This is a genomic window from Bacteroides sp. D22, from assembly GCF_000163675.1.
Classification (GTDB): Bacteria; Bacteroidota; Bacteroidia; order Bacteroidales; family Bacteroidaceae; genus Bacteroides; species Bacteroides xylanisolvens.
In genome coordinates, this window is the sequence record NZ_GG774829.1 from 1 (window position 1) to 54,028 (window position 54,028).

The window sequence follows — 54,028 nt, forward strand, 5'->3', positions numbered from 1 at the left end:
ACCAAGTGTCTGGTCGATAATAGGTGAAAGCATGGAGTCAAATTGCTCCATGATTGAAAAAATTCCTCCAAAAGGTGTGAGTTTTTCAGATTTTATTTGTACCTTTGCCATGTCTTGTTACGATTTACGCTTGTTTTGAATTGCAACACTAAGATAAGTGAAAAATCTGACATGGCAAAATCCTGAGCAACTTTTTGTTGCTCAGGAACTTATAAATAAAGTTAAATTATAGTGTTGCGGAATTAAGGATAATAAAATGATATGGAATCAACTACTGTAAAACTCTATTCGCTGAATTACGGCAATGTGAGAACTTATCTGGCAGCCTCGTTATTCATCGTTGGCAACATCCTTTTTCCCCAATTTTTTCATCTCATACCGCAAGGAGGAATAACCTGGCTGCCTATCTATTTCTTCACACTGATCGGAGCTTATAAGTACGGATGGAAAGTCGGTCTGCTGACTGCTGTTCTTTCCCCTATTATCAACTCCTCACTTTTTGGTATGCCGATGCCGGTGGTGCTGCCTGCTATTTTATTAAAGTCCGTATTGCTCGCCATTGCTGCCGGTTGGGCCGCACAACGTTTCGGACGTATCTCCATCCCGGTATTGGTTGGCGTAGTACTTACCTATCAAGTTGTAGGGACATTGGGAGAGTGGATGTATATAGGAAATTTCTACAATGCCATTCAGGATTTCCGCATTGGAATTCCCGGAATGTGCCTGCAAGTATTCGGAGGTTATTTATTCATTAGATATTTGATTCGCAAATAACTTCCTTATCAATAACCGCTTTTCCCTGAAAAGAGTTATAAGCCTTGAAAAAGAAAGTTCTCCTCTGTTATAGATACCCATAACAGAGGAGAACTTTTTTAAATACAACGTATCTATTCGCTTTTTATTTATCAATCTTCTTCGTCATCTTCCAGTTCAGCAGAGGGATTGCCTCCTTCTTTAGCATACCTGCTCGGACTCATCTTATAGTATTTTTTGAATACTTCCCGAAAATATTTAGTTTCAGAGAATCCAACCATGTCTGAAATCTCATTAATAGCATATTCACCCTCTTTCAATAACTCGGTAGCACGTTTCAAACGCATCCCCCGAATAAACTCTGTCGGAGACTGTCCCGTCAATGCTTTCAATTTACAATAGAAACTGGTACGGCTCATGCCACTTGATTCACAGAGCACATTAACGGAAAATTCAGGGTTGTTTATATTCTCATCCACGATTTTCTTTACATTTGATATAAACTTCCAATCGAGGCTGTTAGTACCGTTTGCAGATGGAACCATTGATTTCGCTTCTATATCCAGATTGGCATATCTCATGCGCAACAGTTCCCGGTTTGCCAACAGATTAGCGATATTCGCCCGTAATATTTTCACGCTGAAAGGTTTGATGAGATATTCGTCCGCACCAATCGACAGTCCATCCAGAATATTATTTTCTTCTCCCAAAGCAGTGAGCAACAACACAGGAATATGTGAAATTTCAATATCACTTTTGATAGCCACACACAATTCATCTCCCCGCATCTCTGGCATCATGATATCAGAAAGAACCAGTTCCGGCCAATATTCTTTGATAATAATCAATGCTTCCTTTCCGTTAGCGCAAGCTTGTACATTATATATAGAAGACAATGAACTGACCAGATAGGAGCGTAGCTCATCATTGTCTTCTACAACAAGAATCCGTCGTAAATTTGGATCATCTATCGTAGCGGTTGTCTTTGCCGGTACATTCGGAGCGGGCAGTACAGGAGCCAACGCCTCAAATTTAGAAGATGCTTCGTCACTGATACTTTGAGAAGTCTTATTCTTTTTCGGAAAAACAATTTTGATTGTCGTACCTTGATGTTCGACACTATCTACACTAATTTTACCTCCATGAAGGCTCACCAGTTTTCCTACCAACATTAATCCGATACCACTACCCGTCACTTTAGAGTTAATAGCATTGCTGGCACGGAAATGAAGCTTGAACAACTTACTTTGTTCACTGGCAGGAATACCTATACCTGTATCCTTGATTATCACTTTCCATGAATCATTCGTATCGGACACGGAAATGCTGACCTTTCCATTTTCCGGAGTATATTTTAGCGAGTTCGATATTATATTCTTCAAAATAGAATCCATCTTCTCCTTATCAAACGATACATTCATATAGCTGAAAGTACTCTCGTATGTATATTCAATACGCCTAATGGCAGCATAAGAAGAGAATGAATTATATATTTCATTCATATAGGTATTCAACTCATACTCGGAAACACTCATTTTAGAGGAATATACATCCGTTCGCTCAAAATTAATCAGATTGCTGACCAGTCGTAAAAGAACTTCCACATTCCTCAATGCAATGTTCGTACGAGTTATTCCATTGTCGGTAAGCGTCTCTTCTTCCAATAATTCCTCCAAAGGTGCTTTTATTAAAGTTAATGGAGTACGTATATCATGGGCCGTATTGATGAAGAACTGCGTTTTTTCATCAGATATATTCTTTTGTTTTCTTAGATTTATCACACGTAGAACAAAATAAAATCCCCCTATTACCAACAGAATATAACACAAGATAGCCCACCAACTCGACCAAAAAGGTTGCGTGATGATAATTTTCATAGCACGTTCCTGAAAAACAATGTCATGTTCTTCTCTGGATATAGCACGTACATGAAGAATATATCTACCTGGAGGCAAATTGGTAAAACGAATCAAATTATTTGCTCCCGGTTGAGTCCATTTCTCATAAAAGCCTTCTAATTTCCACGAATATAGTGCATTTCCGGGAGAATCATAATTGATTGTAGAAACTTCAAATGAAAACGTATTCTCATCATAAGCCAGCTCTAATACATCTGTCTCATCGATACTTTTCTGTAAAGGAGAATCCTTGACACCCGGATAAACAGGTTGATAAGACAGATGAAAGTCGCTAAATACCAATCTGGAGAACTTATAATCCGGGAATTTCACATTCATCGGAAGTTCAATTGCTCCATCCGTACTACCGAATACAAAGTTTTTATTTTTACGCACCGTTCCTGCCGCTGCGTTAAAGTATGCAGGCAACAAGCCTTCTCCTCTAGTCCAATTACGAAATATCTTTTCTTTAGTATGAAAACAGGTTATTCCGTTCTCTGTACTCATCATTATACGTCCATCTACTTCCGGCAATATTGTAAATATTCTATTTGAAACTAAAGCAGAATTATCAGAAAAATAATGTTCGAAAGTCTTATCTTGAGGATTATAGATAAATACTCCCATACCATTTGTCCCGATATATAACAACCCATTATCTGCCTGATAAAGCGTATTAATATAAGTGATTCCTATCTCCATTTCAATATACTGATATTCACCAGTATTTCGATTCAATAAATACAAGCCAGCAGCAGTTCCGATCCACATATTATCTTTGTCTTTTTCAACAATTGATGTTATGGAATTCAGTCCCGGATATAGACGTGCACTGTTAGTCTCCAAATCAAAACATTTTAGATTATAATAGCCTCCCGACCAGATATGTCCTCTTGAATCTTTAACTATATCACGAATATATTTATCCGGACGCATATTGACGTGAGAAAGAAGGTAAGGAGAGAAGTATTCAACTGATAGCGTTTCTTTATTTATTTTATAAATGCCGGAAGTATATCCTCCTGCCCATATAATGCCAGGAGCCACTTCACATAAAGTAATAAATATATGATTCTTGTCCTTTAGTTGATGATTAAAAGAGCTTAGAAATGAATGCCACTGACCTGTTTTTGAATTATAAAGACTAATACCATTACTAGTTCCAAACCACAGATCACCTTCATGATCTTCGATAACCGCTTGTACCTGATCATTGATTAATGACTGTGCATTACCCATAGCATGTTTCATCCAATGATAATTTTCATAGCGATTATCAATCACTGTAATTCCTGTTGGATAATTAGCAAGCCATATCCGCTTTTCTTCATCTACAAAAACATCATTGATATTATTTCCATTCATTTCATTATAACTCTGATAATTAGCAATAATGTAATCTTCCAGTTCACAGGTATTTACGTTAACTTTATACACCCCCATTCCTTCCGTTGCAATCAGTAACTCTGTTTCATTCAATGGGCTGATACGAGCTATGTTTACATCACTAAGATCAGCGTCCGGACGTATAATTTCCTGTGTATTCATATCGTACACAAAAACTCCTCTTTCAAATGAACCAATGAACAATCTTTTTAATTGCCGATGAAAATACAGTTCACTCACCTGTGCATGAAAATAGTCCAGTGTTTCAACAGGCATGGTCTCTAAAATACCATTCTCCAGTTTGACATATCGTACGCCCGTCTCCGTTGCTATAAAGAAATGGTGCTCATCTACTTGTTCTATTGCCGTAATACTACTATGCAATACATTGGGAAATCGAACTATATGAGCATCTTTAATATTATACAGCAATACAGTATCTTTACGACATATCCAGATATTATCATTGCGATCCAGATAACCACAACTTATTGCTTCAGAGGTATCCGGTAATTTATATACCATTTTGAAATCGTCTCTGTCGGCTTCGTATTGAAAGACTCGTCCTTGTTTGCCAACCACCCATATACCGATATGTGGTTCTGTATATAACCATCCCAAACGTATGGGAGCATCCAAAATAGTGCCTTCTTTATTTAATTTATAGTGTTTTATATCTTTACCGTTGTATCGGTCCATCCCTTCATTTGTAAGAAACCACATATAGCCCTGAGCATCTTTCTGAATATTGAATATCCGGCGATTGCTCAAGCCATCTTCTATTCCTATATATTTGTATGTTTGTGCTGTAACCCAAACAGGAAAAAAGAGAAGAATATATACAATGTATTTCATATAAATAGTTGTTTTTTAAACTACTTCTAACGATCATATAAACATAACAGTTAACGAAACTAGACAAAAACAATGACAAATGCAAAGAAATAGGAGAGATTCTACAAGAAAACATCTATTTAGAAACATTTTTATTTCCAAAGTTGATTATTTACTTTGCGAAGTTGATTTATCTGAAAGTGTTCTTTTGCTATATGTTATAATTAGCGCATGTTTTGTTTTTGTTAATTTAACTAATCAGATTTGATTCCAGTTTCTTCTTATAGACCCATATACTTATTGTAAAATAAATAAGTGCCTGTATCCAGAGAGTTATATATTCCGGTCTGATATCAGCCATACTGGCTCCCATAGAATTCAGTTTCACAAAAGCGAGTGTGCCTGGTGCAGCTGGGAAAATGTAATGGACTACTTTCCAATACCAGGGCATTAGTTCCATTGGATAGGAAACGCCGGAAAGAAAGATTAATCCTACGGAGAAGAAAGCGATCATGAGTAGGGGAGCCTCAGAATCCGTAAAATACCTGGACGCAGCTAATCCCAGGAAAGAAGTTGCCATCAAATATGGAATCAATAATAGTACGATGTACAATCCGTTTCCAATATTGGGGATACTGAAAAAGTGAGGGAGTAAGCCTAATAGAAAAAAGGCAAAGATGGCATAAAGAGCACAGTACACGGACGTTTTTCCTGCCACTATACGAATGGCAACTCCCCAGCCATACCCAAAAGGAGTATATGCGCGGATTCCTTTACTACTGTATTCTTCTCCGGTCACCATGCCAATAACCATCAGTAAGGTCTGGAAAATTATAATCATCATGACTGCCGGAATAAGATAGGAACCATATCCTTCGGTATAATTGTAGAGTGCAGTGCCTTCCACATTAATCGGTTTCGCCATAGCTACGGCAAGCAATCCTTGTGGTGGAAGAAACACCGCTTCATCTGGCCGGTATTTATCATTAATAGCCAGCATGACACGTGAAGAAGCACCTTGCAAAGCTTCGAAATACAAGAAGGCATCAGTAGTTGCATAAAGGGAAAATACGGCTTCATCTCCCCGGAACACCCGTTCCTCAAAATCATGAGGCAGGTAGAGTATTCCCTGTACTTTGCCTTCTTTCATCCATTCTTTTGCTTCGTGATAGTCCATAGCCTGACTAAAAATCTCTGCTTGGGGAGTAGCATCCAGCCAACGGATAAAATCACGGCTCAATTCACTGTGCGAATTGTCGACTACGGCAACAGGTACATCGGTTACAATATTCGGTGCATACATATAATTGTAGAGCAACCCGTAAACGAAGATTCCTCCCATCAACACCAGTAAAACCGCATAACTGGTACTGATAGCTAGAAATTCACGACGAATGATGAATGACAACTGTTGTAACTTACTTAATGTTTTCATACTTATGACTTTCTATAGCTCGTTTTAAATGAGGAAGCAGCGACAGGGCCAGCAACGGGAAGATACAGAGTATCACAGCCGACGGCCAAAGATGGATAAACCCACCGCCTCCATAGAGCATGGTTTGCATCATTTCCGTAAAATGACGGACAGGGAACAAATTGGAAGCATCCCTCACCAACGGATACATATTGGGAACCGGAAAGGTTACTCCGGACAAAGTAGCCCCCAGAGAACCTACCATAGAAACTACACTTATAACCAACGATATTGCCGGAAACAGCGAGAATAAAAACAGCCCTAAAGCCTGTGTTGCAATGATGAAAAGCACAGTCATGATATTCATTAACCACCAACTCCCCTGAAAAGGAATATGCAAAATACCAAACATGACGTAATTAGCCAACCATCCTATCAGTATATATATAATGGTATAAGGTAATAATTTACCTAAAACAGCTGTCACTATATTGCCTTTTGCAGTCGCCAGCCAATCATCTGCTGTGCGGAACTTGATTTCAATGCCAACCGCATACACGGTAATCAACAGAATCAAAACCTGAAACAGCACAAAGAAAAAGGGCTGACTTAAATATACCGAATAATCCAGACTAGGGTTATATATCGGATGGTTATTAGCCTGTACGGGTAATAAAAAGGTGGTAATCTGATCCTGTTCTACTCCGAGTGCCATCGCTTGCATCACCACAGGAGAAAGAGCCACCGGAGCTAAGGAAGTTTCGAATGCCGCCATCAACTCACCACCTACCGACATTAATGCATAATGATAATAGTAGGAGAGTGTTGCATTCTTTCCGGTAATCGCATTCTGTTCAAATTGGGGAGGTATGGAAAGATATCCATAAATCTCTTTCTTTTGCACAGATTCACGGGCAGCTGCTTCATTTACAAAATGCTTTGTCACTTTAAAAGTTGGTACGGCAGAAATATTCCTGACTATCGTCCGGGAAGTAGCAGTATTATCCTGATCGACAATACCAATAGGAATGTTTTCCATCTGTCCGTTACCAAAGATCGTAGCCATAAAGAAAAGGGTGAACAATGGCAAGACAATGCAGACACCAAAATAAAGGCGCCGTGAAGTCATTCGCCGCCACTCTCTGAGCAGTACGGAACGAAAAGGGGAATATGTTTGTGATTCATCCATTCTCTGGTTTATTTGATGTCGATTAATCTAAAGTCAATAACACGGACATGCCGGGACGCAAGTCATCCACCTTTTGGGTTGGACGGGCATGAATCTCAAAGGTACGTAAGTCATAACTTCCGGTTTGCTTGGTTGATTTCCAGGTAGCAAAACTGCCTAGCGGACTAATATAATAGATTTTGAATTCAATATTTTTTTTACCGATAGCGGGCACATCCGCAACAAATGTTTCGTCCATTTTAAATTGCGGCATCAGATCTTCCCGCACGTTAAGAACAACATGTATATCATCCATCACCACCAAATTCATAATGGGAGTTCCCGGTGCAACCAACTCTCCACGTTTAGGGAAGATTGTTGCTATCTGACCGTTTTCCGGAGCGGTCAACCGAGCATCGACCAGCAAAGCCGAGACTTCATCCACTGTGCTTCGAGCAGCATCCACCATGCTGGCAGCAGACGCTTTATCTTCTTTTTGTGCACCATCTACAGCCATCTGATACTGTTCATAGGCAGCACGTTCGGCTGCTACAGCCGCTTTATACATAGCTTCTACTTCATCCTTTCTTTGAGAAGTAATGACACTGTCCTTATATAAAGTAAGAATACGGTTGTAAGTTGTCTGGGCGAGAGTAAGATCGCTCTTCGTTTTATTCCATAATTGCAGTGCAGTAGCCACGATCTGACGACGGGTTCCGGCATCTATTTTCTTGTTCTGTTGTACTGCCACCTGTTCCAAGGCATTCACTTGTTGATACTTGGCATGTACTTCAGGGCTATTAATGACGACAAGAGTATCTCCCCGGTGTACCCAGTCTCCCTCCTGAACGAAGAAAGTGTCGATACGGCCGGGAAGTTTCCCACTGATACGGATTTCTGTTGCTTCAGCTTGTCCTTGCAAGACCAGCGGCTGTTTATGCATTAATATAACTCCCAAGCCGGTGAAAATACCGACAGCCAGAAGAATGATGACAAAAGCCCATGATAGGGTTTTACTAGTTGGTTTCATTGTTTGTTACGGTTTAGGTTGATAGTTTGCAAATTGTTCCGGTGTGCCACAAAGCGAGAGTAGATTCATTAGTGCCACATCATATTCATAATATGCTGCCAGGCGAGCCACTTTTACACTGGCAAGCATGGTTTCAGCATCAATAACTTCGGTAGAAGTTGCCATCCCTTCTGTAAATGATTTCTTTCGGATGCGTACCAATTCTTCACTTAAGGCAATCGTTGCATTTAAAGCTTTTACATTATCCTGTGCCTTTTCCAGCTGCGTATAAAGCTTATCTACCCCAACAGCCAGATCATCACGGGCTTTCATCTGCCCTAAAGCCAGAGTTTGTTCCGTTAATTTCGATTGCCGCACTCTTTTTTCACGATCCAGTCCGTCAAAGAGGTTCCATGTAAAACCAATGCCTACCATGGTACGCGGTAATAAATTACTCTGAATACCATGCGAATACAAGGTCTGTTTTCCAAAAAGGGCTATATTCGGCAAATAGCCGCTTTGAGCAATCCGCACTTCTTGTTTGGCAATATGCTGCTGCAGCTGTAATTGGTTGAGTGTATAGTTCCCACTGTTTACTGAAAGATCAAATAGCATTTTAGGTGGCAATGAATCATTCATAAAAAGGGGAGAGGTAGGAATGATATTGGCATCTGCATCCTTTTTATTCAGCAAAACCTTTAAGGCACTTTGCACTACTGTTTCTTCTTTTCGCGCAGCTTCCAATGCACGTTTGGCTTCATCCATATTTACCTGGGCAAAAAGCCTTCCTGCTTTGTCAATCATTCCTGCTGCCTCTAACTTCAAGGCATTTTCATAATGTTTCTTCAATCCGTTGTAGGTTTCTTCACGAACCGTCACAATTTGTTGTGCCAGTCGAAGCCCGTAATAGCTTTCAACCAATAAACTTTGCTGATTGGCCGATACCTGTGCCCGACTTTCCCGTGCCAGATCAACCATCGTTCTTCCGATGTTGGTGGCATGAAAACGCTTACCACCGGAAAAGAGTACCCACTCGGCTGATAAATCAACAGTTGTCAAATTTCTTGGAGTCAAAGGAAATATAAGGGTATTTGCCCCAATTTGATCCAGTATAGACGAAATGATCTGGTCATCCGGAATAATGGAATGTACAAAGTCTTTAGCCGGATCGGTAAACTGCGATAAAGGCTGTTTAACTTCGATCTTCTCCGACATGTGTACAAACGCACCTGTAGACTGAAGACTGGGATACCAAAAAGCATTCAACTTATCACGTTCAGCCTTCGCAATCTCAATACTCTTATCCGCTATTTTCAGACTCTGATTTCCTTGATTCAACAGATGCAGTGATTCTTCGAAACTTAATGGTATCTGTGCATCTATCTGACCGATGGAAAAATACAAAGTCAATAGTATACAAAGTCGCTTATTTTTTTTCATACTGGTTAGGTTATATCTGAATTTGAGATATTCTAACAGATGAAAAGAGAGGTTTGTTCATCAGAAAGAATATAGCAATACAACAAAAGAAGGTTTCAACGCTTTTTTATAAGATGTTCTATTTTTCATCTTCTCTTTGAATCACGTTTGTATCATTTCTATCAGATAGAAAAAATGATGCATAAAATAATGCAAGTATATGCAATAAGCGTGTTATTAATGGATATAAACTACTTGATTATACAAAATATAAATGCATATTGGAGTTGTTTCTTTAAAGGAAAAGCTCTGTTCCTTTAAATGGAACCAACCGTTGGTCGGTGAGAAGCGTGTTCTCCCTTTAAAAGAAAGCTACCAAACAGCCCATAAAGTACCAGTTTGTCTCTAAATCTTATTTATTTTGCTAGAAACTAAATCTGTCAATTTGAAATAATATAAGCAACTTTGTTCTCACATATTCAATATTCATTCTCTATTTAGAACCTAGTGATAGATTATTCACTAAAATAGTTTATATCTGAATCTTATTAACCGGAAATCCTGGAATTTTTTCTATAGCGACTATCGCCAATCTGTATATTTTTAATTATACGGGCTACTAATATGCGTTTTTTCATATCCGGTTGTTTTTCATCAAAACAAAAGAATTGAAGAGGCTTTAATTTCTCTTTTTTCTTGCATTAAAATTTCTGCGATTTTATTTGAGATATAAAAATTATGTTTACCTTTGCATCACCATTTCATAAGGCTTTTGAGTCGAGAAATGCAGTAAATATGCGGTAATAGCTCAGTTGGTAGAGCACTAGCTTCCCAAGCTGGGGGTCGCGAGTTCGAGCCTCGTTTACCGCTCTTTTGAAAATCAGGTGGTTATCTTAAAAAAAACTGCCTGATTTTTTATTTTTCAAGCCCCCTTTTCTATGGTTTTATCTATTATCGGACGAAACCTAAACTGAACATATTGTAGAATAACCCTAATTGAATAACCAATATGGCTAAGAAAATAGAGAAATATCTCCCCGTAGATTACAGTGACAGTTTTTCCATAGAAGTTACAGAAAATCGTTTGTCTCCTAAAGATATTATTTTAAAAGTCTTTGCTCATAACCCCGCTTGGCTCCGAATGTTGTATGCAATAAGGGCCTGTTTAGTCAAACCTTTCGGTATAGAAACTAAAGCTATTGAAAGTGAAGAACTTATTATAGAGGAAGACAAGCAAGAAGCAATTATGAGAAAAGACGATAAACATTTATTGTTTTATGTCGATATTTTCATTACGCCATTGGAAACAGGAAAACAAATGATTGAGGTTACCACATTAGTAAAATACCATAATTGGGTAGGAAAGGCTTATTTCTTTTGTGTAAAACCTTTTCATCGGATCATAGTGCCTTTAGTTCTCAAAAAAGCGCTATGCTGAACAAGCACAGTCGCGGATGCAACTATATAACGAATATGAAAAATGAGATATGTAATATAGAAGTACATGACTTTAGAAAATTAATGCATGAAGAATAGGGCAGTTCATGCATTTTTCGTATTTTTGCACCCTGTTTTAACACTCAAGAAAACTTTAAATAGAAAAATATAATGGCAAAAGAACTGAAAGACCTTACCAAACGTAGTGAAAACTACTCACAGTGGTATAACGATTTGGTGGTAAAAGCTGATTTGGCAGAACAGTCTGCTGTGCGCGGATGTATGGTGATTAAGCCTTACGGATACGCTATCTGGGAGAAAATGCAACGTCAATTGGACGACATGTTCAAGGAAACAGGACACGTAAATGCATACTTCCCGCTATTAATCCCGAAATCATTCTTAAGCCGCGAAGCAGAACACGTAGAAGGGTTTGCGAAAGAGTGTGCCGTAGTAACACATTATCGTTTGAAGAATGCGGAAGACGGTTCAGGAGTTGTAGTAGATCCTGCAGCTAAATTGGAAGAGGAATTGATTATCCGTCCGACATCAGAAACAATCATCTGGAATACTTATAAGAACTGGATTCAGTCATACCGTGACCTGCCTATTCTCTGCAACCAATGGGCGAATGTTTTCCGTTGGGAAATGCGTACCCGTCTTTTCCTGCGTACTGCCGAATTCCTGTGGCAAGAGGGACATACCGCTCATGCTACCCGTGAAGAAGCAGAGGAAGAAGCAATCAGAATGTTGAATGTATATGGTGAATTTGCAGAAAAATATATGGCTGTTCCCGTTGTAAAGGGAGTGAAATCAGCCAATGAACGTTTTGCAGGTGCACTTGACACTTACACAATAGAAGCCATGATGCAGGACGGAAAAGCATTGCAAAGTGGTACTTCCCACTTCCTGGGACAAAACTTTGCAAAGGCATTCGATGTTCAGTTCGTTAACAAGGAAAACAAGTTGGAGTATGTTTGGGCTACTTCATGGGGTGTTTCTACTCGTTTGATGGGTGCATTGATTATGACTCACTCGGATGACAACGGATTGGTATTACCTCCACATTTGGCTCCGATTCAGGTAGTAATCGTTCCTATCTATAAGAATGACGAACAACTGAAACAAATTGACGCTAAAGTAGAAGGCATTGTAGCTAAGTTGAAAGCATTGGGTATCTCTGTGAAATATGATAATGCAGATAACAAACGCCCGGGCTTCAAATTCGCTGATTATGAATTGAAGGGTGTACCTGTTCGTTTGGTTATGGGTGGTCGCGATCTTGAAAACAACACTATGGAAGTGATGCGCCGTGATACACTGGAAAAAGAAACGGTTACTTGTGAAGGCATTGAAACATACGTTCAGAATTTGCTTGAAGAAATGCAAGCTAATATCTACAAGAAAGCATTGGACTACCGTAACTCCAAGATTACAACAGTAGACACCTATGACGAATTTAAAGAAAAAATCGAAGAAGGCGGATTTATTCTGGCTCATTGGGACGGAACTACCGAAACAGAAGAAAAGATTAAGGAAGAAACCAAAGCAACTATTCGTTGTATTCCGTTCGATTCATTTGTTCCGGGCGACAAAGAACCGGGTAAATGTATGGTTACAGGTAAACCATCTGCTTGCCGTGTCATATTTGCACGTTCTTATTAAATAGAAATTGTATATCATTATAAAAAGGATGAAAGCGATTGAATCGTTTTCATCCTTTTCTTTTTTTCCTTCCATATTATATTATTTATGGCCTATCCTAACAGTTCATTAGACATTCAATAGTTATTTCAAGCTCTTTTTTCAATCCATTTCAGTTTTATTTCAGAAATATCCCTTTTCTTTGTAGTATGTAAAAAAGAAAGGAGACAAAATTATGAAGATATTGATTGTAGAAGACGAACCCTCTTTGAGAGAACTGATTCAATGTTCACTTGAAAAAGAACGTTACGTTGTAGAAACAGCCAGTGACTTCAATTCTGCTCTACGCAAAATTGAAGATTACGACTATGATTGTATCTTATTGGACATCATGCTACCGGACGGAAGCGGACTTGATCTTCTTGAACGACTGAAAGCTCTCCATAAGCGGGAGAACGTGATTATTATTTCCGCGAAAGACTCTCTGGAAGACAAAGTTTTGGGATTAGAACTGGGAGCGGACGATTATTTGCCAAAGCCATTTCATTTGGTTGAACTAAATGCACGAATTAAAAGCGTGATTCGTCGCCATCAGCATGATGGAGAGATTGATATCCGCCAAGGCAACGTACGGATAGAACCGGATAAATATCGTGTATTTGTCAACGAGCAGGAAGTGGAACTAAATAGAAAAGAATATGATATCCTGTTATATTTTATCAATCGCCCTGGGAGATTAATCAATAAAAACACTTTGGCCGAATCAGTGTGGGGAGACCATATCGATCAGGTCGATAATTTTGACTTCATATATGCACAAATCAAGAATCTTCGCAAAAAGCTCAAAGATTCCGGTGCAACTATTGAAATTAAAGCAGTCTATGGATTTGGGTATAAAATGATAGTAGAATAAAAAAGAAAGAAATTATTGTCCATGAAATTAATATATTACATCATTCTTCGTATTACTCTTGCTCTGACCCTTATACTGACGGTCTGGGCTATCTTCTTTTATGTTACGATGATCGATGAAGTCAACGATGAAGTGGATGATGCTTTGGAAGATTATTCGGAAACCATCATTATCCGGGCATTGGCAGGAGAGGAGCTACCTTCTAAAACCAATGGCTCCAACAATCAATATTATATGATGGAAGTAAGCAAAGAGTATGCGGAAAGCCGGGAGGATATTCAGTATAAAGACTCTATGGTATACATTGAAGAAAAAGGAGAGACCGAGCCGGCACGTATTCTTACTACTATCTTTAAAGATGATGAAGGACGATACCACGAGCTGACAGTATCAACTCCCAGCATTGAAAAAGACGATTTGAGAGATGCCATCCAGGTGTGGATTATATTTTTATATGTAGCTTTATTATTCTGCATTATTATCATTTCCGTATGGGTATTTTACCGGAATATGCGACCGCTCTATGTACTTCTACACTGGCTGGACGGTTATCAAACAGGAAAAAGAAATAAACCTTTGAGTAACGATACTCAAATCACGGAATTCCGGAAATTAAATGAGGCTGCCATTCGTTATGTGGAACGTACGGAGCAGATGTTCGAACAACAAAAACAGTTTATCGGAAATGCTTCACACGAGATACAAACTCCACTTGCTATCTGCCGTAATCGATTGGAAATGTTGATGGAAGATGATTCGCTATCAGAAAAACAACTGGAAGAACTGATGAAAACGCATCAGACTTTAGAATACATCACTAAATTAAACAAATCCCTATTATTGCTTTCCAAGATTGATAATGGTCAGTTTACGGATGCCAAAGAATTGGAACTCAATGTACTTCTCAAACAATATCTGCAAGATTACGAAGAAGTTTATGATTATCGCAACATAGAAGTCACGATAGATGAACAAGGCGTTTTCAAGGTGACAATGAACGAATCCCTGGCTGTTGCTTTGCTCACTAACCTCCTGAAAAATGCATTTGTACATAATATTGATGGAGGACATATCCGAATCACCGTTACTAAGAACGGTATTACTTTCCGAAATTCGGGAGTGGAACATCCGCTGAACAAGGAACATATCTTCGAACGTTTCTATCAGGGTAGCAAAAAAGAAGGATCTACAGGGCTGGGATTAGCTATAGCCGATTCCATCTGTCGTTTGCAACATCTGAATATAAAATATTACTTCGAGCAGAATGAACATTGCTTCGAGATTTCCCAATCATAAGATTCATCTGAAAAACACAGAGGACACGGATTTTAAGTGAACGACCTGTCGGTTATCATAAAACCAATTTGTCAGGTATATCCATTCACCTGTTTCTCCGTGTCCTCTGCGTCTTTTATAGTGAGCAGGTTATCGGGATCGTATTTCTCTCCTCATAAACATGATATAAGAAATAGCGAAGCAAATAACCGTTGCCGCAATCAATCCGGTCAACTGTGGCCATACAACTAAAAGACTTTGTCCCAATGGGAGCGGACTAGGGATAGCTCCCTGTACCTGTTCCATAGTCAATGGCCCCAAACTTCTGACAGAAGGCATCAATAGTGTGGTGGTAGCTTCATTAAACAGTTCACTCGGTGCCAAACGCATCAACCCTAGAATAAACTTCTGATAACTGATAATCTGATAAGGTGATGCCATCTGTGACGGACTCAACCCTTTTGCCACCAAATTAACAATCATGGTATAGAATACACTAAAAAACAGCCAAACAGCCACAGATGCTAAGGCAGAAGTCGCTGCCTGACGGAAACGGAGTGAGAACAGAATAGCCAGATTCAACCAGAATGCTACATAAAAGATACTGGTAATGATGAAGAAAACAATTCTCCAAAACTCTTCTGCCGTAGGAGGAATACCAATAGCAATCAGCCCACATCCCATCACCAGAAAGCCCAATACAAACAACATGATACCTATCACAATCAAAGCAGCCACAAACTTCGCATTGATAATGCAATCGCGATGAATAGGCTGGGACAGCATACGGCTCAATGTTCCTTTATTTTGTTCGGAATTGACTGCATCAAATCCCAAAGCGATTCCCAATAGGGGACCTAAGAAGTTAATAAACAGCACAAAAGAGGGGAGAGTCCCATCTGAAACCGTAAACAACTTCAAGAAAAGAAACGAACCGTCCGGATCATTAGGTTTGATGGCTTCACTAATATTGGTGAGTGCTGTATATAGCGACCCCATACAGGTAAGTGCTATAATACCTATTAGTATAATAAAACGCCAACTTTTGACATGATCGGAAATTTCCTTGTTGACGATAACCCAAAAAGGATGATTGACTTTATTCATGTCTTTCTCCTCCTTCCTCAAAATAATGGTTATAAATATCAGACAATTCCTGCTTCTTATCTTTCAATTCTGCCATATCAATCAAAGCAAGTAATTGGCCATTACTGAACAAACCTACCCGGTCGCACACTTTCTGTACCTGATCCAGATGATGGGAAGAGAAAAGCACTGTCAGTCCTTCTTCTTTACTCAACCAGCGAATCAGTTCGATAAATTCCTGAACACCTGCAGGGTCAATCCCTGAAGTCGGCTCATCGAGAATAATAATCTCCGGATTTTTAATAAGTACATCAGCCAATCCCAACCGCTGTCTCATACCACGAGAGTATTTCCCTGTCTTTTTGGCTAACTGATCTTCAAGGCCTACCCGCTTCATCAGTTCCATAGCCTTGGTTTTTGCCTCTTTATCAGAAATACCATTTAATCGCGCTGTATAGATCAAATTCTCCGGTCCTGTCATATCATCATAGAATCCTACATCTTCTGGCAAATACCCAATTTTCCTTTTTACTTCAATGGGGTGTGTAGTAGAATTGATTCCACAAATTTCAACTGTTCCCGAAGTAGGCTCTGTCAATCCCAACATCATTAAGATAGTAGTTGATTTTCCAGCACCATTCGGTCCCAGTAATCCGAAGATTTCTCCTTTCCGGATATTCAGGCGAATATGATCTACAGCAGTGAAATTACCGTATTGTTTGGTCAAATCGGTAAGTACGATCACTTGTTCGCCCATAATTTACCTCCTTCCATATTTACGGAACAGATAGTAAACCACGCCGATGGTGGCAATAATGATAAGAACGCCTACCCATCCCCATATCATCGGAGTTTTTACTGCAACTCTGAACTGCGCATCGGCATTTACTTCAGGAGTTTTTGCCATGATGGTAGTCACATAGTCGCCTGGCAATGCTTTTTTAGAAGCTTTCAAAGTAGCCATAACCGTTGATGTCTCTCCGGCTTTTAGTGCATCGATTTTTGAAGGTTCGAAAGTTACTTCCCAGTCAGCAGGTTTATTAGCAGACAGCTGAATATCTTTCAGTAATGAAGAACCTGTATTTCTGACTTCCAGTTCTATTTTCTTTATATCACCTGCTGTGACATCTGTACTCAATAACCCACGGGGAGTAGTCAGTTCCATTTGATAAGAGCCGGTAACAACCACTTCCAGTTCCAATTCGGCAGAAGTGGTACCTGTAGCGGCGCGTACCGGAATTTTGTAACTGCCGGCTTCTACATTGGCAGGAGGAGTAATATCTATACTTACATTTTGAGTGCTGTTGGCTTCCACTTGTGCAGAAGTGGCTTGCTTATAGTTAGGTTTAAAAACTACATTCCAACCTCTGGGTGCATTAGCCATCAAAGCATATAGCTGCTGGTCGGCAGTCTGATTCTTTAAAGTGGCACTGAAAGTGAAGGTTGATTTGGAATTTCCCTGCATGTTGGGTTGGTCGGTAGTAAATTCAGTCTGGTATGTTCCTTTTTGAGCAACCACTACATCCAATGGAAGTTTGGCGTTTCCGGCATATACCACAAAGTGATAATTACCTTTATTCACTTTTAATGGGACTTCGACTTTTAAATTGAAAGTCTTTTTCTCTTTGGGAAGTACCGATAGTTGGCTAAGGCTCCAGCCACCGGATTTCATCTCGTGTTTCCAACTGGAGGACAATCCGCTGACAGAAAGATTCGCATTCGTCAACTGGTCTGTGTTGTTGATAAGATCAATACTGTAGTCAATTGACGCTCCGGGAGATACGGAGATTTTTGTGTAAGGTGTGTACAGAATCACGCTCTTAGGTATTGAATCATTGGCGTGCGTGTAACTCATAGGGATCATCCCCAATAGAATAGCTAATAATAAAAAATAATTTGTTCTCATAGTCATACAAAAGTTCTTATGGTTGTTTAATATGAATATTGTCAAATTTGTGTGTGCAAAAATAAACGATGTATCTATTAGTAGTTTTAAAAGAATCCTAAAGAATCTAATTTCAAGAAGAAATTATAGTGACACTATCTCTATAGGATGGTGACGGTATCCTTTATGTATAGTGACGCTATGTTAACCGGATAACGTCACTATATTTTTTCGATTTTTTTTTCGGAAATTCTCAAAATTCCCAAATCTTTTCAGATTCTCCTCTCATCTTTGCATTATCAAATTAATAATAATAGTAAAAACCAATATTAAAAAACAACGATTATGAAAAAGTTAGTATTCTTATTAGTGTGTCTTTTCACTTTGCAAACAGTAGCTCGTGCAGATGACGACAAACCAATCCAGGTAACTCAAATGCCACAACCGGCACAGCAGTTTATCAAACAGCATTTTGCCGACAGCAAAGTAGCATTAGCCAAAATGGAGAGTGATTTCTTTTATAAAAGTTATGAAGTGATTTTCACGAATGGCGATAAAGTGGAGTTTGACAACAAAGGCAACTGGGAAGAAGTGAACTGCAAATATAGTTCTGTACCTACAGCAATTATTCCGGCAGCTATTCAGAAATACGTAACGACCAATTACCCTGATGCTAAAATTCTAAAAATTGAGAGAGATAAGAAAGATTATGAAGTAAAACTGTCCAACCGTACGGAACTGAAGTTTGACCTGAAATTTAATTTGATTGATATTGATTTCTAAACCTATTTAAATTGAACAAAGATGAAACTAAAGATTTATACACTTTTACTGGCACTAAGCGTCACATGGAGTCTGCAAAGTTGTGACAACGATGACGATGGTTCAATAGCTGTTCCTGCCGAACTTCAAAGTGCATTTTCATCCAAATTCCCTAATGCTGCAAATGTGAAGTGGGAAACTAAGTCTGGATATTATGTAGCAGATTTCTATGACGGATATGAAGCATCTGCATGGTTCACCCAAGATGGTAAATGGCAAATGACAGAAACGGACATTCCTTACAATGCATTACCACAAGCAGTAAAAATGTCTTTTGAGAACAGCGAATATGCCTCATGGAAGCGGGATGATATAGACAAACTGGAACGGACAGGCGTTGAAACTGTTTTCGTAATTGAAGTCGAAAAGCAGAATCAGGAGGTCGATTTGTATTATTCTGCTGATGGAACTCTGATTAAAAGCATTGTAGACACTGATGATGATAACAGCGAACATCTTCCTGTACAATTGACTGAAGCTATGAAAAACTTCATCAATGAAAAGTATCCGAATGCAAGAATCATGGAAGTAGACGTTGAAGATGATAGAAATGATTGGGATTTTGGATTTACAGAGGTAGATATCATTCATAATGGAATCTCAAAAGATGTATTGTTCAACCAGACTGGAAATTGGTATTCTACTTCATGGGAAATACGTCAGAATGAATTGCCTGAAGCAGTAAACAATACTCTCAATAATCAATATGGAGAATATCGTTTTGACGAAGCGGAGTATATTGAAAAAGCAGATGGTAGCATATATTATCGAATTGAACTTGAGAAGGGGGATGTAGATAAAGTAGTAAACATAGGCGAGAACGGTACTGTCCTTTCATAGGTCAAAGTGCATAATTCTGAAACATAATTCTCACAAACAACAAACGATGACATAATTCCTGGTGGATATGTCATCGTTTATTATTTTTTACTGCTCCTGTACACGTTTTCTTTTCACTGCCGATTTATCAGTTTTATCAGTGATGCTGTCCGTTTGTTGCGGTTTCACCTTTTCAGCTTCTTCCCGTTTCCGCTTATTGCGTAACCGCCATTTATTCCAGAAATATAGATCACTCCATTTATTGAAATCCTTTTTATACATGATACCTACACCTTGTGTAGTCAAGTTTGTTTTTGTGTAATAACGGTCATTTGTCTCATTATAAGCCTTCAAACGAATATCTCCCGAACGGGTAATCAGCCATTCTGCTTCAAAGTCTCCTACAAAGTTAGTATTAGCCATCGGATTATCCCGATAACCGAAGTTTCCGTTTATCAATAAACGGTTATTCAATAATTGTCCCGACAAAATACCTTCTACTTCCATATCTGTCCAACCCTTATCACCCGTACTCAAATTCGTACCGATATTCCAGTTATTCGTTTCAAAGACTTGTGAAAGTGCATTATTCAACTGGCCGGAGAGAGTAGATGAGAGCACTGATGACATCACATTCGAATTCTGATTATTATTACGGGCATCTTCCGTATAGAACTTGCCAATACCCAACAAATAAAGAATCTGCATATTCATTTGCTCCTCCGTACTGATATAATTACGCACCAATGTTTGTATTTCATCTCTTTCATTCGGAAGCTCTATACCCAGTTTGATAGTCGGTCGCACCAGCATACCACTTAGATTCATGATACAATTTACACGTACATTGGGTTGTTGAATAATAGCCGAAGCATCCGGTATCAAGTCATTCAAAGAAGCAGAATTCACTGTATATGAAGCTTGTATATCCATGTTAGCATCCAAAGGTGCACCATTGAACGTTATTGTACTTCCATCCTTGATAATAAAGTCTTTACGGATCACCTCCTGCAAACTAAATTTATATACTCCTTGATTGATCCGGTAATTACCGAACATTTTCACATCGCCCTTATTATAAAATTCCGTCCGGATATTTCCCGTACCTTTTCCGCTGATATAATCTCCGGCAATAGGGTCCATGATGATTCGCATGGTGGCATCGGGAGTTGCATCCACCAGAATATTCAAACGGATATCTGTTTTCTGCTCTTCCTCCTCCTGACGTTTTTGCTGTATTTGTTCGTAATATGAGATTACTTGAACAGAATCCTGAATAGTACGACGAGGTGTTTTATCTACAAATTTGATAAACTGATTGCTAGTAGCCGATGCTACACTACCATTAATATAAGTAAAGGTAGTATTTCGATTTGTAGTCATAGCCACATTTACGTCGAGCCCCTGTATGGCGTTTCCAGAGAGCAATACATTCCCGGTACCATATACCGTACCATAGAAAGGCATATCTGTCGATTCTTTTGTGTTCATCACAAGCATATTATTTGCCTGTATCTCAAAACGATAGTTTAGGTTCTTAAAATGCTGGAAATGCAAATATCCATTCATTCTCCCCGAATGCCCTTCCATATCAGAGATATGTATATTATTGAATGTCAATCCAGTAGGAGCCAGATGAATAGTGTCTTTTACAGCAAAATGTGTGTTTAAAATATCAAAATTCATGGATGCGTCTGTCATAACCGCACCATCCAGGTTCAACCCTTTAAATTTACCATAGAAATGTACTTTTCCTGTTCCCCGTCCTTTAATATCATTGGCAATAGACTTCATATAATGTTCGAGGAATTTCAGATTCAATTCATTTGCTTCAATATTTAAATCAAGTCCGCTCTCGGGTTTTAATGGATAAATAATACCCGTGACACGCGATGGAGAAGGAGATATATCCTGAATGGATGCATCCAACCGGATACCTCTGTTTTCATTATCCCACTCACCATATATATCCAGTTCACCTAAACGACCGTGATTGAGTGAGAAATTCTTTATAAATAAACGGGTATTCATGATAGGCTTTTTAAACACTCCGCTTGCATAAGCCGTTCCTGTTGCATCGCCCTCAAAATTTACATCGTCGGATATACTTGCAATATCAAATACATATCCCATATTTATATCCTTTAGATCAACCTTTACAGTATCTTTAGGATTCTCGGAAAGCCGGCCGTTAATACGTACATACCTATCCTGATGACTAAAATAGAAATTATTCACATCCACTCGTCCGGAATCGACCACCACCTGCGAAGGATGTATCTTCCAGAGAGTATCATTTAAAATAACATCAGTAGGCTTCACATCCACCATCGCTTTCAACAATGACTTTTCTCCGCTTGTACGTAGAAATTTGGCAACAGCTGCTAATTTCCCGCTATATGTTGCTGCAGCATTATTTCCCCAATCCAAAGTCGTACTGACATTGTCATCTTTAGCTTGTGCATCCAGAGATAGATTGACTGCCCCTTTCTTTTTCAAATTAGTCAGACGAACCCGTGCACGAATATGATCTGCCGGATTCTCGCACAGAATCATACCTGACTCAATATAGTTGTTCTTATATTGCAGACGGGGAAAATATCCCTCTATACGCAAGCGTTGTAAAGCATCATTAAAATATCCCTTCAACGTAGAATGAGTATATACCGTTAACGGTATATCAAATATCGTAGATAAAATGTCCGTATTATATATATGTATATCAAACAAAAAGTTATTATGGGTTTCAATCGGCTTCTTGGGAGGTAATATCAAAGACGGCACATATTTCCGCATAATATTCAGAATACTGGCAGGCAATGTGTGATATTGGAATTTTCCCTCTATGCTTGCTTTCAGGAATTCGGAAGTCAATCTAAGCTGATTTTCTCCATTTTGTTTGGTTGCCCGGATATTCATATTCTGCATGAAATATGCTTTATCCGGAGCTGTAAATTCCAAGCTATCCACATTGATTTCTCCAATCATCTCATCCACTGATCCACCTGTAAAATTGGCTTTCAGTTTTAAAGAGAACTCTGCATCAGGATATTTGGTCGTAAGATTCAAATCATGTGGGCGTACTTTATTGACTACTGCAAGAAAATTAAAAGTAGGAACTTTGGATGCAACATTTACGTCTCCATTCAGATAAATAGAGCCATTAGGATCATCCAACGCAATCTTTCCATTAAATCCGCCTTGTTTGTATTCTCCGTCCAGTGTGATATTTTCATATCTATATCTGCTATAATCTATCGAAGCAATCAGTCCTTTCAATTCTACGGCAGGCAAGTGGTCAGCAATATGCCGGCCATGTACATCCAGATTGAAAGTAATTTCTCCCAATTCCTCATTATCCAATAATTTACCTAGTTGAAAATCCTCTGTTTTGACAGCTCCGGAATACGCAAACAATCCTTTTGTCTTATCAGAACTCAATTTTAAGTCGGTCTTTACATTTCCAAGACTCGTTTGTAATTGTCCATAAGTAACTAAGTCCGTGAAGTATCCCGAAATTTCTCCCTGGAAACTCACGTTGCCCAAACGTTCGAGAAGAGGAGGAACTCCATTATAATTAGGACTCAAATTACGCACTAAAAAACCGACTCCGCGGGTATTGGCCGAAAGTTCGGAAAGAGTTCCATATACATACGCATCTTGTGGACGCGATAAGTCCTGAAGCGATACATCTCCTCGCAGACGGAACTGACGGTCATCGGCTGTAATCTCCAGATGCGAACAAGTCAACTGATCCACAGTTCCCTTCACCTCCATATCCAACGTCACCGGTTCCTTGAAATGCGAGAGGATAGGGACAAAAGGAGAAATATCTTTTAAAGTAACTTGCGATGGCAAAGTACGGAAAGAGAAATGCACCTGTTCTGTAAAACGGTCAAAAGCTTTCAAACTATCATACTCCAAATGAATGGTATCAAGCTTGAGAGAGGTTTCGGGCAATTCTATTGTAAAATTATCAATGTTTGTCTGCTTGTTATTGGCAACCAGTTTCAAACTCATTTTTTTCAAAGAGAAGCCGGATGCTTTTTCATCAAGGCTCAATCGCTTGATCCCTAAATTCAAAGAGTCCTTACTTAATGCCTTCAGCGATATATTAGCGATGATATTTTGAAGCTGAATATGCTTAGCGTTAAATTTCTCCGGTGTTTCTTCTTCCGACAACACATGATAAGACATCCTTCCACGACGAATCAGGATGGAATTAATACGCAAATCAAGGGAGTTTTCTTTCTTCACGGTATCTTTGGAAGCAAAAGCATCCAAAACAAACTTAAAATTAGGAGGGGAATCCGGAGTCTCTTTCCGGAGATTGATATTAAATCCGAAAAGCTGGACACTGCTAATGGATATCTTTCCTTTAAAAAAGGGCATAATATCGAACTTGGCGGACAAACGTGTGACTTTGAGCATTTCCTGACCACTCTGATCGTCAAGCAATACATCATCAATAATAATACGGTTCAATAGACCCATATTAATTCTACCAATCACTACCTTTGTATTTAAAACTTCAGAAAGTTCTTCAGCTACAAATACACTCATTGCTTGCTGAATGTTTGGTATATTCAGCAAAACAATAGTCCCGATATATACTCCCAGTACAATACCTACTACCCAGCGTACAGTCTTTTTCAGCGTTCTGATATGCGATAACTTTTATTTTGCGAACAAAAATATAAAATAGTTCGTTACGAATCGTAGTTTTATGATTACTTTTGCACCGTTTAATAGTTTAAATACTTATGAGTGCAATAATTTTAGGAATTGAATCCTCCTGTGACGATACGTCGGCAGCCGTAATCAAGGATGGTTATTTGCTGTCAAATGTGGTATCAAGTCAAGCCGTACATGAAGCATACGGTGGAGTAGTACCCGAGTTGGCTTCACGGGCACACCAACAAAACATCGTACCGGTAGTACATGAAGCATTAAAACGTGCTGGCGTCACCAAAGAAGAGTTGAGCGCGGTAGCTTTCACTCGCGGACCGGGATTGATGGGGTCTTTGCTTGTTGGAGTCTCCTTTGCAAAAGGATTCGCTCGTTCTTTAAACATCCCAATGATTGATGTTAATCATTTGACCGGACATGTTTTAGCTCATTTTATTAAAGCGGAAGGAGAAGAAGAGAGACAACCTGTTTACCCATTTCTCTGTTTGCTGGTATCTGGAGGAAATTCACAAATCATACTGGTCAAAGCCTATAATGATATGGAGATTCTTGGACAGACTATTGACGATGCCGCAGGTGAAGCTATTGATAAATGCTCTAAAGTGATGGGACTTGGTTATCCCGGCGGACCGATCATTGATAAACTGGCTCGTCAGGGAAATCCGAAAGCTTTTACATTCAGCAAACCGCATATTCCTGGTTTAGATTACAGCTTCAGCGGATTGAAAACTTCCTTTTTATATTCATTACGCGACTGGTTAAAGGAAGATCCTGATTTCATAGAACACCATAAAGTAGATCTTGCAGCATCATTAGAGGCTACTGTAGTGGATATTCTGATGGATAAATTACGAAAAGCCGCCAAAGAATATAAGATTAATGAAATAGCTGTGGCCGGAGGAGTTTCTGCAAATAATGGATTGCGTAATGCTTTCCGGGAACATGCCGAGAAATATGGCTGGAACATTTTTATCCCTAAATTCAGTTATACAACTGATAATGCAGCTATGATCGCCATTACCGGATATTTCAAATATCTGGATAAGGACTTTTGTTCTATTGATCTTCCGGCTTATTCTCGTGTGACGTTATAATAAGGTATACCTTATTATATATAAGATAAAAACTAAGAAGTATGTTTGCCGAAATAATAACTATTGGCGACGAACTGTTGATAGGACAGGTTGTCGATACTAATTCTGCCTGGATGGGACAGGAATTAAATAAAATAGGTATTGAGGTTCTTCGTATTGTTTCAATCCGTGACCGGGAAGAAGAAATCATGGAAGCGATTGATAATGCGATGGAAAGGGTGAATATTGTTTTAGTAACCGGAGGACTCGGACCTACCAAAGACGATATTACCAAACAGACTTTATGTAAATACTTCCATACGGAACTGGTTTTCAACGAAGAAGTATTCGAAAACGTAAAGCGGGTACTGGCAGGAAAAATACCAATGAATGCACTCAATAAAAGCCAGGCAATGGTCCCGAAAGATTGTATGGTAATAAATAACCCTGTGGGAAGTGCTTCTGTCAGTTGGTTCGAGAGGGATGGCAAGGTACTTGTTTCCATGCCGGGCGTTCCACAAGAGATGATTGCTGTGATGACAGAAAGCGTGTTACCTAAGCTGCACGATAGGTTTCAAACGGATGTTATTATGCATCAAACATTTCTCGTACAGCACTATCCAGAATCTGTATTAGCCGAAAAGTTAGAATCGTGGGAGAACGCTTTACCGGAATGCATTAAATTGGCATATCTACCCAAACTTGGCATTATTCGTCTTAGACTGACCGGACGAGGACAAAACAGAGAAGAAGTAAAAGTTCTTCTTGAACGTGAAAAGTTAAAATTAGAGGAAATACTTGGTGAAGATATTTTCAGTGAAGAAGATACACCATTGGAGGTTATAGTCGGTGAGCTTTTAAAAAAGAAGAAATTGACCGTTTCCACCGCAGAAAGTTGTACCGGGGGCAGTATTGCCGCACGGTTGACTTCCATCGCCGGCAGTTCTGAATATTTTAATGGAAGTGTAGTGGCCTACTCTAATGAAGTGAAAATGGGGCTTTTGCACGTTTCCTCCGAAACTTTGGAACAATATGGAGCTGTCAGTGAGGAAACTGTGATTGAAATGGTAAAAGGTGCGATGAAAGCATTAAAAACAGATTGCGCTGTTGCTACTTCAGGGATAGCAGGCCCTGGAGGTGGTACTCCGGAAAAGCCGGTGGGAACTGTTTGGATAGCTGCTGGTTATAAAAACGAAATTCATACTTACAAGCAAGAAACAAACCGCGGAAGAAGCATGAACATTGAAAGAGCTGGCAATAATGCCCTATTAATGCTCCGTGATTTACTCAAATAAAGAAAAATAGGTGCCTGAAAGTGAATTATTTTAAGAAATTCTTGTTTTATACGGATAAAAGTGCTTACTTTGCGTCCTGTTTGAAATAAGTATAGATATAAAACTATAAAAATAAGATAGAAATGTCGAAGATTTGTCAAATTACCGGAAAGAAAGCCATGATTGGCAACAATGTTTCACACTCAAAGAGAAGAACTAAAAGAACCTTTGATTTGAACTTGTTTAACAAAAAGTTCTATTATGTAGAACAGGATTGTTGGATCAGCCTTAGCCTTTGCGCTAACGGGTTGCGTATTATCAACAAAAAAGGACTGGATGCTGCGCTGACTGAAGCAGTGGCTAAAGGTTATTGTGATTGGAAAAGCATTAAAGTAATCGGCTAAACGTAGAGGAGAAAACTTACAATGGCAAAGAAAGCAAAAGGTAACAGAGTACAAGTGATTCTGGAATGTACAGAACACAAAGACAGTGGAATGCCGGGAACATCTCGTTATATCACAACTAAGAACAGAAAGAATACTACAGAAAGACTTGAGTTGAAAAAATACAACCCAATTCTGAAGAGAGTAACAGTACACAAGGAAATTAAATAATAAAAGTAGTATAACCCATGGCAAAGAAAACAGTAGCAAGTTTGCACGAAGGTTCAAAAGAAGGTCGTGCTTATACCAAGGTTATCAAAATGGTAAAATCTCCGAAAACTGGAGCATACGTTTTTGATGAGCAAATGGTTCCGAACGAAAAAGTACAAGACTTTTTCAAAAAATAATCGAAATAGCATATACGCTATAACTGCAAAATCCTCTCATTGGTAAACAATGAGGGGATTTTTTATTGCTTCTTTTTTTACTTTTCCAATCCTTTGTTATATCTTTGTAGCAAATGTATTATACAAACAAGTGTCAATATGGGATTTTTTAGTTTTTTTTCAAAGGAGAAGAAGGAAACTTTAGATAAAGGATTATCTAAAACCAAAGAGAGCGTATTCAGTAAGATTGCTCGTGCTGTGGCTGGTAAGTCAAAAGTAGACGATGAAGTATTAGATAATCTGGAAGAAGTACTGATCACATCTGACGTAGGTGTAGAAACAACTTTAAATATTATCAAACGCATCGAGAAACGCGCTGCGGCTGATAAGTATGTGAATACTCAAGAACTGAATCTTATATTACGTGACGAAATAGCAGCTTTGCTTACCGAAAACAACTCGGATGATGTAGCTGATTTTGACGTACCCATCACAAGGAAACCTTATGTAATTATGGTTGTGGGAGTGAATGGAGTAGGGAAGACTACAACTATCGGCAAGCTGGCTTATCAATTCAAAAAAGCAGGCAAATCGGTTTATTTGGGAGCAGCCGATACTTTCCGCGCTGCAGCCGTAGAACAGTTAATGATTTGGGGAGAACGGGTAGGGGTTCCTGTTGTTAAACAGAAAATGGGAGCGGACCCTGCATCTGTGGCTTATGACACTCTTAGTTCTGCCGTTGCCAACAACGCAGATGTGGTTATAATCGATACAGCCGGTCGCCTGCATAATAAGGTGGGCTTGATGAACGAGCTGACCAAAATCAAGAATGTGATGAAGAAGGTCGTGCCCGATGCACCGGATGAAGTTTTATTGGTATTGGACGGTTCCACCGGACAAAATGCATTCGAACAAGCCAAACAATTCACCCTGGCAACCGAAGTAACTGCCATGGCTATCACTAAACTTGACGGAACCGCTAAAGGTGGTGTCGTGATTGGTATTTCCGATCAATTCAAGATTCCTGTTAAATATATCGGGTTAGGTGAAGGTATGGAAGACCTGCAAGTATTCCGTAAAAATGAATTCGTTGATTCCTTGTTTGGAGAGAATGCATGAAAAGAAAGAGAATAGATATTATCACTTTAGGATGCTCTAAAAATTTGGTTGACTCCGAACAGTTAATGCGCCAACTGGAAGAAGTCGGATATAGCGTAACCCATGATACTGAAAATCCACAAGGAGAAATTGCAGTAATCAATACGTGTGGCTTTATTGGTGATGCCAAAGAGGAGTCCATAAATATGATTCTGGAGTTTGCTGAAAGAAAGGAAGAAGGGGATTTAAAGAAACTTTTCGTGATGGGTTGTCTTTCCGAACGTTATCTGAAGGAATTGGCTGTTGAGATACCGCAAGTAGATAAATTTTATGGCAAATTCAATTGGAAGGAGCTTTTACAAGATTTAGGAAAGGGCTATCATGATGAGTTATATATCGAACGGACATTGACAACTCCCCAACACTATGCTTACCTGAAAATTTCAGAAGGGTGTGACCGCAAATGTTCTTATTGTGCCATTCCCATTATTACAGGACGCCATATCTCCAAACCGATGGAGGAAATTTTGGACGAAGTACGATACCTGGTATCGCAAGGCGTGAAAGAATTTCAGGTGATCGCACAGGAATTGACTTATTATGGGATCGATCGGTATAAGAAGCAAATGCTTCCGGAACTGATTGAACGTATTTCCGATATCCCTGGCGTGGAATGGATTCGGTTGCATTATGCCTATCCGGCACATTTCCCTACGGATTTATTCCGAGTTATGCGTGAACGCGATAATGTATGTAAATATATGGATATTGCTCTTCAGCATATCAGTGACAATATGTTGCAATTAATGCGTCGGCAAGTGAGCAAAGAGGATACTTACCGACTGATTGAACAATTTCGTAAAGAAGTGCCAGGCATTCACCTGCGAACAACTTTAATGGTAGGGCATCCCGGAGAAACCGAGGAAGACTTCGAAGAGCTTAAAGAGTTTGTGCGCAAAGTACGTTTCGATCGGATGGGAGCTTTCGCATATTCCGAAGAAGAGGGAACTTATGCTGCAGAAACATACAAAGATTCTATTCCACAAGAGGTTAAACAAGCCAGACTTGATGAATTGATGGACATCCAGCAAGGTATCTCGGCAGAATTAAGTGCGGAAAAAATCGGTAAACAGATGAAAATTATCATCGACCGTTTGGAAGGAGATTATTATATTGGACGAACAGAATTTGATTCACCGGAAGTAGATCCGGAAGTGCTGGTTAAGCGTTCAGAGAGAGAACTTAAGATCGGACAGTTTTATCAGGTGGAAGTGACGAATGCAGACGATTTTGATTTATATGCAAAGATTATAAATGACTATGAATAATAAGGAATTTACATCCGAACTAGCGGAAAGATTGGGATACACAATCAAGGATACTTCCGAATTGATAGGTTCTTTGTTGTCCAGCATGACACAAGAATTGGAAGAAGGTAATGTGATTGCAGTTCAAGGATTCGGCTCTTTTGAAGTTAAAAAGAAAGCGGAACGAATTTCAATCAACCCGGCAAGTAAACAACGCATGTTGGTTCCACCCAAATTAGTGCTATCTTATAGACCTAGCAATACATTGAAAGATAAGTTTAAATAAATAATTTCCCGTTATGAATGAAAGACTAACAATTCAAGACCTTACTGACTTATTGGCAGCCAAACATAGCATGACCAAGAAAGACGCCGAAGCGTTTGTTAAAGAGTTTTTTCTCTTGATAGAACAAGCTTTGGAGAACGAAAAGACTGTAAAAATCAAAGGATTGGGAACTTTCAAACTTATTGATGTAGATAGCCGGGAAAGTGTCAATGTCAACACAGGAGAACGTTTCCAGATAAAGGGACATACAAAAGTCTCATTTTCTCCGGATGCCAATCTAAGAGATACAATAAATAAGCCTTTCGCGCACTTTGAGACTGTTGTATTGAATGAAAATACAATTTTGGAAGATACTCCGATAGAAGATACAGAGGAAGAAGAAGCAGGTGAGGAAGCATCAGCACAAACTGTATTGAATGAGATTGGTGAGAATACGCCCCCCCTTGTAACAGAGGAATATGAAAGCACTGATGATGAGCTTTCAGAAAAAAAGTTGATTCAGGAAGAGCAAATAACTGCTCAACCATCTGTGGAAGACTCCATTGAAGAACCTGTTATCGTTGAAAATGTATCTACAGTAGAAGAATCTATTGAGCCATCCTCTCATGTAGAACCTAAAAGGACCAGCACAGAAACTAATATTGAAGAGAAAGTCGAACAGCTGGAAGATGAAGAAGTCCCGGAAGAGGAAGTCGCAATGGTAGAACAACAACCAGCAGCACCTATAATAGAAGAAAAAGAGGAGATCACTGCCGAGAAAATTATAGAACAAGAGCTTATGAAAGCAAATCTGCAACCTGTGGCTCCTATAATACCTCCTGCTAAAAAAGAAACGATAAAACCGGTCAAATCAGAACATGTATCCCAACCGGCTTCTAAAAAAACAGCTCCAGTGAAGGAAAAATCTCCTGTACCTTATTTAATAGCTGTTATTGTAATCGTTTTGTTATTATGTGGAGGGGTTATCCTGTTTATTTATTACCCGGATTTATTTTCTTCTTCATCTGACAAGAATGCGCTGGATATGCCACCTGTGACAACTCAACCCGTTCAACCGGAAACACAACTTTCCGATACAATTGAACAGAAGGATACCATAAAGGAAATAACTCCTGATGTACCTAAAGTTGTTACGCCCACACCACCTGTTGCTCAAAAAGAAGAAACTGTTCCTGCCAAAGCAGAACCCCAGACAGCTCCACAGCAACCCGCTACATCTGCTTATTTGGATTCAGCATCTTATAAAATTACAGGAACCAAAACAAAATATACAATCAAAGAAGGAGAAACTTTAACTAGGGTTTCCTTGCGTTTTTATGGTACAAAAGCAATGTGGCCATACATTGTGAAGCACAATCCGAAGGTTATTAAGAACCCCAATAACGTACCATATGGCACAACAATTGAAATACCGGAACTTACAAAAGAATAAATAGCAATAATCCATTCACCCGATCATACAAATCCTGTATTGATCGGGTGAAATGTTATGGATGTACAAAAGCGTATGAAAGTACCTTAATCTAAAGATTTCGCATTGTTTTTTAATAAAAATTAGTTGCAATCGTTAATTATATGGCGTACTTTTGGAGGCAAAATAAGAAGCCTTACAACACACAGGAAAGGCTTACATAAAATAAAAGGGATTTAAATAATAAAATATTAAGTATTTATGGCTGAATCAATTGATATCCGCGAGCTAAATGAGCGGATTGAAAGACAAAGTGCTTTCGTTACCAATCTTACGACAGGGATGGACCAAATCATTGTTGGTCAGAAACATTTGGTTGAATCACTGCTTATCGGATTACTTTCCGATGGTCACGTTCTTTTGGAAGGTGTGCCTGGTTTGGCGAAAACTTTGGCTATTAAAACACTCGCTTCTCTGATTGATGCGAAGTATAGCCGTATCCAGTTTACGCCGGACTTATTGCCTGCCGACGTTATTGGTACAATGGTTTACAGTCAGAAAGATGAATCTTTTAAAGTGCAGCGAGGACCAATTTTCGCAAACTTTGTATTAGCTGATGAAATCAACCGTGCTCCTGCTAAAGTACAGAGTGCTTTGCTGGAAGCAATGCAGGAACGTCAGGTTACTATTGGTAAAGAAACATTCATATTACCGGAACCTTTCCTTGTACTGGCTACTCAGAACCCTATCGAACAAGAAGGTACTTACCCGCTTCCTGAAGCACAAGTTGACCGTTTTATGCTGAAAGTTGTCATTGATTATCCGAAGCTGGAAGAAGAAAAACTGATTATTCGCCAAAATATCAATGGTGAGAAGTTCAATGTGAAGCCTATTCTCAAAGCGGATGAAATTATTGAAGCACGTAAAGTTGTTCGTCAAGTGTATCTGGATGAGAAGATTGAACGTTATATTGTAGATATTGTATTTGCAACCCGTTTCCCTGAAAAGTATGATCTCAAGGAACTGAAAGATATGATCGGATTCGGAGGTTCACCTCGTGCATCTATCAATCTGGCTTTGGCTGCTCGTACGTATGCATTTATCAAACGTCGCGGTTACGTAATTCCGGAAGATGTACGTGCTGTAGCACATGATGTTCTCCGTCATCGTATTGGATTGACATACGAAGCTGAAGCTAATAATATGACTTCGGACGAAATCATCAGTAAGATTCTGAATAAGGTTGAAGTGCCCTAATTTGTAGTTATAATACAGTCAATAAGTAGTCATTAATATCTATACATGACTACTTAACTACTTACTACTTAACTACTGTATAAATGGAAACAAGTGAAATACTAAAAAAAGTTCGCCAAATTGAAATAAAGACACGAGGATTGTCTAACAATATCTTTGCAGGCCAATATCATTCGGCTTTCAAAGGTAGGGGTATGTTATTTTCGGAAGTCCGTGAGTATCAGTTCGGCGATGATATACGTGACATAGACTGGAATGTGACTGCGCGCTTCAATAAACCTTATGTGAAAGTGTTTGAAGAAGAACGTGAACTGACAGTTATGTTAATGGTCGATGTTTCCGGAAGTTTGGAATTTGGTACGATCAAGCAGTTGAAGAAAGATATGGTGACGGAAATCGCTGCCACGCTTGCTTTCTCTGCTATTCAGAACAATGATAAAATTGGTGTGATTTTCTTTTCAGACCGGATAGAAAAGTTTATTCCTCCCAAGAAAGGACGTAAACATATCTTATATATTATCCGCGAATTGATTGATTTTCAGCCGGAAAGCCGTCGTACAAATATTCGTCTTGCCTTAGAATATTTGACAAACGTGATGAAAAGACGTTGCACCGCATTTATCTTATCAGACTTTATTGATCAGGACAGCTTTAAGAATGCACTGACCATTGCTAACAGAAAACATGATGTAGTAGCATTACAAGTGTACGACAGGAGGGTTAGTGATCTTCCCCCAGTAGGACTGATGCGAATCAAAGATGCGGAAACTGGACATGAACAATGGATCGACACCTCTTCCAAAGCTGTACGCCGGGCACATCGTGACTGGTGGATACAAAAGCAGACTGAACTTAACGATACTTTCACTAAAAGTAACGTGGATGCTGTATCTGTCAGAACCGACCAGGATTACGTAAAGGCATTGTTGAATTTATTTGCCAAACGAAATTAATGGAATCAAAGATGAATAGAAATATTATTCTGATAGCATTATTAGCTCTATTGTCTGTAGGCAAAGCAGCAGCACAGTCTGTCACGGTAGAAGCAAAAATTGATTCATTGCAGATACTGATTGGCGAACAGGCGAAAGTGCAATTGCAAGTAGCCATGGATGCTAAACAGCGTGCTATTTTTCCTGCTTACACCGATACATTGGTAAGAGGTGTGGAAATTATAGAAACTGTCAAACCGGATACTCAATTCCTGAATGATCGCCAACGAATGTTGATTACTCAAGAATACATTATCACTTCTTTTGACTCTGCTCTATATTATCTACCACCAATGCCGGTTACCGTAGATGATAAAGTATATAAATCCAAAGCTCTGGCATTGAAAGTATATTCGATGCCGGTTGATACATTACATCCGGACCAGTTCTTTGGACAGAAACCTGTGATGAAAGCTCCTTTTGCGTGGGAAGACTGGTATGGATTGATTGCTTGTTCATTCCTGGCTTTACCTTTGCTTGGTTTACTGATCTATCTCATTATTCGTATACGTGATAATAAACCTATTATCCGTAAAATAAAAGTTGAACCTAAATTGCCGCCACATCAGGCTGCAATGAAAGAGATAGAACGTATCAAAACAGAGAAGATATGGCAAAAAGGACAATCGAAGGAGTATTATACCGAACTAACGGATACACTTCGCACCTATATTAAGAACCGTTTCGGATTTAACGCATTAGAAATGACCTCTTCTGAAATAATTGACCAGCTATTGGAGTTGAATGATAAAGAGGCTATATCAGACTTGAAGCTTTTGTTCCAGACCGCTGATTTAGTTAAGTTTGCCAAACATGATCCTCAGATGAATGAAAACGATGCTAATTTAATTAATGCCATCGATTTTATCAATGAGACAAAACAACCGGAAGAGGAAAACCAGAAACCGCAACCAACGGAAATCACTATCATTGAGAAACGTTCTTTACGTGTTAAAGCTATGCTGATTTGCGGAATTGCACTGTTATCAGCAGCACTGATTGGTACCTTTATATATATAGGTCTGCAGTTATACAATCTTTTTGTATAAAGAGTGTATAACTTAATACTAAATAGTAAACTGTTAAATCATAAATAAAATGGTTTTTGCCAATATTGAATATCTGTTTTTGCTATTATTGCTTATACCATATATTGTATGGTATATCCTGAAACAAAAGAAAAGTGAAGCAACCCTTCAAATTTCAGATGCTCGGGTATATGCACATACACCTAAAAGTTATAAGAACTATTTGTTGCATGTTCCATTTCTACTGCGCTGCATTGCTTTGGTGTTAGTTATCTTGGTTCTTGCACGCCCGCAAACTACTAACAAGTGGCAGAACAGTGAAATAGAAGGAATTGATATTATGCTGGCTATTGACGTTTCTACCAGTATGCTGGCTGAAGACTTAAAGCCAAACAGACTTGAAGCTGCCAAAGATGTAGCTGCTGAATTTATCAACGGACGCCCCAATGATAATATCGGTATTACATTATTTGCAGGAGAAACTTTCACTCAATGTCCGTTGACTGTAGATCATGCCGTATTGTTGGATATGATACATAATATTAAATGCGGCCTTATCACTGACGGTACTGCGGTTGGTATGGGTATTGCTAATGCTGTGACTCGCTTAAAAGATAGCAAAGCGAAATCTAAAGTTATTATCTTATTGACGGATGGTACTAATAATAAGGGAGATATTTCTCCAATGACAGCAGCAGAAATAGCTAAAAGTTTTGGTATTCGTGTATATACTATCGGGGTAGGTACTAATGGAATGGCCCCTTATCCTTATCCGGTGGGGAATACTGTACAATATGTAAGTATGCCGGTGGAAATTGATGAAAAGACATTGACAGAGATTGCCGGAACAACGGATGGTAACTATTTCCGGGCTACGAGCAACTCGAAACTAAAAGAAGTATATGAAGAAATTGATAAACTGGAAAAGACGAAACTGAACGTAAAAGAGTACAGTAAACGAGACGAAGAGTATCACTGGTTTGCCCTAGCTGCTTTCCTCTGTGTTTTGTTGGAAGTACTATTACGCAATTCGGTACTCAAAAAAATTCCATAAGAATGTTTGTCAATCGTTATTTGTCAATCATAAAATAGTAAGAAGATGTTTCGATTTGGAGAACCTACATATTTATACTTATTGCTGCTATTACCTTTTTTAGCAGCTTTCTACTTGTATTCCAACTACAAGAGAAGAAAGAATATCCGACGCTTCGGGGACCCGACTTTATTGGCTCAATTAATGCCTGATGTATCCAAATATCGTCCGGATGTAAAATTCTGGATTATTTTTGTTGCTATTGGCTTGTTCTCCGTATTATTAGCACGCCCCCAATTCGGTTCTAAGCTGGAAACGGTTAAGCGTAAAGGAGTAGAGGTAATTATAGCTTTGGATATTTCAAACTCTATGTTAGCTCAAGATGTACAACCTAGCCGTCTGGAAAAAGCAAAAAGACTAATTTCCAGATTAGTGGATGAACTTGACAATGATAAGGTAGGTATGATTGTATTTGCAGGTGACGCTTTTACTCAGCTACCAATTACAAGTGACTATATTTCCGCTAAGATGTTTTTAGAGTCCATCAATCCTTCGTTGATTTCTAAACAGGGTACAGCTATCGGGGAAGCAATCAATTTAGCAGCTCGTAGTTTCACTCCACAAGAAGGGGTAGGACGTGCTATTATTGTTATTACTGACGGTGAAAATCATGAGGGTGGTGCAGTGGAAGCCGCAAAAGCCGCTGCAGAAAAAGGTATTCAAGTAAGTGTATTGGGAGTAGGTATGCCTGATGGTGCCCCCATTCCGGTAGAAGGTACGAATGATTATCGTCGCGACCGGGAAGGTAATGTGATTGTTACCCGTTTGAATGAAGCTATGTGCCAGGGAATTGCTAAGGAAGGAAAAGGTATATATGTACGAGTAGACAACTCTAATTCAGCCCAAAGAGCTATTAATCAAGAAGTGAACAAAATGGCGAAGTCTGATGTAGAGTCGAAAGTATATACAGAGTTTAACGAACAATTCCAAGCTATTGCATGGGTTATTCTACTATTGTTATTGGCAGAAATCTTAATTTTGGACCGCAAAAATCCTTTATTTAAGAACATTCACCTGTTTTCTAATAAGAAATAGTTATACGTATGTTAAAAAGTAAATATATTCTATTCGCTGTATTTCTGCTAGCGACAGTCGGTGTCTCGGCTCAGAAAGCAGAACGCGACTATATCCGTAAGGGAAACCGCCTGTTTAATGATAGTGTATTTGTTGACGCAGAGGTAAACTACCGGAAAGCTCTGGAAGCAAATCCCAAGTCTACAGTATCTATGTACAATTTGGGAAATACTCTTTCGCAACAGCAAAAGTTTCAGGATGCCATGGAACAATACGTATCGGCCAGCAAAATTGAAAAGGATAAAATGAAGCTCGCCCATATCTACCACAATATGGGAGTACTTTTCCAAGCTGGTAAAGATTATGCAAAGGCTGTGGACGCCTATAAAATGTCACTGCGTAATAATCCTGCCGATCATGAAACCCGGTACAATTTGGCTCTTGCACAGAAAATGTTGAAAGATCAACAAAATCAGCAGAATCAAGACCAAAATCAGGATCAGAATAAAGATCAACAAAAGCAAGATCAAAAACAAGATCAGAATAAAGACAAGCAGAAAGATCAGAAACAAGATGAAAAGAAAGATCAGCAGCAACCACCGAAGTCAGAAAAAAAACAAGATAACCAGATGTCAAAGGAGAATGCTGAACAATTGCTGAATTCTGTAATGCAGGATGAAAAAGATGTGCAAGACAAAGTGAAAAAGCAACAAAAAGTTATGCAAGGTGGTCGCTTAGAAAAAGATTGGTAATATAAAGTTGATGATATAAATTTCATAAGCAATGAAAAAACTGATTATTATATTGATGGCATTGATAGCATATAGCACTCAGATGCTTGCTGATAAAGTGGCTTTTACTGCTTCTGCTCCTGACGCAGTGGTAGTAGGCGACCAGTTCAGGCTGTCGTATACTGTTACTACACAAAAAGTGAAAGATTTCCGGGCACCATCAATCAAAGGTTTTGATGTGTTGATGGGGCCAAGCCGTTCACAACAAAGTAATACTCAAATAGTAAATGGTAATGTTACGTCTACTAGTAGTATTACATTCACATATATATTAATGGCGAATAATGCCGGAGAATATACAATACCTGGAGCTTCAATTGTTGCTGATGGCGATCAAATGGTATCAAATTCAGTAAGGATTAAAGTATTGCCACAAGATCAAGGTGATAGCAATAGTAGCAGTAGCTCTTCTACACATTCCTCATCTGGTACAGGGGTCTCTAACCAAGACTTGTTTATTACAGCAAGTGCCAGTAAAACGAATGTGTACGAACAGGAAGCATTTGTCCTGACCTATAAAATATACACCAGAGAATCCAATTTACAACTGAATAATGCAAAGTTACCCGACTTTAAAGGCTTCCATTCTCAAGAAATCGAAATGACTACAAATGCGAGATGGACTCCGGAACATTATCAGGGACGTAATTACTATACGACAGTTTATCGTCAGTTCGTTCTCTTCCCGCAACAATCAGGAAAACTATATATTGATCCTGCTCAATTCCAGATGACAGTCGGTAAGCCTGTACAATCTGATGATCCTTTTGATGCTTTCTTCAATGGAGGAAGTAATGTCATTGAAATAAAAAAATCAATTTCCACCCCTAAAATAGCAATAAATGTAAATCCGCTTCCTGCAGGTAAACCGGCAGATTTCTCCGGTGGAGTGGGAGAGTTCAATATTTCTTCATCTATCAACAACAAGGAACTGAAAACCAATGATGCTATTACTATTAAATTAGTAATATCCGGTACAGGTAACCTGAAATTAATTTCTAATCCGGAAATTAAATTCCCAGATGATTTTGAAGTATACGATCCCAAAGTAGACAATCAAGTCAGATTAACCCGGGAAGGACTTACAGGTAATAAGGTTATCGAATATTTAGCAATTCCGAGACATGCTGGAACATATAAGATTCCAGGAGTATCTTTTAGTTATTTTGATATTCGCTCCAAATCTTATAAAACGCTGAAAACAGAAGAATATGTAATAAACGTTGAGAAAGGTGCGGGTAATGCAGATCAAGTAATTGCTAATTTCACTAATAAAGAGGATTTGAAAGTATTAGGTGAGGACATCCGTTACATCAAACAAAACGAAGTTACTCTCCAGCCTAAAGGAAGTTTCTTCTATGGTTCAATGACATATTGGCTATTCTATATCATTCCGGCTCTTGCCTTTATTATTTTCTTTATTATTTATCGTAAGCAAGCTGCTGAAAATGCGAACGTAGCTAAAATGCGTACGAAGAAAGCCAATAAAGTAGCAACAAAACGTATGAAGTTAGCTGGAAAATTACTCTCAGAAAATAAGAAAGATGCTTTCTATGATGAAGTTTTAAAGGCACTGTGGGGATATATAAGTGACAAACTGAATATTCCGGTATCTCGTTTATCTAAAGATAATATTGAAGAGAAGCTAAGAAATCATGGAGTAAATGAGGAACTAATCAAAGAATTCCTGAATGCATTGAATGACTGTGAATTTGCCCGGTTTGCTCCAGGTGATGAAAATCAAGCCATGGATAAAGTTTATTCTTCTTCAATAGAAGTAATAAGCAAAATGGAGAATTCGATAAAACATTAACCCAGAAGAGATTGTGTCATGAAAAAGATATTATTTTTTATATTATTATCAATGTCACTTACTTGTTTTGCACAAGATTCGTTAAACATTGATTCTAAACAAACCAATGGAGCTGATTCTATCCACGCTTCACACACCACATTTTCCAGTAACACACTGGAAGATGCCACAAAAGCTGAAGGCGATTCCGCATATATAAAAGAAGATTATGCAGCAGCTATTCAAATATATGAAGCATTATTAAAAAATGGAGAAGCTGCTGACGTTTATTACAATCTGGGAAATAGTTATTATAAAATAGGAGAGATAGCGAAAGCTGTTTTAAATTATGAGCGTGCCTTGTTATTGCAACCTGGAAATGGCGATATACGTGCTAATCTTGAAGTGGCACGCGCAAAGACAATAGACAAAGTTGAGCCTGTTCCTGAAGTGTTCTTTGTTTCATGGATCAAATCTCTGACAAATAGCATGAGTGTAGATGCATGGGCCACATGGGGTATTGTATCCTTTATTCTATTGATTATAGCTCTTTACTTTTTTATATTCTCTAAACAGATTGTGTTAAAGAAAGTAGGCTTCATATTAGGAATTGTTTTTCTGATTGTCACCATTTGCTCTAATCTTTTTGCTTCACAACAAAAAGAACATTTAGTCAATCGAAATGAAGCTATAGTAATGAACCCAAGTGTAACAGTTCGAAGTACTCCAAGCGAGAGTGGTACCAGTTTGTTTATTCTGCATGAAGGGAGAAAAGTAAACGTCAAGGACAACTCTATGAAAGAATGGAAAGAAATTCGGTTGGAAGATGGAAAAGTAGGATGGGTACCAGCTTCCGCTATTGAAGTAATATAAAGGTCATTAATAGATTTTATAAATTCAAGAAAAAAAGATAAGCAAATAATTTGTTTTATCTTTTTTTTTGCTTAAGTTTATAGCGTGATAAAAAAATCACATAGTATTAACCATTAAATTTATGAGACATGAGAACAATAACGTTTAATGAACTTCGTAAAATTAAAGATTCATTGCCTAGCGGTAGCATGCATAGAATAGCAGACGAACTTGGTTTGCACGTAGATACAGTGCGAAACTTTTTCGGAGGACACAATTTCAAGGAGGGAAAAAGTGTCGGAATACATCTTGAGCCCGGTCCAGATGGTGGGCTTGTAATGTTGGATGATACGACCGTTCTTGATCGGGCTTTAAAAATCCTAGATGAATTGAATATGAGTATGCAAAAAGAACAGGCTACCGAATCTGTGCAAGTTTAAAATATAACAAACTGAATCCCAATTGAATCAAACAATTGGGATTTCTTATTTGTTTTCACCTTATAAAATGTGCATTTATGGAAGACAAATTAGTAACCCTAGCCATTCTGACATACACCAAAGCGCAGATCTTAAAGAATGTCTTGGAAAATGAAGGTATAGAAACATACATTCACAACGTAAATCAAATACAACCGGTTGTTTCTTCGGGGGTGCGTTTACGCATAAAGGAAAGCGATCTGCCACGTGCTTTGAAAATAACAGAAAGTTCTACATGGCTGTCTGAAAGTATAGTGGGAGAGAAGGAGCCCAAAACAGAAAATAAGTCAAATAAGATTTTAATTCCCGTCGACTTCTCTAATTATTCGATGAAAGCGTGTGAATTTGCATTTAACCTAGCAAAAACAGAAAATGCTGAAGTCATTTTGTTGCACGTCTATTTTACGCCTATATATGCTTCATCATTACCATATGGAGATGTTTTCAATTACCAAATTGGAGATGAAGAATCCGTAAAAACGATTATTCAGAAAGTTCATTCTGACCTCAATGCCTTATCAGAAAAGATAAAAGAAAAAGTCACATCGGGTGATTTTCCCAATATTAAATATAGCTGTATCTTACGTGAAGGTATTCCAGAAGAAGAAATCTTAAGATATGCTAAGGAACAGCGTCCTATGGTTATCATCATGGGGACTCGGGGAAAGAATCAGAAAGATATCGATTTGATTGGCAGTGTAACTGCTGAAGTTATTGATAGAAGCCGCACAGCTGTACTGGCCATTCCCGAAAACACACCATTTAAACAGTTTAGTGAAGTAAAACGGATCGCCTTTATTACCAATTTTGATCAAAGAGATTTAATTGCTTTCGAAGCATTCTTTAATACTTGGAAATCATTCCATTTTTCTGTATCTTTAATACATCTTACTGATTCCAAAGATACCTGGAATGAAATAAAACTAGCAGGCATAAAAGAATATTTTCACAAGCAATATCCAGGGCTTGAAATTCATTATGATGTAATAATGAACGATAATTTGTTAAAAGGACTTGATCAGTATATCAAAGATAATCAAATAGATATAATCACTTTGACTTCTTACAAAAGGAATATATTTGCTCGGTTATTTAATCCAAGTATTGCTAGAAAAATGATTTTTCATTCTGATACACCATTACTTGTTATTAACAGCTGATCAGATCAAGCAAAAAATGGGCATTTATGATTGGTGAATAATCAATATTATGTTTAATTAAAAAGGGGCAATATAATAACATTGCTCTTTTTTAATTTACATCAATTAAAAAATGCATATTCCCTCAAATGTATTTTTTGATTATCTGGATTATAAAAAAAGAAGGTTACTATTTCTAGCAACCTTCCTCCCTTTTTCAAGACTTATAATTTTCCTGAAAACGATTACTTCATAAGCTTATCAATTTCTTCAAATTCAGGTCCCATATTCAAGTTATAGTAAACTCTATAAAGACCTTGTAACCATAAATCTTGTTGATCAGGTTTCAAAGCTCTAGCTTTTTCATAGAATGGTTTAGCTTCTTCGTAGAATTTCTTAACTACAGCCTGTGCTTCAGCATATTTAGGATCATTGATATCTGTTGTTGCTTTATCAGCATAATCCTGTGCTTTCATCAAATATACCAAACCCACATTTGAGTATGCTTCTGCATATTCCGGATCAGCCGCAATAGCTTTCTTGTAGTATTCAATTGCATTATCATATTCTTTCATATTATGATAAAGATATGCTTTTACATACAAATACAACTTATTATTCGGATCATTAGATAACATTCTATCAGCAAACTCCATAGCTTTTGAGGCTTGATTAGAGCTATTATAATAATCAACCAAATTAGCAAAGAAATAATCATTTCCAGGGAACTTTAGGATACCCTCTTCCAAAGATTTAATCCAAGCAACAGTATCACCTTTAGCTTTATAAGCATCAGCCATCAATTGCATTGCAAATTTACCTCCGTCCTTATCAGATAAAGCCATTGGGGCATACTTAATAATTGCATCTTTATCACCTACCCTATCAGCAGCCAATGTAGCATAATATGCAATTTGTGGGATAAGAGTATCATTCTTAGCCAATTCTTTATCAGCTAACATTGGGTAAGAAGCTGATTCAACATATGTTGCAAAGAATTTCAAGGCTTCTTTATTCTTATCCAAGTTAAAATACTGAATACCACCATTAATCAAATTAGGACGTTCAGCCAACATACTTGAAGCATTTGCTTTCCGGTATTTGTTTTTAACTTTCCCCTTTTCATTAGGTATTTCCGCTAATTCATCACACTTAGTATAGTACTCATACATTTTCAGAATGCTATTATACACTTTCAATGTATCATACGGTTTTTTCAAAAAAGCATTTTTCATTTGCTCTTCGTTGATACGTCTCTGAATAAATCCAGCAACGTCCCATGTGTCAGCAAGATCCTTCGTTTCAGGATTCTTCATAGCTTCTTTAATAAGCTGCTCAGCCTGCTTAAAATTAGGTTTTACGTCATTAGCCATACTCTTTGCTTCTTTCACATTTTTCATCTGTGCGAATGAGAAGCTAACAGCCATCAATAAAACCATCGAAAATAATACTCTTTTCATGATTGTTGTTTGATTAATTATTAATATTATGTCTATTCCTCGATTTCGTTGTTGCTTTCGTTTTCATTTACGTCTGCTGCATCATCAATATCAGGAGCATCAGCATTTGGATCACTCACAATTGTTCCTTCTGCTTCTTCTGCCGGAATTTCATCTTCAAGACTTTCTGTCATAACCTTACATACCGAACCAATCTGGTCGTTACGTTTTTCTAGATTTATCAGACGGACACCTTGAGTAGCACGACCCATAATACGAACATCAGCCACTTTCAAACGAATAGTGATACCAGACTTATTGATAATCATCAAGTCATTTTCATCGGTTACTGACTTGATTGTTACCAACTTACCTGTTTTTTCGGTAATATTCATGGTCTTCACACCCTTACCGCCACGGTTTGTCTTACGATAGTCTTCTATTTCAGAACGTTTACCATATCCTTGTTCGGAAACTACCATTACAGATTCTGTCTCCAAATCTTTGATACAAATCATTCCTACTACTTCATCCTGACCATCATTATCCAACGTAATGCCACGTACACCTGTTGCTGTACGTCCCATTACACGAACTGCTGCTTCATGGAAACGAATTGCACGTCCATTACGATTGGCAATGATGATTTCATTGTTTCCATTCGTCATACGAACTTCAATTACGCTATCATCTTCGCGGATAGTTATAGCATTTACACCATTCTGACGAGGACGAGAATACTGTTCAAGTAATGTCTTCTTTATTACACCTTTCTTAGTACAGAACAATACATAATGGCTATTAATAAACTCAGAATCTTCCAAACTCTTCACACGCAAGTATGCAGTTACATTATCGTCCGAGTCAATATTCAACAAATTCTGAATAGCACGTCCCTTAGAATTCTTCGTTCCCTCAGGTATTTCATATACTTTCAGCCAATAGCACTTGCCTTTTTGTGTAAAGAACATCATCGTATTGTGCATGGTAGCAGGATAAATATGTTCTACAAAGTCTTCATCACGGGTCTCCGTACCTTTCGAACCTACACCACCACGATTTTGTGCACGGAATTCAGTCAACGGAGTACGTTTGATATAACCCATATGAGAAATTGTAATAATCATCTGATCATCTGCATAGAAGTCTTCCGGATTGAACTCTTCTGAAGAATAAACGATTTCAGAACGACGTTCATCTCCATATTTCGTTTTAACTTCCAACAATTCATCTTTCATTACCTGACGGCATACTTCATCATCAGCCAAAATACTTTCCAAATAAGCTATCTGCTTCATTATTTCTTCGTATTCCGCATGAAGCTGATCCTGCATCAGACCTGTCAATTGACGCAAACGCATTTCTACTATTGCGCGAGACTGAATTTCTGTCAGGTTGAATCGCTCAATCAAGCCTGCTATAGCGTCATTAGGAGTTTTTGCTGCACGAATGATACGAATTACTTCATCAATATTATCCGAAGCGATAATCAAACCTTCAAGAATGTGCGCGCGTTCTTTCGCTTTACGAAGATCGAACTGAGTACGACGAATAACAACTTCGTGTCTATGTTCGATGAAATATTTAATTAAATCTCTCAGATTCAACGTTTTTGGACGTCCATGAACCAAAGCAACATTATTTACGCCAAAAGATGTCTGCAAAGCTGTCATTTTATAGAGTTTGTTCAACACTACACTTGCATTTGCATCACGTTTGATGTCAATAACAATGCGCATACCGTCACGGTCAGACTCATCGTTGGCATTTGAGATACCTTCTATTTTCTTATCATTTACAAGATCAGCTATATACTTAATCAACTCGGCCTTATTTACATTATAAGGGATCTCGGTTATTACGATCTTATCATGTGTCTGTCCGCTTTCGATTTCGGCTTTCGCACGCATAATTACACGTCCTCGTCCAGTCAAATATGCCTCGCGTACACCACTCACACCATATATAAACCCACCAGTAGGAAAATCTGGTGCTTTGACAAATTCCATCAGTTCCTCTACTGTAATTTCCGGATTATCAATATATGCTTCACATGCTTCAATTACTTCCGAAAGATTATGAGGAGGCATATTGGTAGCCATACCTACAGCGATACCGGATGCTCCGTTCACCAGAAGATTTGGGATGCGTGTCGGCATAACTTTAGGTTCTACCAGCGTATTATCAAAGTTAGGCTCAAAATCGACGGTTTCCTTATACAGGTCATCCATCATTGCTTCACCCAACTTATTAAGACGAGCTTCTGTATAACGCATAGCAGCAGGGCTATCACCGTCTACAGAACCAAAGTTCCCCTGTCCATCTACCAAAGGATAACGCATTGCCCATTCCTGAGCCATACGCACCATTGCAAAATAAACAGAAGAATCTCCATGAGGATGGTACTTACCGAGTACCTCACCCACGATTCTGGCTGATTTCTTATAAGGTTTGTCTGAAGTATTGCCCAATTCCATCATTCCGTATAAAATTCTACGGTGAACAGGCTTAAATCCATCTCTAACATCCGGAAGGGCACGTGAAACGATGACCGACATGGAGTAGTCAATGTACGATGACTTCATTTCCTCCTCGATGTTAATCTTTATAATTCTGTCTTGTTCAAGCATTTAAAATGATTATTAATTATACATTCTACGGTTTGTGAAAAACCACGCTAAAGTACTACTTTTCCCCGATATACGAAAGTTTTTAGAAAGAAAGTTTTAGCATGACCGGGACGACAATTCATTAAACTTTAAAATTCGAAAATAAAAAGATAAAAACGATAAATATAATATGGAAAGATAGATAACATTGGTAAAAAAGAGCTGGATATTTGTTATACCTTATATATATAATGCAAATACACCGTTTTTATGGCACGCCATTTGTAGATATAAGAAATAAAGCAAATATTGCAATACAAACTTGATTAATGCGTATATTTGCCAGTGAATAACCCTTAGAAGAAAAGGAAAAGTATGAATAATCAATTCTCACAAAGAGTTTCCGACATTATCGTCTATAGTAAGGAAGAAGCGAATCGGTTGAGAAGTAGGTATATAGGCCCTGAGCACCTGCTTCTGGGAATCCTTCGTGACGGTGAAGGAAAAGCTATCGAGATATTGTCTAAACTCAACACCAATCTAGCTGCAATAAAGCAACAGATTGAAGCTCAACTGAAGGCAGAAGCTGATGATATGTTATTGCCTGATGCAGAGGTACCGTTATCTAATGATGCGGCAAAGATATTAAAAATGTGTATTTTAGAAGCTCGTGGAATGAAAAGTAACATCGCTGATACAGAACATGTATTATTGGCTATTTTAAGAGAAAAAAACAATATGGCAGCTTCCGTACTTGAAGCAAACGATATAAATTATGTGAAAGTACTGGAGCAAGCTACATTGCAGCCAGATATAAACTCTGGTATGGGCTTTACGGAAGACGATGATGATGACGAAGAAATGTCCTCTCCCCGTTCCGGCAGAGGTGGTTCGGACGAACGCCAACAAGCACAAACCGCTTCAAAGAAGCCGTCTAATGACACACCGGTACTTGACAATTTCGGTACTGACATGACAAAAGCGGCAGAAGAAGGACGCCTGGATCCCGTTGTCGGCAGAGAGAGAGAAATCGAACGTTTAGCGCAGATCTTAAGCCGCCGCAAAAAGAACAATCCGATTTTGATTGGTGAGCCTGGTGTAGGAAAATCAGCGATTGTTGAAGGTCTTGCATTAAGAATCATTCAGAAAAAGGTTTCGCGGATTCTGTTTGATAAACGAGTGGTTGCTCTTGATATGACTGCTGTTGTAGCAGGAACCAAATATCGTGGACAATTTGAAGAACGTATTCGTTCCATTCTCAATGAATTACAGAAAAATCCGAATGTAATATTATTCATTGATGAAATCCACACGATTGTAGGCGCAGGCTCTGCGGCAGGTTCTATGGATGCTGCCAATATGCTAAAACCGGCATTGGCAAGAGGAGAAATACAATGTATCGGTGCTACCACTCTTGATGAATATCGTAAGAACATTGAGAAAGATGGCGCTTTGGAACGTCGTTTCCAAAAAGTAATAGTAGAACCGACTACCGCTGCCGAAACTTTGCAGATTTTGCGTAATATCAAGGATAAATATGAAGATCACCACAATGTGTATTATACGGATGAAGCATTGGAAGCATGTGTCAAGCTGACAGACCGCTATATCACAGATCGTAATTTCCCTGATAAAGCTATTGACGCTTTAGACGAAGCCGGTTCACGTGTACATCTTACCAATGTCAATGTGCCCAAAGAGATAGAAGAACAAGAAAAACTGATCGAAGAAGCCAAAAGCAAGAAAAACGAAGCTGTGAAATCGCAGAATTTCGAACTTGCAGCCAGCTTCCGTGATAAAGAAAAAGAGCTTTCTGTCCAATTGGATGAGATGAAAAAAGAATGGGAAGCCAATCTGAAAGAAAACAGGCAAACTGTTGATGCAGAAGAAATTGCCAATGTCATCTCAATGATGTCAGGCATTCCGGTACAACGGATGGCACAGGCTGAAGGTGTCAAGCTCGCAGGTATGAAAGAAGATTTGCAGGCTAAAGTCATCGCACAAGATACAGCAATAGAAAAACTGGTTAAAGCTATTTTGCGAAGCCGTGTAGGGCTAAAAGATCCTAATAAGCCAATTGGCACATTTATGTTCTTAGGCCCGACAGGAGTTGGTAAAACTCACTTAGCAAAAGAGTTAGCCAAATATATGTTTGGTTCTGCTGATGCACTGATTCGTATAGATATGAGTGAATATATGGAAAAGTTCACTGTTTCACGCCTGGTTGGAGCACCTCCGGGATACGTAGGATATGAAGAAGGTGGTCAGCTGACAGAAAAAGTGCGCCGTAAACCATACTCGATTGTATTGCTTGATGAGATAGAAAAAGCACATCCGGATGTGTTCAACATCTTGCTTCAGGTTATGGATGAAGGTCGTCTGACTGACAGTTATGGCAGAATGGTAGATTTCAAAAATACTGTTATTATCATGACTTCCAATATAGGAACCCGTCAGCTGAAAGAATTTGGACGTGGCGTTGGTTTTGCGACACAAAGCCGCCTGGATGATAAGGAATTCTCGCGAAGCGTAATACAAAAAGCTCTAAACAAATCATTCGCGCCCGAATTCATCAATCGTGTAGATGAGATAATCACGTTTGACCAGCTTTCTCTGGAAGCAATAACAAAGATTATAGACATAGAGCTGAAAGGATTGTATGATAGAATAGAATCTATTGGTTACAAGCTTGTTATTGAAGATAAGGCGAAAGAATTTATCGCCGGCAAAGGATATGACGTACAATATGGCGCCCGTCCTTTGAAGCGAGCAATTCAAACTTATCTGGAGGATGGCTTATCCGAGCTCATCATTTCCTCCTCTTTGAAGGAGGGAGATACTATTCAGGTATCTCTCAATGAAGAAAAAGGTGAATTGGAGATGAAAGTTGTCACTCCGGAATAATATTATTTCCTGAATAAGAAAATAAAATAATATGCCATAATGTCAGACCTTCGGGTCTGGCATTTTTTTTGTCTCTATCTGAACAAACATCAATTAAAATTAATCAATAGATAAACTAAAAAATATACGTATTATGCAAAAAGGTAATATTGGGGTTACAACAGAGAACATTTTCCCTATCATTAAAAAGTTTTTGTACAGTGACCATGAGATTTTTCTGCGCGAGTTAGTATCCAATGCAGTAGACGCCACTCAAAAGCTGAATACGCTTGCTTCTATTGGCGAATTTAAGGGTGAACTGGGTGATTTAACCGTTCACGTTGAATTGGGCAAAGATACCATTACTATTTCTGACCGTGGTATCGGTTTGACTGCAGAGGAAATTGAAAAGTACATCAATCAAATAGCTTTTTCAGGAGCTAACGACTTCCTGGAGAAATACAAGAATGACGCAAATGCCATTATCGGACATTTCGGACTTGGCTTCTACTCTGCTTTTATGGTTGCAAAGAAAGTGGAAATTATCACTAAATCATACAGAGACGGTGCACAAGCCGTAAAATGGACTTGTGATGGCAGCCCTGAATTCACTATTGAAGAAATAGAAAAAGCCGATCGTGGATCAGACATCATCTTATACATTGATGATGACTGCAAAGAATTTCTCGAAGAAGCACGTATTTCCGAGCTTCTGAAGAAATATTGCAGCTTCCTTCCTGTTCCCATTGCATTTGGGAAAAAGAAAGAATGGAAAGACGGCAAACAAGTAGAAACAGCCGAAGATAATATAATCAATGATACCACTCCTTTGTGGACACGTAAACCTAGCGAACTTTCGGATGAAGATTACAAATCATTCTATAGTAAGCTATATCCAATGTCTGATGAACCACTATTCTGGATTCACCTGAATGTTGATTATCCATTCCATTTGACCGGTATCCTCTATTTCCCGAAGGTAAAGAGCAATATTGAATTAAATAAGAATAAGATTCAGTTATATTGCAACCAGGTATATGTTACAGACTCGGTTGAAGGTATTGTGCCGGACTTCCTGACTTTGTTACATGGCGTAATCGATTCTCCGGATATTCCGTTGAACGTTTCCCGTTCGTATTTGCAAAGCGACTCGAACGTGAAGAAGATTTCAACTTATATCACAAAGAAGGTTTCCGACCGTTTGCAGTCTATATTCAAGAATGACCGCAAGCAGTTTGAAGAAAAGTGGAATGATTTAAAAATATTTATCAATTATGGAATGCTCACACAAGAGGATTTCTATGATAAAGCGCAAAAATTTGCCCTTTTCACCGATACAAATGACAATCATTATACATTTGAAGAGTATCAGACCCTTATTAAAGATAATCAGACAGATAAAGATGGAAACCTAATCTATCTGTATGCAAATAACAAGGATGAGCAATATAGTTATATTGAAGCTGCCACCAACAAAGGATACAATGTTCTGCTCATGGATGGCCAGTTGGATGTAGCTATGGTGAGCATGCTGGAACAAAAACTTGAAAAATCCCGTTTCACTCGTGTAGACAGCGATGTCGTTGACAATCTTATTGTAAAAGAAGATAAGAAAGGTGAAACGTTGGAAGCCAATAAACAGGATGCAATCACAACAGCCTTCAAGAGTCAATTGCCTAAAATGGATAAAGTTGAATTCAATGTCATGACACAGGCATTAGGAGAAAATTCAGCTCCAGTCATGATTACTCAAAGCGAATATATGCGTCGTATGAAGGAAATGGCGAATATTCAGGCCGGAATGAGTTTCTATGGTGAAATGCCTGATATGTTTAATCTAATTCTGAATTCAGACCATAAGTTGATAAAACAGGTATTGAATGAAGAAGAAAGCGCTTGCCAGGCAGAAGTAGCTCCGATACTTTCTGAAATGGACAATGTCAACAAACAACGCAATGAGTTGAAAGACAAGCAAAAGGATAAAAAAGAAGAAGAAATCCCCACATCAGAAAAAGATGAACTAAACAATCTGGATAAGAAGTGGGATGATCTGAAAAGTAAGAAAGAAGCTATCTTTATCGGCTGCGCAAGCAATAATAAAGTTATCCGCCAGCTGATCGATTTGGCCTTATTGCAAAACAATATGCTAAGAGGTGAAGCTTTGAATAACTTCGTAAAACGTAGCATAGAATTGATTTAATATCGCCCCTTTAAACATTACACATACTTCAAGCAAGAGCATTCAACGTTAAATACACGTTGTAATGCTCTTTTTCAATTTAAAACGATCGGTAAAATATCGATTAATTGAAAAGTATTGTATATATTTGAACACTTAATAGACAAAAAATTCAATTGTTTGATTTGGGTTATGAGAAAGATTTTTTTAGTGTTAATTACTTTATGGCTGATTATTCCGGCTATCCATGCCCAAAAAGTAGGACTTGTATTAAGCGGTGGTGGCGCCAAAGGGATGACACACATCGGTATCATTCGCGCTTTGGAAGAAAACAGCATTCCTATTGATTACATTGCAGGCACTTCTATGGGAGCCATTATCGGTTCTTTATATGCCATGGGATACTCTCCTGACGACATGGTAGAACTTCTCAAGTCGGAAGACTTTAAACGATGGTATTCCGGAGAAGTGGAAGAGAAATATGTATATCACTTCAAAAAGAATCTTCCCACTCCCGAATTCTTCAATATTCGTTTTTCATTCAAGGATTCATTGAAAAGTTTGAAACCTCAATTCCTGCCTACCAGTGTTGTCAATCCGATTCAGATGAATCTCGTTTTTGTAGACCTATATGCACGTGCCACAGCCGCTTGTAAGGGAGATTTTGATAAACTTTTTGTTCCTTTCCGTTGCATTGCGTCCGATGTATACAACAAGAAACAATTAGTCATGAAGGAAGGAGATTTAGGAGATGCCGTCAGAGCTTCCATGAGTTTCCCATTCATGTTTAAGCCTATTGAAATAGACAATGTATTAGCCTATGACGGAGGTATTTATAATAACTTCCCTACAGATGTCATGAGAGATGATTTTCATCCGGATGTCATCATAGGAAGCGTCGTGTCAACCAATCCCACTAAACCCAAAGAAAATGATCTCATGAGTCAAATTGAGAATATGGTGATGCAGAAAACCGACTATTCCATTCCGGACTCCATGGGGATTTTAATGACGTTCAAATATGACAATGTTAATCTAATGGATTTTCAACGCATTGACGAATTACACGATATAGGATATAATCGAACCATCAGCATGATGGATTCAATCAAAAGTCGTATTCATCGGCGTGTAAATCTGGACAATATACGTTTAAGAAGAATGGTATACCGGAGTAATTTTCCGGAGCTACGCTTTAAAAATATCATCATCGACGGAGCTAATCCACAACAACAAGTATATATTAAAAGAGAATTTCATAAATCAGATACCAAAGAATTCACTTATGAGGATTTAAAACAAGGTTATTTCCGATTGTTATCTGATAAAATGATTTCCGAAATTATACCGCATGCAATTTATAATCCGGAAGACGACACCTACGATCTACATTTAAAGGTGAAATTAGAAAATAATTTTGCTGTGCGGTTGGGAGGAAATATATCCACTTCCAATTCCAATCAGATCTATCTGGGGCTTAGCTATCAGGATTTAAACTACTATGCCAAAGAGTTTATCCTTGACGGGCAACTCGGAAAAGTATATAATAACGTGCAGTTTATGGCAAAAATTGACTTTGCCACTGCCATTCCTACCTCATACCGTCTTATAGGTTCAATCAGTACTTTCGACTATTTCAAGAAAGACAAACTTTTTTCGCGAAATAACAAACCTGCCTTCAATCAGAAAGACGAACGTTTCTTAAAATTGCAGGTCGGCTTACCTTTCCTTTCGAGCAAGCGAGCAGAGTTTGGGGTCGGAATTGCGAAAATAGAAGATAAATATTTTCAGAAAAGCGTCATTGACTTTGGAAATGACAAATTTGACAAAAGTCGCTATGATTTATTCGGTGGATCAATCAGCTTTAATGGAAGTACCCTAAATTCTAAACAATACCCCACACGTGGATACAGAGAAGCTCTTGTTGCCCAGATCTTCGTTGGAAAAGAGCGATTCTACCCAGGCGAAGGAAGTACCACCAACAACAATAATAAAGACCATCACTCATGGTTGCAATTATCATACATGAAAGAGAAATATCATAATATGAGTGAACATTGGGTTTTAGGATGGTATTTGAAGGCATTATATGCCTCTAAAAACTTCTCCGAAAACTATACGGCCACAATGATGCAGGCTGGAGAGTTTTCGCCCACGCTACACAGTAAATTGACCTACAACGAAGCCTTTCGTGCCAATCAATTTGTGGGAGCCGGTATTCGGCCTATTTACCGTTTAAACCAAATGTTCCATCTTCGGGGAGAATTTTATGGCTTTATGCCCATTTATCCAATCGAAAAAAACTCGTTGAATAAAGCATATTATGGAAAAGCTTTCTCCAAGTTTGAATATTTAGGAGAAATTTCTGTTGTATGTCAATTACCTTTTGGAGACATCTCTGCATATGTAAATCATTATAGCTCACCGAAAAGGGAGTGGAATGTCGGACTAAGTATAGGTTGGCAACTATTCAATTATCGGTTCATAGAATAATTTTCTACAAAAAAAGTCGTTGAAAAGCTTGCTAGTTCGGGAAAAGTCCGTATCTTTGCACCCGTTAAAACGAAATAATGGTCGCGTAGCTCAACTGAATAGAGTAGCTGACTACGGATCAGCCGGTTACAGGTTTGAATCCTGTCGCGATCACTTTTTTGAATTAACAAAATGGCCGCGTAGCTCAACTGAATAGAGTAGCTGACTACGGATCAGCCGGTTACAGGTTTGAATCCTGTCGCGGTCACTGAAAACTTACAAATTATAGGGTCGCGTAGCTCAACTGAATAGAGTAGCTGACTACGGATCAGCCGGTTAC

The 54,028-nt window shown here is 38.5% G+C and carries 40 protein-coding genes and 3 tRNA genes; 32 read left to right on the forward strand and 11 right to left on the reverse strand.

The annotated features are described in order from the left end of the window. The first annotated feature begins 261 nt into the window (after positions 1-261). Positions 262-774 (forward strand): hypothetical protein, encoded by a 513-nt coding sequence (locus HMPREF0106_RS01865; protein ID WP_004296005.1) that lies wholly within the window; start codon positions 262-264, stop codon positions 772-774. Between the two features lie 131 nt (positions 775-905). Here HMPREF0106_RS01865 and HMPREF0106_RS01860 read toward each other — a convergent pair whose 3' ends face one another. The 5 genes from HMPREF0106_RS01860 to HMPREF0106_RS01840 form a co-directional block, all read right to left on the reverse strand. Further along, entirely contained in the window at positions 906-4,892 is a 3,987-nt protein-coding gene (locus HMPREF0106_RS01860; protein WP_008775682.1) for a two-component regulator propeller domain-containing protein, read from the reverse strand. Positions 4,893-5,121: 229 nt separating this feature from the next. Further along, positions 5,122-6,306, reverse strand: a complete 1,185-nt coding sequence (locus tag HMPREF0106_RS01855; protein ID WP_009041124.1) for an ABC transporter permease — start codon at positions 6,304-6,306, stop codon at positions 5,122-5,124. Then, positions 6,290-7,474 (reverse strand): ABC transporter permease, encoded by a 1,185-nt coding sequence (locus tag HMPREF0106_RS01850; RefSeq protein ID WP_004306085.1) that lies wholly within the window; start codon positions 7,472-7,474, stop codon positions 6,290-6,292. Before HMPREF0106_RS01850 ends, HMPREF0106_RS01855 begins: the two co-directional genes overlap by 17 nt. Positions 7,475-7,496: 22 nt before the next feature. Further along, positions 7,497-8,483 carry an HlyD family secretion protein gene (locus tag HMPREF0106_RS01845; RefSeq protein WP_004296000.1) on the reverse strand — a complete coding sequence of 329 codons (987 nt, stop codon included), beginning with the start codon at positions 8,481-8,483 and terminating at the stop codon, positions 7,497-7,499. 6 nt (positions 8,484-8,489) lie between these two features. Continuing rightward, positions 8,490-9,902, reverse strand: coding sequence for a TolC family protein (locus HMPREF0106_RS01840; protein WP_009041125.1), 1,413 nt, complete (start codon positions 9,900-9,902; stop codon positions 8,490-8,492). 776 nt (positions 9,903-10,678) lie between these two features. On the opposite strand from HMPREF0106_RS01840, the gene HMPREF0106_RS01835 reads away from it, so the two are divergent. From HMPREF0106_RS01835 to HMPREF0106_RS01815, 5 genes are all read left to right on the forward strand, one after another. Next, a tRNA-Gly gene (locus HMPREF0106_RS01835) sits at positions 10,679-10,751 on the forward strand. Between the two features lie 139 nt (positions 10,752-10,890). Continuing rightward, positions 10,891-11,319 carry a DUF2867 domain-containing protein gene (locus HMPREF0106_RS01830; RefSeq protein ID WP_008647529.1) on the forward strand — a complete coding sequence of 143 codons (429 nt, stop codon included), beginning with the start codon at positions 10,891-10,893 and terminating at the stop codon, positions 11,317-11,319. A gap of 170 nt (positions 11,320-11,489) precedes the next feature. After that, on the forward strand, positions 11,490-12,983 hold the full coding sequence (gene proS / locus HMPREF0106_RS01825) for a proline--tRNA ligase (RefSeq protein WP_007752799.1): 1,494 nt from the start codon (positions 11,490-11,492) through the stop codon (positions 12,981-12,983). Between the two features lie 214 nt (positions 12,984-13,197). Next, positions 13,198-13,875, forward strand: a complete 678-nt coding sequence (locus HMPREF0106_RS01820) for a response regulator transcription factor (protein ID WP_004295994.1) — start codon at positions 13,198-13,200, stop codon at positions 13,873-13,875. A gap of 21 nt (positions 13,876-13,896) precedes the next feature. Continuing rightward, positions 13,897-15,171 (forward strand): sensor histidine kinase, encoded by a 1,275-nt coding sequence (locus HMPREF0106_RS01815; RefSeq protein WP_009041126.1) that lies wholly within the window; start codon positions 13,897-13,899, stop codon positions 15,169-15,171. Between the two features lie 129 nt (positions 15,172-15,300). Here HMPREF0106_RS01815 and HMPREF0106_RS01810 read toward each other — a convergent pair whose 3' ends face one another. Genes HMPREF0106_RS01810 through HMPREF0106_RS01800 form a run of 3 tightly spaced genes read right to left on the reverse strand, consistent with a single transcriptional unit; the run spans position 15,301 to position 18,148 of the window. Further along, the gene (locus HMPREF0106_RS01810; RefSeq protein WP_004295992.1) at positions 15,301-16,257 is read right to left on the reverse strand and encodes an ABC transporter permease; all 957 of its coding nucleotides are present in this window, start codon (positions 16,255-16,257) and stop codon (positions 15,301-15,303) included. After that, positions 16,250-16,993 carry an ABC transporter ATP-binding protein gene (locus HMPREF0106_RS01805; RefSeq protein ID WP_004295990.1) on the reverse strand — a complete coding sequence of 248 codons (744 nt, stop codon included), beginning with the start codon at positions 16,991-16,993 and terminating at the stop codon, positions 16,250-16,252. The genes HMPREF0106_RS01810 and HMPREF0106_RS01805 overlap by 8 nt, the downstream gene beginning before the upstream one ends. 3 nt (positions 16,994-16,996) lie before the next feature. Continuing rightward, positions 16,997-18,148 (reverse strand): NEW3 domain-containing protein, encoded by a 1,152-nt coding sequence (locus tag HMPREF0106_RS01800; protein WP_009041127.1) that lies wholly within the window; start codon positions 18,146-18,148, stop codon positions 16,997-16,999. Positions 18,149-18,466: 318 nt separating this feature from the next. On the opposite strand from HMPREF0106_RS01800, the gene HMPREF0106_RS01795 reads away from it, so the two are divergent. Then, positions 18,467-18,904, forward strand: coding sequence for a PepSY-like domain-containing protein (locus HMPREF0106_RS01795; RefSeq protein ID WP_004306079.1), 438 nt, complete (start codon positions 18,467-18,469; stop codon positions 18,902-18,904). Positions 18,905-18,925: 21 nt separating this feature from the next. Then, the gene (locus tag HMPREF0106_RS01790; protein ID WP_004318250.1) at positions 18,926-19,783 is read left to right on the forward strand and encodes a PepSY-like domain-containing protein; all 858 of its coding nucleotides are present in this window, start codon (positions 18,926-18,928) and stop codon (positions 19,781-19,783) included. Between the two features lie 87 nt (positions 19,784-19,870). Here the strand turns inward: HMPREF0106_RS01790 and HMPREF0106_RS01785 are convergent, their stop codons facing one another. Further along, on the reverse strand, positions 19,871-24,325 hold the full coding sequence (locus HMPREF0106_RS01785; RefSeq protein WP_009041128.1) for a translocation/assembly module TamB: 4,455 nt from the start codon (positions 24,323-24,325) through the stop codon (positions 19,871-19,873). Between the two features lie 200 nt (positions 24,326-24,525). Here HMPREF0106_RS01785 and tsaD point away from each other — a divergent pair, with 200 nt between their 5' ends. From tsaD to HMPREF0106_RS01695, 19 genes are all read left to right on the forward strand, one after another. Beyond that, complete coding sequence (tsaD, locus tag HMPREF0106_RS01780) at positions 24,526-25,545, forward strand: tRNA (adenosine(37)-N6)-threonylcarbamoyltransferase complex transferase subunit TsaD (protein WP_004306076.1); 1,020 nt, start codon at positions 24,526-24,528, stop codon at positions 25,543-25,545. A 41-nt stretch (positions 25,546-25,586) separates the two neighbouring features. Further along, on the forward strand, positions 25,587-26,819 hold the full coding sequence (locus HMPREF0106_RS01775) for a competence/damage-inducible protein A (RefSeq protein WP_008775676.1): 1,233 nt from the start codon (positions 25,587-25,589) through the stop codon (positions 26,817-26,819). Between the two features lie 122 nt (positions 26,820-26,941). Then, complete coding sequence (gene rpmB / locus HMPREF0106_RS01770) at positions 26,942-27,202, forward strand: 50S ribosomal protein L28 (RefSeq protein ID WP_004314359.1); 261 nt, start codon at positions 26,942-26,944, stop codon at positions 27,200-27,202. 21 nt (positions 27,203-27,223) lie between these two features. After that, positions 27,224-27,412: a 50S ribosomal protein L33 gene (rpmG, locus tag HMPREF0106_RS01765; protein WP_002560155.1), complete on the forward strand. Its 189-nt coding sequence runs from the start codon at positions 27,224-27,226 to the stop codon at positions 27,410-27,412. Positions 27,413-27,429: 17 nt separating this feature from the next. Continuing rightward, complete coding sequence (locus HMPREF0106_RS26455; protein WP_004295982.1) at positions 27,430-27,588, forward strand: DUF4295 domain-containing protein; 159 nt, start codon at positions 27,430-27,432, stop codon at positions 27,586-27,588. 138 nt (positions 27,589-27,726) lie between these two features. Beyond that, on the forward strand, positions 27,727-28,686 hold the full coding sequence (gene ftsY / locus HMPREF0106_RS01760; RefSeq protein ID WP_009041129.1) for a signal recognition particle-docking protein FtsY: 960 nt from the start codon (positions 27,727-27,729) through the stop codon (positions 28,684-28,686). Continuing rightward, entirely contained in the window at positions 28,683-29,993 is a 1,311-nt protein-coding gene (gene rimO / locus HMPREF0106_RS01755; RefSeq protein ID WP_009041130.1) for a 30S ribosomal protein S12 methylthiotransferase RimO, read from the forward strand. Before ftsY ends, rimO begins: the two co-directional genes overlap by 4 nt. Beyond that, positions 29,986-30,258, forward strand: coding sequence for an HU family DNA-binding protein (locus HMPREF0106_RS01750; RefSeq protein WP_004314362.1), 273 nt, complete (start codon positions 29,986-29,988; stop codon positions 30,256-30,258). Before rimO ends, HMPREF0106_RS01750 begins: the two co-directional genes overlap by 8 nt. Positions 30,259-30,271: 13 nt before the next feature. Then, positions 30,272-31,690, forward strand: coding sequence for an HU family DNA-binding protein (locus HMPREF0106_RS01745; protein WP_009041131.1), 1,419 nt, complete (start codon positions 30,272-30,274; stop codon positions 31,688-31,690). A 240-nt stretch (positions 31,691-31,930) separates the two neighbouring features. After that, positions 31,931-32,926: an AAA family ATPase gene (locus tag HMPREF0106_RS01740; RefSeq protein ID WP_004314364.1), complete on the forward strand. Its 996-nt coding sequence runs from the start codon at positions 31,931-31,933 to the stop codon at positions 32,924-32,926. Between the two features lie 83 nt (positions 32,927-33,009). Next, on the forward strand, positions 33,010-33,879 hold the full coding sequence (locus tag HMPREF0106_RS01735) for a DUF58 domain-containing protein (RefSeq protein WP_009041132.1): 870 nt from the start codon (positions 33,010-33,012) through the stop codon (positions 33,877-33,879). Continuing rightward, positions 33,879-34,967 carry a death-on-curing family protein gene (locus HMPREF0106_RS01730; protein ID WP_004314366.1) on the forward strand — a complete coding sequence of 363 codons (1,089 nt, stop codon included), beginning with the start codon at positions 33,879-33,881 and terminating at the stop codon, positions 34,965-34,967. The genes HMPREF0106_RS01735 and HMPREF0106_RS01730 overlap by 1 nt, the downstream gene beginning before the upstream one ends. A 49-nt stretch (positions 34,968-35,016) precedes the next feature. After that, positions 35,017-36,000: a vWA domain-containing protein gene (locus HMPREF0106_RS01725; RefSeq protein WP_004314367.1), complete on the forward strand. Its 984-nt coding sequence runs from the start codon at positions 35,017-35,019 to the stop codon at positions 35,998-36,000. A 45-nt stretch (positions 36,001-36,045) separates the two neighbouring features. Continuing rightward, positions 36,046-37,074, forward strand: a complete 1,029-nt coding sequence (locus HMPREF0106_RS01720) for a VWA domain-containing protein (RefSeq protein WP_009041133.1) — start codon at positions 36,046-36,048, stop codon at positions 37,072-37,074. An 8-nt stretch (positions 37,075-37,082) separates the two neighbouring features. Beyond that, positions 37,083-37,805, forward strand: a complete 723-nt coding sequence (locus HMPREF0106_RS01715) for a tetratricopeptide repeat protein (protein WP_008640249.1) — start codon at positions 37,083-37,085, stop codon at positions 37,803-37,805. A 31-nt stretch (positions 37,806-37,836) separates the two neighbouring features. Further along, positions 37,837-39,657 (forward strand): BatD family protein, encoded by a 1,821-nt coding sequence (locus HMPREF0106_RS01710; protein WP_009041134.1) that lies wholly within the window; start codon positions 37,837-37,839, stop codon positions 39,655-39,657. Between the two features lie 18 nt (positions 39,658-39,675). Then, positions 39,676-40,509: a tetratricopeptide repeat protein gene (locus HMPREF0106_RS01705; protein ID WP_004314372.1), complete on the forward strand. Its 834-nt coding sequence runs from the start codon at positions 39,676-39,678 to the stop codon at positions 40,507-40,509. Positions 40,510-40,637: 128 nt separating this feature from the next. Continuing rightward, a complete protein-coding gene (locus HMPREF0106_RS01700; protein WP_004295969.1) occupies positions 40,638-40,928 on the forward strand; it encodes a hypothetical protein in 291 nt (96 codons plus the stop codon). 77 nt (positions 40,929-41,005) lie between these two features. Further along, entirely contained in the window at positions 41,006-42,127 is a 1,122-nt protein-coding gene (locus HMPREF0106_RS01695) for a universal stress protein (protein WP_009041135.1), read from the forward strand. A gap of 224 nt (positions 42,128-42,351) precedes the next feature. Here HMPREF0106_RS01695 and HMPREF0106_RS01690 read toward each other — a convergent pair whose 3' ends face one another. Together HMPREF0106_RS01690 and gyrA are read right to left on the reverse strand one after the other, a co-directional pair. Continuing rightward, positions 42,352-43,566, reverse strand: a complete 1,215-nt coding sequence (locus HMPREF0106_RS01690; protein WP_004314509.1) for a tetratricopeptide repeat protein — start codon at positions 43,564-43,566, stop codon at positions 42,352-42,354. A gap of 32 nt (positions 43,567-43,598) precedes the next feature. Further along, a complete protein-coding gene (gene gyrA / locus HMPREF0106_RS01685) occupies positions 43,599-46,175 on the reverse strand; it encodes a DNA gyrase subunit A (protein ID WP_004314508.1) in 2,577 nt (858 codons plus the stop codon). 354 nt (positions 46,176-46,529) lie between these two features. Between gyrA and HMPREF0106_RS01680 the strand changes: the two genes are divergently transcribed. From HMPREF0106_RS01680 to HMPREF0106_RS01660, 5 genes are all read left to right on the forward strand, one after another. After that, on the forward strand, positions 46,530-49,058 hold the full coding sequence (locus HMPREF0106_RS01680; RefSeq protein WP_009041136.1) for an ATP-dependent Clp protease ATP-binding subunit: 2,529 nt from the start codon (positions 46,530-46,532) through the stop codon (positions 49,056-49,058). Positions 49,059-49,191: 133 nt separating this feature from the next. After that, positions 49,192-51,237, forward strand: coding sequence for a molecular chaperone HtpG (gene htpG, locus HMPREF0106_RS01675; protein WP_009041137.1), 2,046 nt, complete (start codon positions 49,192-49,194; stop codon positions 51,235-51,237). Between the two features lie 171 nt (positions 51,238-51,408). Further along, positions 51,409-53,709 carry a patatin-like phospholipase family protein gene (locus HMPREF0106_RS01670; protein WP_008640243.1) on the forward strand — a complete coding sequence of 767 codons (2,301 nt, stop codon included), beginning with the start codon at positions 51,409-51,411 and terminating at the stop codon, positions 53,707-53,709. 79 nt (positions 53,710-53,788) lie between these two features. Beyond that, positions 53,789-53,862: transfer RNA gene (locus HMPREF0106_RS01665), tRNA-Arg, on the forward strand. A gap of 20 nt (positions 53,863-53,882) precedes the next feature. Continuing rightward, positions 53,883-53,956: transfer RNA gene (locus tag HMPREF0106_RS01660), tRNA-Arg, on the forward strand. The last annotated feature ends 72 nt before the right edge of the window (positions 53,957-54,028 follow it).

Coding starts and splice junctions, on each gene's coding strand:
- gyrA (WP_004314508.1), bottom strand. CDS start 46,175: ATGCTTGAACAAGACAGAATTATAAAGATTAACATCGAGGAGGAAATG.
- HMPREF0106_RS01820 (WP_004295994.1), top strand. CDS start 13,198: ATGAAGATATTGATTGTAGAAGACGAACCCTCTTTGAGAGAACTGATT.
- ftsY (WP_009041129.1), top strand. CDS start 27,727: ATGGGATTTTTTAGTTTTTTTTCAAAGGAGAAGAAGGAAACTTTAGAT.
- HMPREF0106_RS01670 (WP_008640243.1), top strand. CDS start 51,409: ATGAGAAAGATTTTTTTAGTGTTAATTACTTTATGGCTGATTATTCCG.
- HMPREF0106_RS01730 (WP_004314366.1), top strand. CDS start 33,879: ATGGAATCAAAGATGAATAGAAATATTATTCTGATAGCATTATTAGCT.
- HMPREF0106_RS01800 (WP_009041127.1), bottom strand. CDS start 18,148: ATGACTATGAGAACAAATTATTTTTTATTATTAGCTATTCTATTGGGG.
- HMPREF0106_RS01725 (WP_004314367.1), top strand. CDS start 35,017: ATGGTTTTTGCCAATATTGAATATCTGTTTTTGCTATTATTGCTTATA.
- HMPREF0106_RS01680 (WP_009041136.1), top strand. CDS start 46,530: ATGAATAATCAATTCTCACAAAGAGTTTCCGACATTATCGTCTATAGT.
- HMPREF0106_RS01750 (WP_004314362.1), top strand. CDS start 29,986: ATGAATAATAAGGAATTTACATCCGAACTAGCGGAAAGATTGGGATAC.
- HMPREF0106_RS01845 (WP_004296000.1), bottom strand. CDS start 8,483: ATGAAACCAACTAGTAAAACCCTATCATGGGCTTTTGTCATCATTCTT.
- HMPREF0106_RS01775 (WP_008775676.1), top strand. CDS start 25,587: ATGTTTGCCGAAATAATAACTATTGGCGACGAACTGTTGATAGGACAG.
- HMPREF0106_RS01805 (WP_004295990.1), bottom strand. CDS start 16,993: ATGGGCGAACAAGTGATCGTACTTACCGATTTGACCAAACAATACGGT.
- HMPREF0106_RS01860 (WP_008775682.1), bottom strand. CDS start 4,892: ATGAAATACATTGTATATATTCTTCTCTTTTTTCCTGTTTGGGTTACA.
- rimO (WP_009041130.1), top strand. CDS start 28,683: ATGAAAAGAAAGAGAATAGATATTATCACTTTAGGATGCTCTAAAAAT.
- HMPREF0106_RS01700 (WP_004295969.1), top strand. CDS start 40,638: ATGAGAACAATAACGTTTAATGAACTTCGTAAAATTAAAGATTCATTG.
- HMPREF0106_RS01745 (WP_009041131.1), top strand. CDS start 30,272: ATGAATGAAAGACTAACAATTCAAGACCTTACTGACTTATTGGCAGCC.
- HMPREF0106_RS01850 (WP_004306085.1), bottom strand. CDS start 7,474: ATGGATGAATCACAAACATATTCCCCTTTTCGTTCCGTACTGCTCAGA.
- HMPREF0106_RS01720 (WP_009041133.1), top strand. CDS start 36,046: ATGTTTCGATTTGGAGAACCTACATATTTATACTTATTGCTGCTATTA.
- HMPREF0106_RS26455 (WP_004295982.1), top strand. CDS start 27,430: ATGGCAAAGAAAACAGTAGCAAGTTTGCACGAAGGTTCAAAAGAAGGT.
- HMPREF0106_RS01705 (WP_004314372.1), top strand. CDS start 39,676: ATGAAAAAGATATTATTTTTTATATTATTATCAATGTCACTTACTTGT.
- HMPREF0106_RS01785 (WP_009041128.1), bottom strand. CDS start 24,325: ATGAGTGTATTTGTAGCTGAAGAACTTTCTGAAGTTTTAAATACAAAG.
- HMPREF0106_RS01715 (WP_008640249.1), top strand. CDS start 37,083: ATGTTAAAAAGTAAATATATTCTATTCGCTGTATTTCTGCTAGCGACA.
- HMPREF0106_RS01695 (WP_009041135.1), top strand. CDS start 41,006: ATGGAAGACAAATTAGTAACCCTAGCCATTCTGACATACACCAAAGCG.
- HMPREF0106_RS01815 (WP_009041126.1), top strand. CDS start 13,897: ATGAAATTAATATATTACATCATTCTTCGTATTACTCTTGCTCTGACC.
- HMPREF0106_RS01710 (WP_009041134.1), top strand. CDS start 37,837: ATGAAAAAACTGATTATTATATTGATGGCATTGATAGCATATAGCACT.
- HMPREF0106_RS01840 (WP_009041125.1), bottom strand. CDS start 9,902: ATGAAAAAAAATAAGCGACTTTGTATACTATTGACTTTGTATTTTTCC.
- proS (WP_007752799.1), top strand. CDS start 11,490: ATGGCAAAAGAACTGAAAGACCTTACCAAACGTAGTGAAAACTACTCA.
- HMPREF0106_RS01865 (WP_004296005.1), top strand. CDS start 262: ATGGAATCAACTACTGTAAAACTCTATTCGCTGAATTACGGCAATGTG.
- rpmG (WP_002560155.1), top strand. CDS start 27,224: ATGGCAAAGAAAGCAAAAGGTAACAGAGTACAAGTGATTCTGGAATGT.
- HMPREF0106_RS01690 (WP_004314509.1), bottom strand. CDS start 43,566: ATGAAAAGAGTATTATTTTCGATGGTTTTATTGATGGCTGTTAGCTTC.
- HMPREF0106_RS01795 (WP_004306079.1), top strand. CDS start 18,467: ATGAAAAAGTTAGTATTCTTATTAGTGTGTCTTTTCACTTTGCAAACA.
- HMPREF0106_RS01790 (WP_004318250.1), top strand. CDS start 18,926: ATGAAACTAAAGATTTATACACTTTTACTGGCACTAAGCGTCACATGG.
- HMPREF0106_RS01810 (WP_004295992.1), bottom strand. CDS start 16,257: ATGAATAAAGTCAATCATCCTTTTTGGGTTATCGTCAACAAGGAAATT.
- HMPREF0106_RS01735 (WP_009041132.1), top strand. CDS start 33,010: ATGGAAACAAGTGAAATACTAAAAAAAGTTCGCCAAATTGAAATAAAG.
- rpmB (WP_004314359.1), top strand. CDS start 26,942: ATGTCGAAGATTTGTCAAATTACCGGAAAGAAAGCCATGATTGGCAAC.
- htpG (WP_009041137.1), top strand. CDS start 49,192: ATGCAAAAAGGTAATATTGGGGTTACAACAGAGAACATTTTCCCTATC.
- tsaD (WP_004306076.1), top strand. CDS start 24,526: ATGAGTGCAATAATTTTAGGAATTGAATCCTCCTGTGACGATACGTCG.
- HMPREF0106_RS01855 (WP_009041124.1), bottom strand. CDS start 6,306: ATGAAAACATTAAGTAAGTTACAACAGTTGTCATTCATCATTCGTCGT.
- HMPREF0106_RS01740 (WP_004314364.1), top strand. CDS start 31,931: ATGGCTGAATCAATTGATATCCGCGAGCTAAATGAGCGGATTGAAAGA.
- HMPREF0106_RS01830 (WP_008647529.1), top strand. CDS start 10,891: ATGGCTAAGAAAATAGAGAAATATCTCCCCGTAGATTACAGTGACAGT.